Below are 40,968 nucleotides of genomic sequence, written 5' to 3'. Positions count from 1 at the left end.
CGCAGGTTTCCTGGGGTTTTGTGCAGTGGGCTTGAGGGTTGGAGAACGCAACGAACCCGGAAATCTCTCTCCAGAGCGCCCAAATTCTCCGAAGCTTGAGGGTAGGCCGATTTAACCCTCAAGGTTCAAGTGGCTGAAAATAAAGATTTTTATTTGGGCTATGCTTGAGGCTTTTCGGCATCGCCAGCGCCCTCCAAAAGAATCCGGGAGTGCAACTCCCGACATCGGCTCGCACCCTCGTCATTCACCTCCCCCTCCCGCCGAGCTCTCCAACAGTGCCCCCGGGCCCAAAGCACCGATATCAGGCCCGCACGAATCGCCTTGGAGTTCCGCGCCCGCCGAATCGTGCGGCAGGGGTCGAACATCTTTCCCAGGAAGTCGTAGGCCAGCGCATAGCCCTCAAGATCGAGACAACTACAACCATCCACGAGCCCGAAAGGCCGCGAGATCAATACCCGGCGGCGCATACCAACCGCCCGCCCCATATCGGGCGCCGAGTTGCAAAGCCACGTCCTTATTCCCGAACGGAATCCGTAACGGCGTGGTCTGCTCACCGAGGCTCCCGCTTTGTCTGGCCTTGGCAGACTTGTTGCTGACGATTTTCTCAGCCTCCTGGCCCGCCTGTTCAGATCGGGCTTTTCTTTTGCGTGCCGGTGGCGTGGCCGGCCCGATAGAAGCTGGCATCCGACGCACGCCAACAATTTGACGAGACGGCGATGGCCTGGCGGCCGGGAGTGAAGCCTTCGCGTCGGCGGAGGCCTCGGATGGCGCCTTGCGCGATGCATGTTGGTCGAGAAAAGCCCGGCATACTGCGCCAGATTTGGTGTAGCCCCGCGGAGGCTTGAGCCCCTTCTGCCGCGCGAGGCTATCGACGAAACTTTTCATCGCTGGCGTCGGTGGTCGATCGGGCCCCTTGCCGACAACTGTGCTGCCAAACACTCTCGCATCAACTGCGCAGGCGCCCTCCTGCAAGCGGCCGATGATCCGGCTAGCTTGGGCGCAGACGGCATCTATTGCGCTGACCATGTCCTGCTGCCCCAAGAGCACATCATCCAGCAGCCTCTCCATCTGCGCGGTCACTCCAGGGTCGACCAACGCCGGATCGGCCCGTTCCAGCACCGCAAACAGGGCTAGGCCGCGGTCGGTGGGCACGATGTGCTTGCCATCTGACCGCAGAAAATCCTGTTGCTTGAGGCCCCGAATGACCTCGGCCCGCGTCGCCGGTGTGCCGATGCCCTTCGCCTCCTTCAATCGTTCCCGCAACACATCGTCTGCCACGAAACGCCAGGCGTTCTGCATGGCATCGACCAAGGTCCCTTCATTGTATCGGGGCGGTGGCCGGGTCTCCTTACCCTCAATCTGCGCGTCATAAAGTCGGGCGGTTTCGCCGTGCCTCAGAACAGGCAGCATCTGCGCATCCTCCCCCTTTTCGTCAGCAGGTTGCCATTCAGGGAAAGCCGCTCTCCAGCCCAGTTCGATCGGTTGCCGGCCGGTGGCGCGAAACTCACTGCCGCGGACATCCATCGTCACGGTCGTTTGCCGGTAGCGAAAATCCGCCATCATGGCCGCCAAGTAGGAGCGGGCGATGATGTCGAATAGCCGCCGTTCATCGATCGAAAGCCGAGGCCAAACCTCGCGAAGTGTCTCCACCCTGTTCACGTTTGGAATAACGGCGTGGTGGCTCGCTCCCGCCAATCCTTTGTCATGGAAGTTGCCGCTGGCACCTGTCCGGATCACGGGCGGCTGTGGAACCGGAATGGCGGCGAAGGCTCGCCCAACCTGCAATCCGGCAATGATACGAGGGACATCGCCGAGCAGGTTTTCCGGCAGGTAGCGGGTCTCCGCCCGCGGGTAGGTAATGATCTTCTTGCCCGCGCCGTCGTAGAGTTCCTGGGCCACCTCCAGCGTGCGGGTGGCCGACCAGCCAAAGCGCGAGCCGCACAGCTTTTGCAGCGAAGGCAGGTCGTGCAAGCGCGGAGGTCCCTGGCGCTTATCTTCGACCCTGACCGCAAGTGGCGCCTCTAAACCCTCGGCCACCGCGGCGATCGCTTCTGCTTCCGTCCGTTTAAGAATTCGCTCCTTTGGTGCATGGCGCAGGCGGAGTTGTCCCGCCGCCACCTCGGCAGTCGCCACGACCTCGAAGTACGTCTGGGGCACGAAGTCGAGGATCTCCAGTTCCCGCTTGCAGACGATGGCCATGGTGGGAGTTTTCACCCGCCCCACGCCGATAACAGTTCGGGCGCCACCACCCAACGTGACGGTCGCAGTGCGGGTGAGCGATAGATTGTAGATCTGGTCAGCCTGCCGTCGCGCGACAGCGGACGCATAGAGCCGAGCAAAGTCGCCATTCGGCTGGGCCCTGGCGAAGGCATCCCGAATGGTCTGCGGGTCCTGCGCCGTGAAGATCACTCGCATCACTGTGCCACGATAGTTGTAGTGCTCCAGGATCTCCTGGCCGATCAACTGGCCTTCCCGGTCGCAATCCGTGGCCAGCCAGACGCGACGGGCTTTCTTCAGCGCCATATGGATCGCCTGGAGCTTGCTCGCCTTGTTTCCGCCGGCTGCTGGCTTGGTGCCGTAGAGACCGTCTGGCCGCAGGAGAACCGGGCTCCACCGCTTCCAGTCGGCCACGACCTCCCCAGGCTCCAGCAGATCAAACAAATGACCCTCAGCTGGAAGGATCGCGCCATAGCGCGCACCAACGGCCATGCGGATGTCTTTCGCCTGGCTCGTCTTCTCGGTGATGACGATCTGATCGGTCATGCTCACGAGAACGTTCTTTATATGTTCTCTATGCCGCCGACCAGATGCCAAATCGAGGCGACGGCGCTAACCGGCGGGGGCGGCAAATGCGCTCGCGAATGATCGAGTGTGACCCGGCATTGTGGTTGGCAGCAAACCAGCCTTTCCTCCCGCATCGCCAGGGCCTATCAGCGGGATGGCGGTGCGGCCCAGGCGCTCGCTCGAAATTCCGCAGCCTGGAGCGCGTCCCTCCCTCTCGTCTCACAGTGAGTTCTACAAGCATGAGCTTGGATCATCCGCCGCACGCGATGGCGCCGAATGCTGCCGACACGCAGGCAGGCGACACTGTCATCTGGTCGCACGCAGCATTCTGCAGCGTCGCGTTGCCGGTGCGAGCTTCACGCGGAGCTTGGCAGCGCGAGACTGGACCTGCTTCCGTTCGCATTGAGCCTGGCTCGATCGACGATATGGTTCCCAGTGGACGCATCCTTCGCCTGAGCATGATCCATATCTGCGACGCTGCCTTCCGTGCCAATAGCCAGGTCGTCGAGCTCGGCAAGGATCGAGCGTTGCTGGCTGCCACTCTGGGCATTGATCCGAAAACACGCGATCTGACCGATCAGTGGCAGCGTCTCCAGGCGGCACGACTCATATGGTCGGGAGATGGCACCGGGGAAATCAGCGTTTTCGACGCGCGGAGCCGACGTCGTCCCGGTGACCTTGGATGGCGATCGGGTGTCCGGTTAAGCGCCAAGTTCCTATCCAGTCTGGTCGACCACGCCGTCGCATTGGATCGACGCGTCGTGCGCAAACTGTCGGCCACACCAGCTGCGCTGGATGCTTATGGTTGGATCACCATGTCGCTCTGCCGCACAGCAGTTGGCCAGATCGTGACCATGCCATGGGACGACTTGCTGAGACGATTCGGCACGGCATCGCAGGATATCGCCGAGTTCAGATCCAGCTTCGAGGCTGTCCTGCGCCTCGTCTTCGAGGCGGAAAGCTCGATCGATCTGGCAGTCAGTGATGATGGAGTTAGCGTTCGTCGCGCGGAACCTGTGCAGAATAGCATCGCTGCCAAAGGCACCATGCCGATGGAGCCAGATCACCATCTCAGCAATGCCGATGGCATGGCCCAGTGTGAGCGGCAGCCGGTTCTACCAACCGTAACATCCGTTGCCGCGGTCGCTCCGCCGGCTGCGCAAGATCCGGCCCCCGTGCCTTCGGAGCGCTCACCCCCGGAAAGGCAACCAGTCGCCACCTCCGCCGCAGTCGATCGGATTACCCAGGACAGCGTCAGCTTGCCCAGACACCTGACCGGCCTGGCGCAGGTGATTTGGCTGCGGCGTGGACACGGCGAAGAGAACATATTGGTGGGGGTCACGCCCGGCCCGCGTTTCGAAGCCGAGAGGCTGACAGTGCTGGCAGTGGAGCCGATGGTCTTGCAAGTGAGCGGCGGATTGCACGAAAGGGACTTCGAGCACGTTGCGCCATGGGTGATGACCAACCGCGATGTCATCGACGACTTCTGGGAGGGCCTGATAACCTCTATGGCGGAGTTGACCCGCCGCGTGCGCAAGGCACCGGCCCAAGGCTGGCGTTAAGCGAGACGGATGCAAGGCCGAACTGCCTCTCCCACTCCAGCGGAAACGGCCCCATCAGCGCCGGCAGCGTCACACCTTCAGGCTGCCGTCCGTCCAGCATCGCCTCGACAATGGCCGGCGCCAGCAGCGTCAGCTGCAGCAGGCTGCCCAGATACCCCCACTCGATCCGCTGCGCCGGGAGCCGTTCGGCAGGCCCCCGCTTCCTGAACACCTTACGACGAGCACGACGCCTCAGCGCTAGGTGTTTACGGCATGTGAAGCCGGTCAGGTTGCTGAACTGTCCTGATGGGACGAAGCTTGGAATTATTGCCCCATCCGCCGGAGAAAACGAAACCATGCGCCCCAACCGCCTGCGCCAGAAGCTGAACGCCGGGGAACCGACGATCGGCACGCATATCCTGTCCAGCTGGCCCACGCTCGTGGAACTGATTGGCGACGCCGAGAACTACGACTACGTCGAGTTTACTGCGGAGTACGCGCCCTTCACCATGCACGACCTCGACAATCTCGGCCGTGCGTTCGAGCTGAAGAACCTCGGCGGCATGATCAAGGTCGAGCAGAAGCAGTACACGCACCAAGCGATGCGAGCGATCGGGTCGGGGTTCCAGAGCGTGCTCTTCGCCGATATCCGGACGGTGGCGGATGCCGAGGCCTGCGTTGCCGCAGTGCGCGCCGAGACGCCAGGCAGCGGCGGCCGGCTCGGCGTCGGCATGCGGCGCGATGTCGGCACGGTGCTGGAGGGCGGCTCGCCGGCCTATGTCGATGCTCTAAACGAGGTGGTGATCGCCATCATGGTCGAGAAGCGAGAATGCGTGCAGGACCTGGAGGCGATCCTGTCGGTTCCTGGCATCGACATGGTGCAGTTCGGGTCCTCCGACTACTCGATGAGCCTCGGGCTTACCGGGCAGCGGTCGCACCCTGATGTGGTTAAGGCGGAGCGCTGGACGATCGAGACGGCACTGCGGATGGGCAAGCATCCGCGTGTGGAACTGGCAGATATTTCGGGCGCGGCGCCGTATCTGGAGATGGGGGTGAAACACTTCTGCATCGGCTGGGACGTGCGGATCCTATACGACTGGTGGCGCACCAACGGCGCGGGCATCCGGGGGATGCTGACGGGCGAGGCGACGACGGCGACTACGCCCGCGCCGCAGCCGGGTAAGGCCGGAACGTACTGAAGGGCCGGCCGGAGCGGTCGGGACCATCAGCGCATCAAGGGGTAGGCGACATGACCGGCAACGGACTGCACGGGCTGGAACTGCGCTCGCGCATCAGCGGGGACGGCCTGCTGGAGCTCTCTTTGCAGGAGGCGGCAGTGTCCGAACCGGCCGCCGACGAGATCGTCGTGCGGGTCGAGGCGACGCCGATCAATCCCTCGGACATCGGCGTCCTGCTCGGCCCGGCCGCGCTCGATACGGCCGAGTTCGCTGGAACGGCAGCACGGCCCGTGGTGCGCGCGCAGGTGCCGGCGACGGCGCTGACGGCCATCGCCGCCCGGCTCGATGCTTCGCTACCCGTGGGCAATGAAGGCGCAGGCACCGTGGTGCGCGCCGGTGCCGAGGCCGCGCATCTGCTCGGGCAACAAGTCGCGGTGTTCGGCGGGGCGATGTGGGCGCAGTACCGCCGCGCCAGGGCGGCGGAGTGCTTGGTTCTGCCCGCGGGGACGATGCCGCGCGACGGCGCCTCCTGGTTCGTCAATCCCATGACCGCGCTGGGCTTCGTGGAGACCATGCGCCAGGAGGGTCACACTGCCCTCGTACACACCGCCGCGGCCTCCAACCTCGGCCAGATGTTGAACCGCATCTGCGTGGCGGACGGCATCGGCCTCGTGAACATCGTGCGCAGCCCACAGCAGGCGGCGCTGCTGCGCGGCCATGGCGCCAGCCATGTCGTCGACAGCAGCACCGCGGACTTCACCGCAGCGCTGACCGCGGCACTGGCGGAGACCGGTGCCACCCTGGGCTTCGACGCCGTGGGCGGCGGACCGCTGGCCGGGCAGATCCTCGCTGCGATGGAGGCGGCAGCAAGGCAGGCCGCCAGCGGCTACAACCACTACGGCTCGGGCCGGCACAAGCAGGTCTACCTATACGGCCAGCTGGACACCGGGCCCACCACCTTCGAGCGCGCACCGATCGGCTTTGCCTGGGGGCTGGGCGGCTGGTTGCTCATGCCCGCGCTGAAGAAGCTGGGTGCAGCAACGGAGACGCGGCTGCGCGCCCGCGTGGCCGCCGAACTGAAGACTACATTTGCCAGCCACTACACCGCTGAAATCTCCCTGGCCGAGGCGCTGAGGCCGGAGATCATTCGGGCCTATTGTCGTCGAGCAACGGGGGAGAAGTTCCTGATCCTGCCGCAGCAGGGGTCGGGCTGAAGCTCGAACCATCAATTCTCGGTCGCTGGCATCTGCTTCACCCCGCTACCTCGGTCTACCAGTGCGATGCTGACCACCGGGGTGCCGGCATTGTGGGATCGCAAGCGCCTCGCGCTGCACCGCCCATTCCGGCGAAAACGGCTCCAACAGCGCCGGCAGCATCACACCCTCAGGCTGCCGCCTGTCCAGCACCGCCTCCACGATGTCTGGCGCCAGGAGGGTTAGGCGGAGCAAGCTGCCCAGATAACCTCTCTCGATCCTCCCGGCAGCCGCCATCTCCGTGATCGAGGCATAGCGCCCCTCGTCCAGCATCCGCTGATATCGGAATTCCCTGGCCAAAGCCTTCGCGCCGGTTGGCGTGAGAAGCAGCCCGCTGCCCTGATGGAGGACGACAAGCCAGTCCAGGAGATGAGCGATGCCGAGTTGGAGGAGGTCATCAGGACAGCCCGCAGGAGCAGTGCCCTGCCCACCTCCCACACCGTGATCGAGCGCCGGATCGTGGATCCCAAGAACCCGGAGCGTCCCGTCATCGATGGCGACGCCAGCGAAGCCGACTGATGCCTACAACAGCGGGAGAAGCGCATCTGTTCAACACCGACCAACGACCGTTGCTCGGTGGTGAACAGGGGGCTCAGCCCTGGACGGAATGCACCGGTTCAGGGGCAGATGGCGACCAGCGCGAGAGCGCTGCCGCTCCAGCCGGGGTCAGCCGGTAAACACCGCGGCGTTCTCGTTCGAACCAGCCATAGACATTGCGCAGCAAGATATCCGCCGCCTTGAGCCGGCGCCCTAACCGAATGGCCAAGCACTCCCGGCTGACTTCATCCACCACGTTAAGCATCCGGAACTTGCGACCGTCCCGGGTGCGAACCTCCACGAAGTCGTAAGCCCACACGTGGTTGGCCCGCTCCGGCCGCAGCCGGAGGCACGACCCGTCACTGAGCCAGAGCCGGCCCCGCTTGGGCTGCCGCGCCGGCACCCTCAGCCCCTCACGGCGCCAGATCCGCTCAACGCGATTGTGATTGCAAGACCAGCTCCCGGCCCTGAGCAAGGCCGTGACCCGGCGGTAGCCGTAGCGCCCATACCGCCGGGCCAAGTCGATGATGTTTTCCGTCAGCGCCGCTTCGTCATCGGCCGGTGTGCACGGGCGGCGCTGCACCGAGCGATGCTGGCCCAGCACCTTGCAGGCCAACCGCTGCGAGACGCCCAGCTTGCCCGTCACGTGCTCGACGCAGCCCCGACGACGGGCGGCGCTTACCAGTTTCCCGACGCGGCTTCCTTGAGCACCAACTTTTCCAGCGTAAGATCCGCCACGGCTCTGTGCAGCCTGCCGTTCTCCTGCTCCAGCAGCTTCAGGCGCTTCACCTGATCCAGCTTCAGACCGCCATACTCTGCCCGCCAGCGGTAGTAGCTCTGCTCGGTCACGCCGATCGTGCGTAACGCCTCAGCAGCAGTCTTGCCCTGCGCCAGTAGCACCTCCACCTGGCGCAACTTGGCCACGATCTCCTCCGGCTTGTGATGTTTCCTCGCCATCCCAACACCCTCCACCGTTGTACCGGGTTCACTTTACCGGCGGACCGCTTCTAGGGGGTCAGGTCAATCGTTATATTCCGAGCCCGCGCCGGTCATCCACCGCAAGATCACCCCACCATGCTGAAACCGCCGCTGACGCTGATCACCTGCCCGGTGATCCAGGAGGCGCCTGGTGAGGCCAGATGCACCAAGGTCGGCGCCACATGCTCATGCAGGCCGAGGCGTCGCAGCGGATAGGCGCGGGTCAGCTGTCGGGGTTCTCGTCCAGCCCGGCCTTGTCGGAATGCTGCGGCTCGATCAGTCCGAGGCTAACCGCATTGGCTGTGGTCCAGGACCGCCCCATCTCGCGCGCCAGCGACTTCATCAGCGCGATGGTGCCACCCCCCGCCGCAGCGACGATGGAGAGCCCGCTCTCGCCCACGCGTGAGGAATCCCCCACCAGGCTAATGATGTGGCCATTCTTCCGCGCCTCGATGAAGGGCGCGGCGGCGTGGCACCAATGCAGCAAGCCGTAGAGGCCGGCGTTGATCTCGATGGCGGCGGGCGCACCGCCGTCGCCATCAGCTGCTTCATCACGAAGGTGGAGATCGGCCGACCCACGCCGCGATAGGGCCTGGTCGGCGCCTTGGAGGTCGCGACCGCGCGGACATGGCCGCGATAGGTCACCAGCGGCCTGCCAATGCTGGGGCTGACGGTACGGTTGCTGGATCCGGCCACGGGCGAGGATGCCGCTCCGGGCGCCGAGGGCGAACTCATCGTGCGCGGCCCCAATGTCACACAGGGCTACCACAATAAGCAGGAAGAGACGGCGCACGCGCTCCGGCGCGGCTGGTATCACACCGGCGATCTGACCCGCGCGGATGCAGACGGGCTTCTGCCCATCACCCGCCGGCTGCAGGAACTACCGCCGCGCTGAGGCGCCCTCAATCCTCGAAGAAGGGTGTTTCCTCCACGGCTTCGCCCTGCAGCCGAATGTCGAAGCGGAACACCCGCACCCCCGCCTCCATGCCCTCCGGCACCGCGACCAGCTTGTCGCGATGCGCCCCCGGGACCAGGGTGAGGAGCGGATCGGCCGCGTTCTCCGCCGGGAAATCCGGGAAGAAGACGATGGTCTGCGCCCGGCGCATCAGTCCGGCCCCCATCACGCTGAGGTTGATGTGCGGCGCGCGCCGCCCGCCCCTTTCGGCATAGCCGCCGGGCAGGATGGTGCGGAATTCGTAGCTGCCCTCGGCATCGGTCCAGGCGCGGCCCCAACCCAGGAAATCCGGATCCGCCAGATGCCGCTCGGGGTCGAGCGGGTGGTTGAAGCGGCCCGCCGCATCCGCCTGCCAAGCCTCCAGGATCTGGTTCAGGCAGGGCACCGCCTCGGCCCGCAGCACGCGGCCGCGCAGCAGGATCGCCTCGCCGCGCGATGTCGGTTCGGCCTCCTGCGCAACGCGCGTCAGGTCATTATCGCCGGCTTGGAAGAAGGTGCGCGGGAAGAACGGGCCGATCGTGTGCTGCGATGTCGGCGGGAGCAGGGAGTTGGACATGGGGCGGCACTCCTCAGGGCGTCATCGGCGTGGCGTGGCGGCCGCGCAGCACGATGTCATGCGTGAAGCCGAGCCACTCATCGCCCACCTCGGCCGGCGGCAGGTCGCGCGCGATCAGACGCTGCCGCGCCGCGCGGTCGGGGATGGAGTTCAGGATGCGGTCCAGCGCGTTCAGCGGATCGCCCTCGAAATACATCTGCGTGACGAGGCGCGAGAGCGAGGAGGGCCCGATCACCGAGAAATGCAGATGCGGCGGCCGCCACCAGGTCTCCTTCACCGGCACGGGATAGGCGCCAGGCTTGATGGTCATGAAGGCGTAGCGCCCCTCCTCATCCGTCTGGATGCGCCCATTGCCGACGAAGTTGGGGTCGAGCGGCGCGGCACGCTGGTCGATCGGGTGGAAATAGCGGCCCGAGGCATTGGCCTGCCACAGCTCGACTATGGCGCCGCGCACGGGCCGCCCCTCCTCATCCAGGATGCGGCCCGCGATGTGCATGAGCTGGCCGATGGCGAACTTGCCGGGCGAGAGTTCCACGAGATTGGAATCGCCGCAGGGCAGCTTGCGCTGGAGCTCCACGGGGCCTGTCGCCTCTGTGCGCGTGGCGGGGCGACGGATCGCCGGTTGGGAGGGCGTGAAGGTCCAGGTGTTGGGATAGCCCGCGATGGGTACCGCGGGCTCGATGCCCTGGGGCCAGGGTGCGAAGCTGTCCGGAACGTCGCTGGCCGTCATGGTGTCCTGCCCTTCCTCTGTGTTCTTGCGGTTAAATTGCGGCATCACTCGTCCGGGTTGAAGCCGGAAGCGGCGACGATGGGGGCCCATTGGTCGCGCTCGCGCAGCATGCGGCTTCGGAAGGCGGAGGGTTCCATGAGGAGCGGCGCCATTTCCAGCCGGGCGAGGCTCTCGCGGATCGAGGCGCTCTCCATCGCGGCGGCGATGCCCGCGTGCAGCGATGCCACCACCGGCTCCGGCGCGCGGGCGGGGAGCAGGGCGCCATACCATTCCTCATAGGTCAGGCCGCCGAGGCCAGCCTCGGCGAAGGTGGTGACATCCGGCAGCCGCTCCAGCCGCGTCGGCGCGGTGACGGCGAGGAGGCGCAGATCCCCGCTGCGGTGGAAGGCCGTCAACTCGCCGATCGGCAGCAGCACCGCCTGGATGGAACCCGAGAGCAGCCCCTGGATCGCGGGCGCCGAGCCGCGGAAGGGCACATGCGTCATGCTGATGCCAGCGAGCCGCGCCAGCTGCGTGCCGATGAAATGCGGCATGGAGCCGGGCACCGGGCTCGCCCAATCCACCGCGTCGCGCGTCTTCGCCCAGGTGATGAACTCCTGGGGCGTGCGGGCCGGGTGGCGGGCGCTGACGGCGAAGGCGAAGGGAAAGATGCAGACCGGCGAGACCGGTGTGAAATCCGCCGCCACATCGTAGCGCAGCGTGCGCGTGTAGAGATGCGGATAGATCGTCAGCATGCTGGCCGGCGTCACCGCGAAGGCGCTGCCATCGGCGGGGGCGGCCTTCAACGCCTCCAGCGCCAGGCGTCCGCCCGCACCCGCGCGGTTATCCACGACGAGCGGGCGACCGAGCGAGGCCCGCAGTTGCTCGACATAGAGGCGCGTGATGATGTCGGCCGTGCCGCCGGGCGGAAAGCCGACATAGGCGCGGCCAGCCTGGACTGTCTGCGCCAAGGCGGGGGCGGCGAGGCACAGGCCCGGCACGGAGGCCAGCAGGGTGCGGCGCGAATGCTGCGGACGGATCATGGACGGGGCTCCCTCGAAGGCCTGTGGCAGGGTTGCTGCCTTGTTGCCGGGATACTCGCCTCGCCCCGCTGTAAATGTCAATGATATGGTTTATTGGATGAAGAGCCGGCCTGACCGGCAGGAGGAGACGGCATGACCCATCCATCCCCTGGACCACGCACCGCGCTGCTGCACCTGCCGCATGGCCCGCTCGAGGTCGGCGTGATGGGCGAGGGCCATCCCCTGCTCCTCATTCCATCGCTCGGCCGCGGGCAGGAGGATTTCGACGGCATCGCCCCGGGTCTCGTCGCGGCAGGGCTGCGGCTGATCCGGCCGGAGCCGCGCGGCGTCGGCCGCTCGGCTCCGCTCGTGCCGGGCGCCACGCTGCATGACATGGCCGCCGATGTCGCGGCCGTGCTGGAATGGAGCGGCGCGGGACCCGCGCTGGTGGCCGGGCATGCGGCCGGCAATTGGGTGGCGCGCGTTCTGGCGCATGACCGCGCAGAGCTGGTGCGCGGCCTCGCCCTCCTTGCCGCCGTCACGAGCGCCGAGATCGATCCCGCCATCAGCCATGCCATCTCCTCCAGCTTCGACATGTCGCTGAGCGATGCGGAGCGGCTCGGCCATCTCCAGCGTGCCTATTTCGCGCCCGGCCATGATGCGAGCGTGTGGCTGGCGGGCTGGCATCCCGCCGTCTCGCGGGCGCAGCGCGCGGCACGGGCCGCCACGCAGGATCGCGCCTGGCTACGCGCGGCCGAGGAGCACCCGCTGCTCTACCTGGCCGCCGGCGAGGATGCGATCGCGCCCCCGCCCTCCGAGGCGGAATTGCAGGCGAGCCTCGGCCCACTCGCGCGCCGCGCGGTCATCGAGCGCGCAGGGCATGCGCTGTTGCCGGAACAGCCGGCGGCGGTAGTGGCAGCGCTGGTGGGTTTCGCGCGGGAGCTTTGGCCCCAGGCCTGATCAGGCGCTCCAGGCCGCCATGGTGGCTCGCGCGCATTCATGCATGACGGTCAGCGCCCGCTGCGTCGCGTCACTGCCGATGACGAAGGGGTTGGGCGCGCCCGGCTGCATCCGTGCGAGCTTCTCCACCGCCTCGTCATAGAGGTTGTGGTTGGAGAGGAAGACCTCGACATTCTGCCGCGCCGCGATCTCCCGCGCGCGGGCGGTGGCGTCGATGTAGCCTTGCAGGCGCGGGATGCGGTCCGCGCGGCGGCCGAAATTGAAGGCCGTGCCACCCCAGAGCATGGCACGATGCGTCCGCCCACCCTGGCGCACGTCAAACAGCAGCGTGATGGTCCCCATGGTGTGCCCTGGCGTGATCAGCACATCGAGATTGGTGTCCCCAAGCCGGATGACATCGCCATCCTGCACCGAGACATCCCGCCGTGGCGGCCGGCCCCAATCGGCGCGGTCGAATTCGAGGCCGGTCTCCATCATCGTCCAGTCCAGCGCACTGCACACGACGCGGCAGCCGGAGCGGCGGATGATGTGCCCCGCGCCGCCATAATGGTCGCCATGGCCATGGCTGATGACAAGCGTGCGGATGCGCGCGGGATCGAGGCCCAGCTGGCGCATGCCCGCCTCGGTGATGCGTTCGGCATCGGCGTCATTGTCCATGGCGTCCACCAGGATGATGCCCTCCGAGGTGGTGATGGCCCAGGCGCTGACCCAGCGGCTGCCGAGGAATTGGAGATTGTCGAAAGCCGGGCCGGGCGGCGGGGCGGGCAGCGCCATGAGCTGGTCGGGCGTCATCGCGACCCGGCCGGGCGTGGGGGAGGCGACCTCGCCCAGCACGAGATAGGCGCGCAGATCATCGCCCGCCGCCGCCCGCGCCGCGGCCAGATGCTGCTGCACGGCGGGGTTCTGCGCGGCTGCCGGGCTGGGCGGCAGGGCGAGGGCCAGGCAGCAGGCGCAGCCCAGGCCCAGAAGGCCACGGCGGCCGGGAGTGACGGCCTCGGCGCGCAGTGCGGGTCGGGGAGAAGGGGTCAGGAAACGCATGCGGGACACTCCTGGGTCGGGCTGGCCCAGAATGCCCCGACGCACCGCTAAAAGTCAAAGATATGGTTTATAGGGCGAATTCAGCGCAGCTTGATGTCGATCCGCACCACATCGCCGCGATAGATGCCGTCCGCCACCAGGATCAGCACGCCGTTCTGGTCCATCGCCGCGCGCCGCACGAGCGCGACCGGCGCGTTGAGCGGCAATTGCAGCGCCGTCGCCGTCTCGACATCCGCAGTGCCGATGGTCAGCGTCTGCCAGGCCTCGGTGATCTGCACGCCGGGGATGCCGGAAGCGAGCTTGAGCGCCGTCTTGCCGCGCAGATCGGCCGCAGTGACCTTGGCGCGCAGGCGCTGGTCGAGGAAGACCTCGGTCACCAGGAAGGGCTGGCCATCCCGCCAATGCCGGCGGCGAATATGCGCGTAGCGCGGCGCCTTCACCCCCATCTCGGAAGGCGGCGCCGGGATCTCCAGCACGCCGCGCGTCTCGCCCAGCACCTCGATCTCGGCGCCGTCGCGCGCGCGGAGAAGGCCGGTCCAGTCTGTCTCCACCTCGCACCAGATGCGGTTCTCGGTGGGCGGTTGGCGCACGAAGGTGCCCTTGGCGCGGAAGCGCTCGATCAGCCCTTCCGCTTCCAGCTGTCCCAGCGCTTGGCGGATGGTGGCGCGCGCCACGCCGCATTCCGCCGCCAGGTCATCCACAGTGGGAATCTGCGCGCCGGTTTTCCAGACGCCCTGCTCGATCCGGCGGCGGAAAAGCGTGGCGAGTTGGATGTAGCGCGAGACGGCGCTGCGGTTGAGATCAATCGCGGAAGCGGCGGGGCGGGCGGCCAGGGACATGCGCCCCTGGTTACCCGGCCCGGGCGGCGGCGTCCAGGAATTCGCGGCCTTCGCGGAAGGCCTCGATATCCGCCAGCATGCGCGCGATCAGTGCGGCCCGCGTCTCGCGCGTCAGCGACGCGCTGTGCGGCGCCAGCACGACATTGCCGAGCGCCAGGAAGCGCGGATCGAGCGCCGGCTCGCGCGCGAAGACGTCGAGGCCCGCACCCGCGACGCCGCCCGATTCCAGCGCCGCGATCAGCGCCTCCTCATCCACCAGCGCACCGCGCGCGATGTTCACCAGCACGCCCTCCGGTCCCAGCGCGCGCAGTACCGCCGCATCCACCATGCGATCGGATTCGGGTGTCGCGGCGAGCGCCAGGATCAACACACCGGCGCGCTCGGCCAGCGCCAGCAGCGAGGGCAGGCGCGGCCAGGGCAGCTCCGGCTTCTCGCGCGGCCCGGTCCAGACGACCGCCATGCCGAGCCCCGCGCAACGCCGCGCGATGGCCTGCCCGATGCGCCCCATGCCGACGATGCCCACCGTCTTGCGATGCAGGCTCAGGCCGAGCCGCATGCGCTCGGGCCCCCAGCGCCCGGCGCGCACGAAGCGATCCGCCTCCGCCACCAGCCGCGCCGCGCCATACATCAGGCCGATCGCGGCATCGGCCACATCCTCGGTCATCACATCGGGCGTATAGGCGACGGCGACACCGCGGCGTGCGGCGGCCGCGAGGTCAATCCGCTCCAGCCCCGTGCCCTGGCTGGAGAGCAGCTTGAGGTCCGGCAGCCGCGCCAGCGCCGCATCCGTCGCACCCTGTATCGCGGTGGTGACGGCGATGCGGAAGCCGGGGCGCGAAGCGAGCGCCGGATCGTCCGGCACCAGCTCGTAGCGCGCCTCCAGGGCGGCGCGCAGATCGGCGGGGATGGGGCAGAGCAGCAGCAGCGCCTCGCGCATTTACTTGCCCTTGAAGACGGGCTTGCGCTTCTCAGCGAAGGCGCGCCAGGCCTCCTGCGTGTCCTCGGTGCGGGAGAGGGCGGCGGTCTGCGACTGTTCGAAGACATAGCCCTCGTGCAGCGGCATGTACTCCGTCACCTGGAAGCTGCGCTTGGCCGCCTGCACGGCGAGCGGCACCTTGCCCGCGATCTCGGCGCCGATCTTCTGCGCTTCCGCCAGCAGCGCCTCGCGCGGGAGGCAGGCGGAGGCGACGTTCATGCGTAGCAGATCGGGGCCCTGCATACGGCGCGCGGTGTAGATCATCAGCCGCGCATCGGATTCCCCGAAATGCCGGCGGACATGCTTCACGCCGCCAGCGAGGCCCACATCCACCTCCGTCATGGAGAGATAGGCGTCCTCGGCCACCAGGATGATATCGGCACAGAGGGCGAGGACGGCCCCTGCCCCGATGGCCGGCCCGTTCACCGCCCCGATGACGGGCTTGCCGCAGCCCATCACGCAGTCGAAGGAGGCGCGCGTGACGCGGTTGTGGCGGGGATAGGCGCCATGCACGCCCGCGATGTTCGGGCGCTCCTTCAGATCGGCGCCCGCGCTGAAGGCCTTGCCCGCGCCGGTCAGGATCACGGCGCGCACATCGTCGCGGTCATGCAGCGCGTCGAAGACCGCGATGAGCTCCTCCTTCATCGCGCGGTTGATGGCATTGACCGGCGCGCGGTCCAGCGTGACGGTCGCGACGAAGTCGGCGACCTCCAGCTTCAATGTTTCAAAACTCTCGCTCATTCGATCCGGATCCCCGCGGCTTCGATCACCTGTTTCCAGCGTGCGCTCTCGCGCGCGATGGTCATGGCCAGTTCCTCCGGCGTGGAGGGCGTGGCTTCCTCGCCCAGCGCTTCCATGCGCGCCCGATAGGCGGGCTCGCTCAGGATGCCGACAATGGCCTGGTTGAGGCGCAGCACAATCTCGGGCGGCGTGCCGCCGGTGGCTGCGATGTAGTTGAAGGGCGCGGCGTCGAAGCCGGGCAGCGTCTCGGCCAGGGCAGGCCATTCCGGCACCAGGGGCGAGCGCTCGGGCGTGGTCACGCCCAGCGCGCGCAGATGGCCGGTGCGAACGGGTGGCAGCAGGATGGAGAGCGTGTCGAGCGCCATGCTGACCGTGCCCGCCACGAGGTCCGTCACCGCCGGGCCGGTGCCGCGATAGGGCACATGGGTGATGTCGATGCCGGCCATGAATTTCAGCATCTCGCCCGCCAGATGCGAGGAGGAGCCGACGCCAGAGGAGGCGAAGCTCAGCTGGCCCGGCCGCGCCCGTGCTAGCGCGATCAGCCCCGCCACGTCGCTGACGCCAAGCGAAGGATGCACCGCCAGCAAGTTCGGCGCGCGCTTGTAGCCGGAGACGGGCGCGAAATCCCGCACCGGGTCATAGGGCAGGCTGCGCATGAGATGTGGATTGATGATCTGCGGCCCCGGCGTGCCGTAAAGCAGCGTGTGCCCATCCGGCGCCGCGCGCGCGACCAGCTGCGCGCCCAGCGTGGCGCCGCCGCCCGGGCGGTTCTCCACCACCACGGGCTGGCCCAGCACCGCCGAGAGCGGCGCGGCCAGTTGGCGCGCGGAGGCATCGGCCGACCCGCCGGCGGCGAAGGGGCAGATCAGCCGGATTGGCCGGCTCGGGAAGCCCTGGGCCAAAGCGGGTGCTGGCAGCGCAGCCATGCCGGCGAGGAGGGAGCGGCGAGGCAACGTCATGCGGGTCAATCCAGCCGGGCGCCGGTGGCGCGCACCACCTCGCCCCAGGCACTATAGGTCTGGCGGATGAAGGCCGCGAAGGCCTCGGGCGAATCACCGACGATGCGGCCGCCCTGCTCGGTCAGCACACGGCGGGCCTCGCCCTCCTCGGTCGCGGCGCGGATGGCGGCATTGAGGATCATGATGCGCTCGGCCGGAATGCCGGCGGGGCCGAGCACGCCATACCAGGTCTCGCTCACTAGGCCGGGCACGCCGGCCTCGATCGCGGTCGGCACATCTGGCAGCACGGCGATGCGCTGCTCGGCTGTGACCGCAAGCGCCGGCAGCGCGCCAGCCCGCACCTGGGAGATCAGTGCGGGCACGTCGGCCAGCAGGATCTGGATGCGGCCGGCGAACAGGTCGGTCACCGCCGGGGCGGCGCCGGGATAGGGGATGTGCGTGATGTCGATGCCGGTGCGCAGCTTCAGCAATTCGCCCGCCATGTGCAGCGAGGAGCCGATGCCTGCGGAGCCGAAGGCAAGCTGGCCGGGCCGCGCGCGGGCCATCGCCACCAGTTCCGAGAGCGACCGGATGCCAAGCCCGGGTGCGACGGAGACGATCTGCGGCACGCCCAGCACCTGCCCCACGGGCGCGAGATCGCGCAGCGGGTCATAGGGCATGTTGGCGCGCAGATGCGGCAGGATGACGATGGCGCCGCTGCTCGCCATCACCAGCGTATGCCCATCCGGCCGCGCCTTGGCCGCCGCATCCACACCGATGACGCCGCCCGCGCCCGCGCGCGATTCCACCACCACCGGCCGCCCCAGCCGCTCGCTCATCACGCGGGCGACGACGCGGGCGATGATGTCCGCCGGCCCGCCGGCGGCGAAGGGCACGATCATGCGGATCGGCTGGTCCGGGAAGCTTTGTGCCTGCGCGCCGCCGGCCAGGGCGGGCAACATCAGCGTGGCCCTGCGTGTGATCATCCGGCGTCCTCCCTGTTCCTATGCCGCGTCGAAACCGAAGAGCGCCGCCGGGTTCTCCACCAGGATCCGCCGCGCCAGCGCGTCGTCGCCGAGCCAGCCGAGAAACTGGTCCAGCATGGCGCCCGCGTCGGGCGCCGGCTCCATGCGCACATAGGGCCAGTCTGATCCCCAGATCACGCGGTCCGGATTGGCGGCCACCAGGCGCTCCTGCAGCGGACGCAGCCGGGCCGGATCGCCACCCGGTACGCGGCACAGCGTCGCCTTCACCCAGACGCGTCCCTCGCGCAGATGGCCGAGCACCGGGTCGAAGGCGGGATCCTCCACGCCTTGCGGCATGGCGAGGTGATCGAGCACGAGGGGCAGGCCGAGCGGTGCGAGACGCGGCAGAAGCACCGCGCATTGCGCGGCGCTGGCCCAGAGATGCGCATGCCAACCCAACGCCCGCAGCCGCGGCGCTAGCGCCACCAGCGAATCCGTCCCGATGCTGCCGGGATAGCGGCCGCCGCCGCCCGGGGCCTGCATCTCGGTGAAGCGCAGCGCGCGCACCCCGGCCCCATGCCAGGCCTGCAGCGTCGCGTCGCTGATCGTCTCATCCGCGATCATCACGCCGCGCAACCGCCCGGCGCCACGCGTCAGCGCATCCAGCATGCAGGACGCATCGCGCCCATAGGGAGCCGGTTGCACCAGCACGGCACGCGCGATGCCAAGCCGCGCGCGCACCGCGGCATGCACCTCGAGCGAGGCCTCGGGCAGCGCATAGGGCGAAGGGCCCGCCGCGAATTCCGGCCCGCCGAAGATGTGGGTGTGCGTGTCGCAGGCGCCCGCCGGCACCGCATGGCGCGGCGCCGAGACGGCGGGTGCGGGCACTCGCTCCGTCACGGAGGGGACTCCGCCGCCGGCAATTCGAAGAGGCCGGTGGCGGGCGGAGTGAGCGGTTCCGTCTCGCCCTCGGGCAGCGGGATGCCATGCGCGTTCAGCGTCATCGAGACCATGGTGTAGTAGCCGATGAGCGCCGTCAGCTCGACTACGCCCTTTACGCCGAAGGCCTCGCGCACGGCGGCATAGGCGGCATCCGGCACGCGGCCCTCCTGCTGCAAGGCGCGCGTGAAGGCGTAGATCATCGCCTCCTGCGCGTCCGTGAAGACCGGCGGCGTGCCGTCGCGAATGGCGTCGAGGATGGCGGGCGCGATGCCCGCCTCGGCGGCGCTGCGGGCATGTACCCACCATTCCACCTGGCTGCTCCAGCGCCGTCCGGTGACGCAGATCGCGAGCTCCGAAAGCCGCTTGGGCAGCGAGGTGCCGAAGCGCAGCGCCTCGCCCATCGCCGACCAGCGGCCGGCGAGTTCGGCATTGTGGATGGCGGCGCGCAGCGGGCCGATCACGGTGCCGCGGGGGCCCGCGACCACACGGTCCCAGACCGCGCGCTGCGCCTCATCCAGCTCCTCGCGGCCGGGCAGGGGAATGCGGGGGGCCATCAGATCACGCCCTTCGCGGCCAGCGCCGCACGTTGTCCGTCGTCCAGGCCGAGTTCGGCGAGGAGTTCCGCCGTGTGCTGGCCGAGGGTGGGCGGCGCGCGGTCGAAGACGAGCGGCGCGTCCCGCATGCGGATCGGGCTGACCACCTGCGGCACGGTGCCGGCCAGCGGATGCGGCAGATGCCGCAGCATCTCGCGATGGACGATCTGCGGGTCGGCGAAGACATCGGGCACGGTGTTGATCGGCCCGCAGGGCACGCCGGCGGGGTCGAGCAGGGCACCGAGCTCCGCGCGGGTGAAGTCGCGGAATCGTTCGGCGATCAGGGGCGTCAGCTCGGCCTCGTTGCGCACGCGGTCGGCATTGCGGATGAAGCGCGGGTCGCTCGCCCACTCCGCGCGGCCGATCGCCTCGCAGAGCTTCACGAATTGCCCGTCATTGCCGACCGCGAGCACGACATGCCCATCGGCGCAGGGGAACACATCCTGCGGCTGGATGTTCGGATGCCGGTTGCCCGCGCGATGCGGAACCTTCGCGCCCACCAGCCAGTTCATCGCCTGGTTGCTGAGGAAGGCCGCCTGCACGTCGAGCATCGCAAGATCAATGCTCTCGCCCTCGCCGTTCCGCTCGCGCTTCGCGACGGCGGCGAGGATGGCGATGGCGGCATACATGCCCGTCATCAGGTCCACGATGGGCACGCCCACCTTCTGCGGCGCGCCGTCCCGCTCGCCGGTCAGGCTCATCAGCCCGCCCATGGCCTGGATCATGAAGTCATAGGCGGCCTGGTCGGCGCGCGGGCCATCCTGGCCGAAGCCGGTGACGGAGCAGCAGATGAGGCTCGGCTTCAGCGCACGCAGGCTGGCGGAATCGAGGCCGTATTTCGCCAGCGCGCCCGCCTTGAAATTCTCCACAACCACGTCGCAGCGGAGTGCCAGGTCGCGCACCAGCGCCTGCCCCTCCGGCTTGGCGAGATCCACCGTGACCGAGCGCTTGCCGCGATTGACCGAGAGGAAATACCCGGCCTCGCGCGTCGGCGTGCCGTCTTCGGCCTTGAGGAAGGGCGGGCCCCAGCCGCGCGTGTCGTCGCCCACGCCGGGGCGCTCCACCTTGATCACGTCGGCGCCGAGATCGGCGAGGATCTGCGTGGCCCAGGGCGCCGCCATGATGCGGCTGAGATCGAGGATGCGCAGATGCGAGAGCGGCCCGGGCATGGGTTCAGGCATCCACGATGCCGGTGGCGCGCATCGAAGGTCGCTCGGCGAAGCGCGCCTGCCAGGCGGAGAGCGCCGGGCAGCGTTCGCGCCAGCCGAGATCGGGGAACCGGAAATCCATATAGGCGCCGGCGATGGCCGTCGTGATCTGCGCGAGGCCCACGGGGCTCGCCTCCAGCGCCGCCACCTCGGCTTCCAGCGCGGGCAGCAGCGCCTCGGTCTTCAGCGCGAAGGCGTCGAGCAGGGCGGGCAGGGGCTGCGCGCGGTCGCGCTCATTGCGCCAGAGGATCAGCATGTCGAGAAAGCCGTTCGCCAGCGCGTGGCGGCGCAATTCCGTGAAGCGCGCGGGGCCGGCGGCCGGGATCATGCGGCCACCGCCCGCCAGGCTGTCGAGGTATTCGATGATGACGAGGCTGTCGTAGAGGATCGTGCCATCGGCCAGCACCAGCGTCGGGATCTTGCCGAGCGGATTCTCGGGCAGCAGCTCGCGCGCGGGCTTCACCATGGCGACCACGGTGCGCACCGTCTCGATGCGGTCGGCCAGGCCCAGCTCATGCGCCGCGACCATGACCTTGCGCACGAAGGGCGAGCGCGGGGACCAATGCAGCTTCATCATTCCGGGTGCGGTCATCTGGACGCCTCGCCTTGTGCTTGGACTGAAAGGTCAGTTATATGGGTTATACGGATCGCGCGGCTTCGTCCAGCCTTCTTCGCGCGGGTTCCGATCCAGGGGAGCGGGTCCAGGATGCCGATCACCTATGAGGCCGTGAAGAGCCTCTCCGCCCAGCTCTACGACTGGTCGCTGCGCCGCGTGCCCGAGGACACCAAGCTCGGCCTGCGCCGCGCGCTGGAGGCCGAGACGCAGCACGGCGCGCAGCAGGTGCTGAAGATGATGCTCGGCAGCGCGCAGCGCGCCGAGACGGAGGAGCGCTTCATCTGCTCCGATGCCGGCGTCCCGGTCTATCACGTGACGCTCGGCACGGCGGCGCGGCTGGAGGGCGACATCAAGGCCGCCATCAGTGACGGCTTCGACGAGCTGGTGGCGACGATCAGGCCGCCCCTGCTGAAGCATGTGACCAACCCGCTGACCAATGAGCGCGGCCACAAGGGCAAGGATATGCCCCTCATCACCTGGGATGTGGCGGGCGGCGCCGATTGGGTGGAGATCCTCTGCCAGCCCAAGGCGCTGGGCTCGGGCCGCTGGGCCGCGCTCGAGACCTTCTCCTTCCCGAGCCTCGCGCAGATCGAGGAATACGTGATGAAGGTGGTGCTGCAGGCGGGCTCGCAGCATTGCCCGCCGGTGATCATCGGCGTCGGCATCGGCGGGTCCTTCGACGTGGCGGCGCGGATCGCGAGCAAGGCGACGATGCGCCCGATCGGCAGCATCAACCCCGAGCCGGTCCTGGAAGCGATGGAGGAACGCCTGCTGCGCGCGGTGAACGCGACCGGCTTCGGCCCCATGGGCACGGGCGGCGACACGACGGCGCTGGCGGTGCATGTGGATTACGCCTCGGGCCATGGCTACACGCCCGTCGCCGTCTGCTTCAACTGCTGGATCAACCGCCGCACCCGCGCGCGGCTGCACGCGGATGGCAGCGTGGAGCGCTTCGAATGAGTGCGCCCGGGACCGAGGGCCTGCGCCGCATCCGCATGCCGATGTCGCGCGAGGATGCGCGGAGCCTGCGCGCCGGCGACATGATCCTGCTGGATGGCGAGATCATCATCACGGCGGGCCTGCCCACCGTGCAGCGCCTCGTCGCCTGCGCCGAGGAAGCCCGCGATCCGCCCATTCCACTGCGGGGCGGTTCGCTCTTCCACCTCGGCTCCTACTCGCAGGATGGCGCGGAGGGCGGGCTCGAAATCCTCTACATGAACCCGACCACCAGCACGCGCTTCAACCCGCACATGCCGCGGCTGATCCGGCATTTCGGGCTGACGGCCGTGGGCGGCAAGGGCGGGCTGGATTCGGCCAGCGTGGCCGCCATGGCCGAGGTGGGCTGCGTCTATCTCTCCTTCCTCGGCGGCGGCGCGCCGCTGCATTCCTCCGCGATCACGGCGGTGCGCGAGGTCGCCTATCCCGACCTCGTCGCGCATTATCGCCTGGTGCGGCTGGCGGTGGAGGGGTTGGGGCCGGTGACCATCGGGATCGATGCGCATGGCAACAGCCTGTTCGACTCGCTGCAGGCGCAGGCAAAGGCGCGGATGGCGGGAATCCTGGAAGGGTTGGCAGCCAGCTGCGGCGCGGATTGATTTTCGAAAATATTGACGATTTCGATAATTGGCGCGAGGCTTCCCGGGCAAGAATGCTCCAGGGAGGGGAAGATGAAACGCCAGCACCAACAGGCCGCGCGCGCATGATCCAGGTCAAGCGCCTCCGGCACCTCGCCCTCACCGTGACTGACATGGAGCGGCAACTCGCCTATTATCGCGACGTGATCGGCCTCGCCGAGATCGGCCGGGAGGCGGGCCGCGCCTTCCTGGCGAGCGAGGCGGGCCAGCTTTCTATCGTGCTGGAGCAGGGTCAGGTGCCCGGCCTCGCCCGCCTCGGCTTCGATCTGCCGGCCGCGCCCGACATCGCCGCCGTCGAACGCGCGCTGATCAGCGCGGACCTGCCGGCAGAGCGCTGCTCGGATGTGGCGCCGGGCTGCCCTCTGGCCCTGCGCTCGCGCGATGCGGATGGCCGCGCGATCGAGCTGCATTTCGGCTTCCACGGCTATGAGAACCGCATGCCCCTGCCCGGCATCGCGCCGCTGAAGCTCGGCCATGTCGCCTGCTTCTCGCCCGATCCGGCGGCGACGGCGGATTTCTTCACCGGCCAGCTCGGTTTCCGCGTCTCGGATTGGATTGAGGACCGCTTCGTCTTCCTGCGCTGCAATCACGAGCACCACACCGTGAACTTCACCCGCGGCCCCGATGCGCGCATGCACCACATGGCCTTCGAACTGCGCGACGCCGGCCACATGCACCGCGCGGCCGATATCCTCGGCGGGCAGAAGGTGCCCATCCTCTGGGGCCCGGTGCGCCATGGCCCCGGCCACAATGTCGCGATGTATCACCGCGACCCCGAGGGCAACGCGATCGAGCTCTTCCACGGCCTCGACTGCATGACGGATGAGGCGCTGGGTTTCTGGGATCCGCGCCCCTGGCACCGCGACCGGCCGCAGCGCCCCAAGACCTGGGTCGGCCTGCCGCGCGATGTCTGGGGCCTGCCGCCCTCGCAGGCCTTCCTGGAGATGCACCGGCTGCAGCTCCCTGAGGAAAAGGGCTGAGATGGCGCCAGACGCCGCCGCCATCCTGGCGCTGGAGGATCAGCGCTTCCAGGCGATGATCACCCAGGACTTCACCACGCTGGATGCGCTGATCGCCGAGGATCTGCGCTTCGTGCATTCCAACGGCGTGGTGGAGGACAAGGCCGAGTTCCTGCGCAAGCTGCGCGCGGGCGAGCGGCGCTACCTGCGCTACGCCGCGCTTACGCGCGACGTGCGGCAGGAGGCCGGCTTCAGCTTCGTCTTCGGCGAGGCGGATGCCGAGATCGCACGCCCCGGCGGTGGCATCGCCACGCGGATGACCTATACCGCCATCTACCGCAACGCGCCGCGGCCCCTTCTCTTCGCCTGGCATTCGGTGAAATCGCCAACCCCTTGAGCCGGCGCGCGGACGGTTTCACTCTCGGCGCTTCCCAAGGAGACTCCGCCCGCATGTCCGCCACGGCAGCCTCAAAGCGCGCCGCCCCCGCCGCGGTCCTGATTAGCCAGACCGTCCTCAACCGGCTGCTCGCCGACATCCTGGATGGGCGCTATGCGCCGGGCGCCCGGCTGCGCTTCGCGGAATTGCAAGCGGCCTATGAGGTCGGCATCGGCACGCTGCGCGAGGCGCTGTCGCATCTCGCCTCGGTCGGCATGGTGGAGGTGGACGCCAATCGCGGCTATCGCGTCGCCCCGGTCTCCGAGGCGGATCTGCTGGATGTTTCCAGCCTTCTGATCGAGTTCGAGCAGCGCGCGATCCTCTCCTCCATTGAGAATGGCGACAAGGCCTGGGAGGAGGCGGTGGTGGTGACCTTCCATCGCCTCTCCGCCATCGAATCGCGCCCGCGCGCGGAACGTGCCGCGCGCTTTAAGGAATGGGTGGCGCTGCACCGGGATTTCCACCATGCGCTGGTCTCGGCCTGCGGCTCGCGTTGGCTGCTGCACATGCGCGGCCTGCTCTATGACCACATGGAGCGCTACCGCTTGCTCTCGCAGCGCCACCGCCCGCAGGGGCCGGGGCGGCTCGCGGAGCATGAGGCGATCAAGCAGGCGGCGCTCGCACGCCGCGGCCCGGAGGCGGCGGAACTGCTGCGGAAGCAGCTGCAATGGACGGTGGACAATGTGCGGCTCTACGCGCCGCAATTCATCCAGCCGCCCGAGACCTGAGCCGAAAATCGAATATCTTGAAAGTTTCGAAAATCGTAGCATGATGCCGTGACGCAAGGGAACGGCAGGACATGGACAGCGACATCACCTTCACCTCGGACGGGCTGACCCTCGCCGGCAACCTGCATGTGCCGGATGGCCGGGCCGGGGATCAGCGGCTCCCCGCTGTCATCGTCCTGCACGGCTTCATCGGCGCGAAGGACAATTCCTATTCCGAGGTGGTCAGCCGGCTCATGGAAAGCTGGGGCTATGTCGTGCTGCGCATCGATTTCCGCGGCTGCGGCAAGAGCGAGGGTACGCGCGGCTACGTGCTCTGCCATGACCAGGTGGCCGATACCCGCAACGCCATGACCTGGCTGGCCCAGCGCCCCGAGGTAGACCCCGCGCGCATCGCCGTGCTGGGCCATTCCTTCGGCGCCGCCATCGCGGCCTATACCGCCAGCACCGACACGCGCTTCGCGGCCGCCATTATCTCCTGCGGCTGGGGCCATGGCGAGCGCAAGTTCCGCGGCCAGCACCCGACGCCCGAGGCCTGGGAGAAGTTCACGGGCCTCCTCGCTGAAGGCCGCGCCCACAAGGCCCGCACCGGCGAGACGATGATGGTCAGCCGCTGGGATGTGGTGCCGATGGCCGAGCATCTCCGCAAGAACCTCTCCCACCTCGCGCAGACCGTGGTGGCGGCCGACACCGCGCAGAGCATGTTCGACTTCAAGGCCGAGGAGGTGATCCACCAGCTCGCCCCCCGCCCCGTGCTCTTCATGCATGGCGCGGACGACACTGTGACGCCGGTCGAGCAATCCATCCGCATGTGGGAGCTGGCGGGCCAGCCAAAGGACCTCGTGCTGATCACCGGCACCGACCATTTCCCGATCTTCGGCAAGGACAATCGCGGCCGCGACGTCCTGAAGGGCTGGATGGAGCGCTACTTCCCCGCCACGCCGGCATGAGTGCCCGCATCGAAGCCGGCGCGCTGCGCGATTTCGCCGCCGCCATCCTGCAGGCGGCCGGCACGGGCGAGGCCGATGCGCGCGCCTGGGCCGAGACGCTGGTCTGGGCCAATCTGCGCGGCGTGGACAGCCACGGGGTGCTGCGCATCCCGCGCTATCTGGAGCTCATCGGCACCGGCGCCATCAATCCGCGCCCGGCCATGGCGATGCGGATGCAGGCCGGCGCCATTGGTCTGCTCGACGCCGACCAGGCGCCAGGCCCCGTCGCCATGAACCGCGCGATGGACGAGGCCATCGCCATCGCGCGCCGGCTGCATCTGGGCTGGGTGGTCGCGCGGGACATCACCCATGCCGGCGCCGTCGGGCATTTCGCGCTGCGCGCCGCCGCGCAGGGAATGGCGGGGCTGGTGATGACCGCCTCCGGCCCGCTCATGGCCTGGCCGGGCAGCGCGGGGGCGGTGGTCTCCACCAACCCGCTCGCCATCGCGATCCCGTCCGGCACGCGCCCGCCCTTGCTGCTCGACATGTCCACGGCGGCTGTCGCACTCGGCAAGATCATTGCGGCGAAGGATGCCGGCACGCCCATCCCCGAGGGCTGGGGCGTGGATGCGGCGGGCCAGCCGACGCAGGACCCCGCTAAGGTCGCGACCCTGCTGCCCATGGCCGGGCCGAAGGGTGCGGGCCTCTCACTGATGATCGAGTGCCTGGCCAGCCTCGCCGCCGGCAATCCGCTGATCAGCCTGGCGCTGCGCGGCGAGGGCGCCAAGGAGGGGCCGCGCATGAACGGCCTTGCCATCGCGCTCGACATCGCAGCCTTCGGCGCGCCGGGCGCCTTCACCGCGGAGGTGGAGGCCCTGGCAGCGGCCGTCGCCGCCGTGCCGGCCAGCGGCGCCACGCCGGTCCTGCTGCCGGGGGATCGCGGCGGTGCGGTGATGGCGCGGCGCCTGCGCGAGGGTATCAGCCTGCCGGACGGGACCTGGAAACGCCTGGCGGCCTCGGCCGCCACGCTCGGCGTGCCGCTGCCGCCCGTCCTGGCCTAGCCAGCCTGGAGTTGCCGGCTGCCGATCAGCTCGCGCCAACGGGAGATCTCGCTGGCGACCAGGCTGCGCAGTTCCTCCGCAGTGCTGGTGCGGACGCGCCCGTCCACCAGCGCCGCGAGGCGGCTGCGATGTTCCGGCTGCTCGGCGAGGGTCAACACCGCCTGGTGCAGCCGCTGCTGCACGAGCTCGGACAGGTTGGCGGGGCCGGCAAGCCCCGCCCAGGTGGTCACCGCGTAGTTCGGCACCGTCTCCCCCGCCGAGGGCACATTGGGGAAGGCCGCGACGGGCTCGGGCGCCGTCACCGCCAGCGCGCGCAGCCGCCCGGACTGCAGCTGCGGCCCGGCCGTGACGGTGGTGATGATGGCGCAGGTGAGGTCGCCGCTCATCAGGCCGGTGATGGCGTCCGACTCGCCACGATAGGGGACATGGACCAGCTGCGCGCCCGACATCGCGCCCAGCAGCTCGCCCGCCAGATGATGCGTGGAGCCGACGCCGGCCGAGCCGAAGGTCAGCCCGCCGGGCCGGTTGGCCATCTGCAGCAGCGCACGGAGGTCTCGCGCCGGATGGTCTGCCCGGACGACGATGACGAAGCCGAATTCCACCACGCGGGAGATCCAGGTGAAGCCCTCCACCGGATCGAAGGTGAGATTGCGGCCAAAGGCGGCGGCGACCGCATGGCCGCCGGTGATGAGGCCAAGAGTGTAGCCATCCGGCACCGCACGGCTCAGCGCGGCGGAGGCCACCATGCCACCCGCGCCGGGGCGCGGCTCCACGATGATGGTCTGCCCCAGGATATTGCCCAACGAAACCGCCAGCACCCGCGCCAGCGCATCGGCCGAGCCGCCGGGGGCGAAGCCGTGCAGCAGGGTGATCGGGCGTTCGGGCCAGGCAGCGAGGGCGGGGCTTGCGGCCAGGACGCCCATCGCGCCCAGCAGCAGCCGGCGCGGCAGGCGCGTGTCGGCTTTGGTACCGCTTGTCATTGCTTGTGATCCTCCCTGACTGGGCACCGGGCCCGGCGCGTCGCAACCGCCCGGCCTCCGGTGGGTCAGCGACGCCCCGGCAAGCTCTCACAAAATTTTCGAAAATTCAACTCTCTTCGAATATTTGCGATGGATGACTCTCAGGCCAGGAGCAGCTCCTTCAGCCGGAACCGCATGATCTTCCCCGAGCCGGTGCGCGGGATCTCATCGGTGATCTGGACCAGATGGGGCACCTTGTAGGCGGACAGCGCCAACCGTAGGGCCGCGAGCAGGGCCTCCACGTCCACATCTTCGGCGTGCTTCTCGGCGACGAAGAGCACGGGCACCTCGCCCAGCTCCGCATGCGGCGCGGCCACGACGGCACAGTCGCGCACGCCCGGGAAGGCGGCGGCCACCTCCTCGATCTCGGCGGGCGCGATGTTCTGACCGCCCCGGATGATGAGTTCCTTCAGCCGGCCGGTGATGGTGAGAAAGCCATCCGCATCCGCGCGGGCGAGGTCGCCGGTGTGATACCAGCCGCGGCGCAGCGCCTGCGCCGTCTCAGCCGGCTTGTTGTGGTAGCCCAGCATGACGTTGGGGCCGCGGACGATCAGCTCACCCTCGGCGCCGGGCGCCGCATCCTCGCCGCTCACGGGGTCCAGCAGCCGCACCGTCAGGCCAGGCACCGGTAGCCCGCAGGAGCCGAGCGGACGCGCGCCCTCCATCCAGTTCATCGTGACCATGGTGCAGGTCTCGGTGATGCCATAGCCATCCAGCAACCGCGAGCCGAAGCGCTCCTCCCAGGCCCGGTTGAGCGTGCCCGGCATGATGGCGCCGGCCGAGACCGAGCGCGTCAGGCGTGGGGCGACCGGCGCCTCGCCCTCGGGGATGGTCTGCAGCAGGTAGTGGAACATGGTCGGCACGCCCGCGAAGAGCGTGGGCTGTTCCTCGGCCAGCAGGCGTCGTGCCTCGCCGGTCGAATAGCGCTCCATGATGCGCACCGAGCAGCCGGTGGCGATGGACGAGAGGAAGGCCAGGTTCAGCCCATAGGAGTGGAAGAGCGGCAGGGGCGAGAGGAATTCATCCTCCGCCGACAGGCCCAGGATGGGTGCCCAGCAGGCGGCCGTGACCCAGAGCATGCCGCGCAGCGTCAGGATCACGCCCTTGGCCCGGCCCGTGGTGCCAGAGGTGTAGATGATGAAGGCGGCTTCTTCGAGCAGCGGCGGGTCGGGCGGCGGCAGCGGCGGCGCCGCGGCGGTCATGGCCTCCAGCCCGGCAGGCCCGTCCTCGGCGATGATGAGGGTGGTGAGGGCTGGCAGGCCGGCGAGCACCTCCCTGACCTGCCCCGCGCGCTCGGCGCTGACGATGAGCGCACGGCAGCCGGCATCCTCCAGGCGATAGAGGATCTCGGGCAACGTCGCGTCATGGCTGATCGGCACGTTGATCGCGCCCGCGCGCAGGATGGCGCAGCCGGCCTCGATCCAGGCGACCGAGTTGGGCAGCAGCAGGGCGACCCGATCGCCCGGCGCAATTCCAGCCGCCGCGAGTTGGCCGGCGAGGTTGCCGCTGCGCGCTGCCAGCTCCGCCCAGGTCACGCCCCGCACGGAATCCCGGAAGGCCGGCTTCCCGCCCCGCGCGCCGGCGTGGCGGACGAGCAGCTCGGGCAGCGGGGCGATCAGATCCGTGCGGATCACCTCAGCCCCGCTGGACCAGCGGGCAGGCGCTTTGCGAGAGCGGGCGATAGGCCTCCTCGCCCGGGATGGTCGCGCGCAGCTTGTAGTAGTCCCAGGCGCGGCGCGATTCCTCGGGGCGCTTCACCTCGTAGACGTACATGTCGTGCACCATGCGGCCATCGATGCGGATGCGGCCATTGGTGGCGAAGAAGTCGTTGATCGGCGTGTCGCGCATCCTCGCCATGATCGCCGCCGTGTCGAGCGAGCCGACCGCGCGTACCGCGTTCAGGTAATGCATGGTCGAGGAGTAATCGCCCGCATCGCCCATATGCGGCATGCGGTTACGGATGGCGAAGAAGCGCTGCGCCCAGGCGCGCGTCGCATCATCCCGGTCCCAGTAGAAACCATTGGTCAGCACCATGCCCTGCGCGACCTGCAGGCCCAGTGCATGCACGTCGGGCAGCCAGGTGAGCAAGCCCACCACCGTCTGCCGGCGGCGCAGCCCGAATTCGTGCGCGGCCTTCACCGCATTGATGAAGACCGTGCCCGAGCCCGCGATGGCGACGACCTGCGCGCCCGAGCCCTGGGCCCGCAGCAGGAAGGAGGAGAGGTCCGCGCTCTCCACCGGATAGCGCACCGTACCGGCGACGCGTCCGCCCGCCGCGCGCACCACCTCGATCGTGTCGGATTCCAGCGCATGGCCGAAGGCGTAGTCGGCGGTCAGGAAGAACCAGCTGGTCTTGCCGTCGCGCAGCAGCGCATTCGCGGTCCCGCGCGCCAGCGCCACAGTGTCATAGGCATAGTGGATGCTGTTGGGCGTGCAGCCCTCATTGGTGATGCGCGATGAGCCCGAGCCGTTGACGATGGCGATCCGGTTGCGTTCGCGCGCGACACCCGCCACGGCCAGGGCCACGGCGGAATTGATCAGGTTGGCAATCAGATGCACGTCGTTGCGGTCATACCATTCGCGCGCGCGGGTGACGGCGACATCGGGTCGGTTCTGGTGATCGGCGACGACCACCTCGATGGGCAGCCCGAGCACCTGCCCGCCGAAATCCTGCACGGCCATGCGCACGGCGGTGACCGCACCCTCGCCCGACTGGTCGGAGAACTGGCCCGACATGTCGGTCAGCACACCGATGCGGATGGGGCCGGTCTGCGCCAGGGCGGGGCTGGCCAGAGTGGCGCCCAGCGCCGTCCCGAGGGCCGCCTGGTTGAAGCTTCTGCGTTGCATGGACTGATCTCCTCGATGTTTCGCAGGCTGCTCTTGATGGCGGCCCTGATGCGAAGGGAGACTTGCATAGCAAGACTGTCAGATCAACAACTCTCTGCGGGGCCTCAGAGCTGGTAGGCGGTGATGAACCGGACCCGCCGCGCCGGCACCTCCTCCCCGCAGGCCGAGCAGACCAGACGTGGCGTGAGCGTCCGCCCGGAGGGGTCGACGAAGCGCATGGTCGGCGTGCGGCCGGGGCGCAGCCAGCGGTCGGCCCAGGCTTTCATAAGGGCGAGCGGCGCGAAGAGGTCCCAGCCCGCCGGCGTCAGCCCATAGGCGGCGCCCCCGCCCGCGCGCTCCAGCAGGCCGGCGGCGACCAGGTTCTTCAGCCGGCCGGAGAGGATGTTGGTCGCGATGCCGAGGTTCTGATGGATCTCGTCGAAACGCGTGTTGCCGTGGAAGAATTCCCGCAGGATCAGGAAGGTCCAGCGGTCACCGATGATCGAGAGGGTCCTCTCCACCGAGCAGGGCCGGCGGCCAACGACCTGGCCGTCGCGCCAGGGGCGGCGCTGCCGGGCGGGCGCGGCGCTGGCCAGGCGCCAGTAGTCGGGCGCGATGGCGAAGCTGACGCGCCGCGCATCCACCGCCTCCCCGTTCTCGGCCCAGACCACGCGGGGCGAGAACCAGGAGCGGCAATCAAGGTGGAACAAGGCCAGAGGCGGCCGCCCTGGCTGCAGCCAACGGTCGCCGAAGCCCAGCAGCGAGAGGAAGACGGGGTAGAGGTCCATTCCCCGCTCGGTCAGGAAATAGCCCTTCCAGCGCCGCGCCTCGCCCAGTTCTCGGAGTTCGAAGATTCCGGCCTCGACCAGCTTGTCGAGGGTCCCGGTCAGCGTGGCGCGCGGAATCGCGAGGCGCTCATGGAAATCATTGAACCGGCGGGCGGAGAAGAAGGCCTCGCGCGCCACCAGGAAGGTCCAGGTGTCGCCGAGGATGCCGATGGTGTCGGCCATGGCGCAGTCCCGCTCATGGCCGCGCGGGATGATCCGATCGGCGCGAAGCGCATCCTCGGCCAGGCTGTCGGGCATGATCTCGCTCACATTCTCTCCCTTGCCATGCCTCTTGCATCCTACCCCGTCGCCATGGTCTTGTCTTGCAAGTCTAGTTACGCAAGTTGGGAGGCGCAGGGTGGCAAGACAATCACGTGCCGGCGGGGAAGCAACGCCGTGAGCGCCCGTCCCGCGCCCGGCACCCGGGCCGATTACCGCCATCACATCGCCATCACCACCCGCTGGGCGGATAATGACGTCTATGGCCACATCAACAACGTCACCTACTATTCCTTTTTCCACACGGCGGTGAACACCTGGCTGATCGGGCGCGGCGTGCTGGACATCCAGGCCAGCCCGGTGATCGGCCTGGTGGTGGAGACCGGCTGCCGCTGCGCCCGGCCGCTGGCCTATCCCATGCCCATCACCGCCGGCATCCGGGTGGCGCGGCTCGGCACCTCTTCGGTGCGCTACGAGGTCGGCATCTTCGGTGGCGAGGCGGAGACCGCCGCGGCGGAAGGGCATTTCATCCATGTCTATGTCGCGCGTGAGGCCGGGCGCCCCGTGCCCCTGCCCGCCGCGCTGCGCGCGGCACTGGAGAGCATCCTCGTCCCCGGGGCGGATTGAGGCCGGATGAAGCCGCCCCCCTTCGACTATCGGCGCTGCGCGAGCCTGGAGGAGGCGCTCTCGCTGCTCGCCACCCATGGCACCGAGGCCAAGCTGCTGGCCGGCGGGCAAAGCCTGATGCCCATGCTGAATTTCCGCCTGCTGCGCCCCGCCATCCTGGTGGATATCGGCCGCATCGCGGCGCTGGATGGCATCACCGAGGATGCGCGGGGCCTGACCATCGGCGCGCTGGCGCGCCACCGCGTGCTGGAGACCGATGCGCGCATCGCCACCCATTTCCCGGTGCTGGCCGAGGCCATGGCGCATGTCGCGCATCTGGCCGTGCGCAACCGCGGCACCATCGGCGGCAGCCTCTCCCATGCCGATCCCGCCGCCGAATTGCCCATGATGGCGCTGCTGCTCGACGCCACGCTGCGCCTCACCCGCCAGGATGGCGCGCGAGAGATTCCCGCCGCGGATTTCTTCCTCGGCAGCCTCGCCACCGCGCTCGAACCGGAGGAGGTTCTGACCGCCATCCACCTGCCCTTCCTGCCGCCCGGCACGGGCTGGGGCTTTGCCGAGACGGCGCCGCGCGCGGGTGATTTCGCCACGGCCGCCGCCGCCTGCCTGCTGACCCGGCGGGGGGGCGTCATCACCATGGCGCGCATCGCACTGATGGGTGTGCATGAGACCGCGCTGCGCATCCCCGCGGCCGAGGCTGCGCTGCTCGGCCAGGGGCCCGGCGCCTTTGCCGAAGCCGCCCGCATCGCCCGCGACGCGGTGGAGCCCAACAGCGATCTGCGTGCCTCAGCCGATCTGCGGCGGCATCTGGTGGAGGTGCAGCTCGGCCGCGTACTGGCCGCCGCCTGGGAGAAGGCCGCATGATCGCGAAGCAACGCATCGCCCTCACCGTCAACGGGAGGCAGATCGAGGCGGAGGTCGAACCCCGGCTGCTACTCACGGATTTCCTGCGCGGCACGCTCGGCCTCACGGGCACGCATGTCGGCTGCGAACACGGTGTCTGCGGCGCCTGCACCATCCTGCTCGATGGCCGCAGCGCGCGCGCCTGCCTGATGCTCGCGGTGCAGGCCGATGGCAGCAGCCTGGAGACGGTGGAAAGCCTCGGCACGCCCGAGATGCTCTCCGACCTGCAGAAGGATTTCCGCGAGCATCACGCGCTGCAATGCGGCTTCTGCACGCCGGGCATGCTGATGACCGCGACCGATCTGTTGCGCACGCAGCCCCTGGCGAGCGACGAGGAGATCCGGGACGGCCTCTCGGGCAATCTCTGCCGCTGCACCGGCTATGAAAACATCGTGCGGGCGGTGCGCGCCGCCGCGGCCCGCCGTGGGGGGACCCCGTCATGAAGCTGCATCTGCTCTCCAGCGGCCGCATCAGGCTGCGCCGCGCCACCTACATCCCCGGCGCCCCGCGCGAGGAGGTGTTCGAGGCCCCCGTGCCCTGCTTCCTCATCCGCCACCCCCAGGGCGATGTGGTGGTCGACACCGGCTGCAATCCGGTCGCGGCGGCCGACCCCACCGGCACCTGGGGCGCGCTGGCCAAATCCATGCCGCCGCTGCACGGGCCGGAGGAACATGTCGGTGCGTCCCTCGCCGCATTGGCCGTGCGCGCGGAAGACGTGCCGATGGTGGTGATGACCCATCTCCATTTCGACCATGCCGGCGCGAATGCGCTGTTTCCCCGCGCCGAATTCATCGTCCAGGCCGCCGAACACGAGGCCGCGAGCGCTGAGGATGCCGAGGCCTGGGGCTATATCCGCCGCGAATGGGACATGGGCCGGCCAATGCGCCGCATCGCGGGCGAACTCGATCTCTTCGGCGATGGAAAGGTCCGCCTCATCCCCCTGCCCGGCCATACGCCGGGGCTGATGGGCGTGCTGCTCGACATGCCCGGCGACGGCCGCATCCTCATCGCCGGTGACGCCGTGCCGCTGCGCCAGGTGCTCGATGAGGATCTCATGCCGCGCAACATGCGCGACCAGGAAGCGGCGCGCGCCAGCTATTCCCGCGTGCGCGCCATCGAGACCGAGGGAGCGCTGGTTATCTGCGGCCATGACATGCCGCAGTGGCAATCGCTGCGGCCCACCTACGCATGAGCGAAGCCATCGCCCGGCCGAAGCATGTCGGCAGCCCGGTGCTGCGGGTGGAGGATCCGCGCCTGCTCGCCGGCCAGGGCAGCTATGTCGCGGATCTCTTCCCCGCCGATACCTGGCATATCGCCTTCCGGCGCAGCGAGCACGGCCATGCCCGCATCCTCGGCGTGGACAGCGCCGCCGCTGCCGCCCTTCCGGGGGTCATCGCCATCGTGACGGCGGCCCATCTGGAAGGGCTGGTGCGCCCGGTCCGCGCCACATCGCGCATGGCGCATTACCAGGCGACGGCGACCCTCCCGCTGGCCCAGGGCAAGGTGCGCTACGTCGGCGAACCCGTCGTCGCAGTATTGGCCGAGAGCCGCTACATCGCGGAGGACGCGGCCGAACTCGTCGAGATAGACTACGATCCGCTGCCCGAGATCGCCGACCCCGAGGCGGCGGCGCAACCCGATGCGCCCGTGCTCAATCCCGAGACCACCTCCAACATCCTGGTCGAACGCAGCTTCGGCCGGGGCGAGGCGGAGGCGGCGATGGCGGCGGCACCACACCGCGTGGGCGCGCGCTTCCGCTTCCACCGCAAGGCGCCGATCGCGATGGAACCCCGCGCCTGCCTCGCGACCATCGAGCGCGGCCGGGGCGCGCTGACGCTGCACAGTTCGACGCAGATCCCCGGCATCATCCGCGACGCCCTGGCCGATGCGCTCGACCTGCCGGGCCATGCGCTGCGCGTGGTCGCACCCGATGTCGGTGGCGGCTTCGGCGGCAAGGCCTCGCTCTATCCGGAGGAGCTGGTGGTGGCCGCCCTCGCCCGGCGGCATGGCCACGCCGTGGGCTGGGTGGCGGACCGAATGGAGGACATCCTTTCCACCAGCCATGGCTTCGACGAGATCGTGACGGCCGAGCTCGGCTTCGATGGCGAGGGGCGGCTGCTGGCCCTGACCGCCGAGATCCTGGGCGATGTGGGCGCCACCTCGATCTACCCCTGGACCGCCGCGCTGGAGCCGGTTCAGGTGGCGAGCTTCCTGCCCGGCCCCTACCGGCTCGCGGCTTATCGCGGGCATGTGCGGGCGGTGGCCACCAGCAAGGCGCCGACCGGGCCCTATCGCGGCGTGGGAAGGCCGATCTCCACCTTCGTGATGGAACGGCTGGTGGACATGGCGGCGCGGAAATTGGCGCTGGACCCCGTGGAGATGCGGGCGCGCAACCTCATCCAGGCGGAGGAATTTCCCTATCGCACCGGCTCAGGGATCATCTGGGACCGTTCGGGCTTCCAGGAATGCCTGGCCAGCGCCTGCGAAACCGTGGGCTATGCGGGACTCCGGCGGGAGCAGGCGGCGGCGCGGGCCGCGGGGCGCTGGGTGGGCATCGGCGTCGCCTCCTATGCGGAACTCACGGGCATCGGCTCGCGCATCTCCGCGGCCCCGGGCATGCCCATCAACACGGGCACAGAGACGGCGGAGATCAGCATCGATTCCACCGGCGCGGTGACGGCGAAATTCGGCGTCGCCTCGCATGGCCAAGGTCTGGAGACGACGCTGACGCAGATCGTCGCTGATGAGCTCGGCGCGCGCATTGCCGATATCCGCATCATCCAGGGCGACAGTGGCGCGGTGCCCCACGGCACCGGCACTTATGCCAGCCGCAGCGCGGTGCTGGCCGGCGGGGCCGCGACGCTCTCGGCCCGGGTGGTGCGGCGCAAGCTGATGATGGCGGCCGCCCATCTGCTCGAGGCGGCCGAGGCGGATATCGAGGTCGAGGAGGGGCGCGTGCGGGTCGCCGGCACAGATCGCGAGCTTTCCTTCCGCGAAGTCGCCCGCGCCGTCTATTCCGAGATGGGCCGCTTCCCGCGCGACACCATGCCGGATCTTTCGGCGCGCGAGACCTATGATCCCTATTTCGGCACCACCGCCGCCGCCACGCATATCGCGATGGTCGAGATCGATCCTGGCACCTTTGCCGTGCGGGTTCTGCGGCATGTCGTCGCGGAGGATTGCGGCCGGCTGATCAACCCCATGATCGTGGATGGGCAGGTGCATGGCGGCGTCGCGCAGGGCATCGGCGCGGCGCTGCTGGAGGAGCTGGTTTATGACGAGCGCGGCCAGATCGTGACGGCGAATCTGGTGGACTACCTGGTGCCGACCGCGGCCGAGATTCCGACCCTGGAGGTCGCGCATGTCGAATCCGAATTGCCCGCCACCATCGGCGGCTATCGCGGCATGGGCGAGGGCGGCACGATCGGCGCGCCCGCCGCCATCGCCAATGCCGTCAGCGACGCGCTGGCGCCGCTCGGCATCGAGATCAACACCTTGCCCGTGACGCCGGAGCGCATCTTCCGGCTGATCGAGCCCGCACGCGCACGCAGTTGAGGAGAACGCCCATGCAAGCACAGCTCACCGGCAAGGTTGCCGTCGTCACCGGCGGGGGGCGCGATGTCGGTCGCGCCATCTGCCTCGGACTTGCCGCCGAGGGCGCCGCCATAGCGGTGAATTACCGCCGCTCGGCCGCCGAGGCGGAGGCGGTGGTGCGCGAGATCACCGCCGCCGGCGGCCGCGCCATCGCCTATGGCGCCGACGTGACAGACTACGCCGCGGTGAAGGCGATGATGGCGCAGGTGGCGGCCGATCTCGGCGGCATCGACATCCTCGTGAACAATGCCGGCCTCGCCCTGCGCAAGCGCTTCGTCGAGACCGGGCCGGAGGATTGGCATTCGCAGATCAATGCCTGCCTCTACGGTTCGCTGCATTGCTGCCACGCCGCCGCCCCCTTCATCGAGGCGCGGAAGAATGGCCGCATCATCAGCCTGGTCGGCGATTCTTCGCGCGTGGGTGAGAGCGGCCTGTCCATCGTAGCGGCGGCGCGCGGCGGCACGATCGCGCTGATGAAGTCGCTGGCGCGGGAGATGGGACGCTCCTGGACCACTGCCAATGTGGTCAGCCTCGGCCTGATCGAGACGCAGCATTCCGACAAGGCTTGGCTGGACGAGAACCGTGACAAGCTGACCCGCGCCTATCCGCTGCGGCGGCTCGGCCTGCCCGAGGATGTGGCACCAACCGTGGTGCATCTGGCATCGCCCGGTGGATCCTGGATCACCGGGCAGGTGATCAGCGTAAGCGGCGGTTTCAGCATGGTGGGATGATAGCGTGGGCACGTCAGTCTGCGCCGCTGCTGCATCCCAATTTCTGCGAGGTCTACCGGGCGCGAGTGGCGCGTCTGCAGGAGGGGCTTGACGCTGAGGTGGATCGAGAAGCTCGCGAGGTGGCGCGCGCCTTGATCGCGCGCGTTGAAGTCCATCCGCAGTTGGTCCGTGGCCTGGTCGAGGCGATCACGCTGGTGCCGGAGGAAGGTGATCTTCGGATTGAAGTCCGCGGTGCTTTGGGTGCGATCCTGGCCTTGGCCGACGGTGCTCCGCGACTGTGGGGACGACCCGTAGAATCGCCAAACCCGTCAACCTTCTGGGTTGACGGGTTTTTCTGGGATGCGGGGACAGGATTTGAACCTGTGACCTTCAGGTTATGAGCCTGACGAGCTACCGGGCTGCTCCACCCCGCGTGACGGTGGTATAAAAAAAGGTTTTCGGTTGGGTGGCCTGGCGCTGACCGACTCTCCCGCCGCTTGAGCGGCAGTACCATGGGCGCTGGAGTGTTTCACGGCCGAGTTCGGGATGGGATCGGGTGTTTCAACTCCGCGATAGGCACCAGGCCACCGAACCGAAAACCTGTTCGTGTGGTGATGGGGATTGGTTGGAATGGGATGAGTGTGTGAAGTGGGGTTTGGTGCTGCGTGCGGTGTTCGGACGTGGTCCGAACCGCATTGGGGAGTAGTGAGCCTATCGGGCTATTAGGATCGCTTAGCTGCACGCATTACTGCGCTTCCACAGGCGACCTATCAACGTGATGGTCTATCACGGCCCTCGGGGAGACCTGGTTTTGAGGTGGGTTTCCCGCTTAGATGCTTTCAGCGGTTATCCCGTCCACACTTAGCTACCCAGCTGTGCCACTGGCGTGACAACTGGTGCACCAGAGGTATGTCCATCCCGGTCCTCTCGTACTAGGGACAGATCCTCTCAAGTCTCCAACACCCACAGCAGATAGGGACCGAACTGTCTCACGACGTTCTAAACCCAGCTCACGTACCGCTTTAATCGGCGAACAGCCGAACCCTTGGGACCTGCTCCAGCCCCGGGATGCGATGAGCCGACATCGAGGTGCCAAACCTCCCCGTCGATGTGGACTCTTGGGGGAGATCAGCCTGTTATCCCTAGAGTACCTTTTATCCGTTGAGCGATGGCCCGTCCACGAGGGACCACCGGATCACTAAGGCCGACTTTCGTCTCTGTTCGCGCTGTCACGCTCACAGTCAGGCGGGCTTATGCCTTTGCACTCAACAGCCGATGTCCGACCGGCTTGAGCCCACCATCGCGCGCCTCCGTTACAATTTGGGAGGCGACCGCCCCAGTCAAACTGCCCACCACGCAGGGTCCCGGCCCGGGATAACCAGGCTCGGTTAGACGCCAAAAAGGCACAGGGTGGTATTTCAAGGTTGGCTCCACACAAGCTAGCGCCCATGCTTCAAAGCCTCCCACCTATCCTACACAGTCCCTTCCTGGCGCCACTGCGAAGTTGCAGTAAAGGTTCATAGGGTCTTTCCGTCTAACTGCGGGTACCCCGCATCTTCACGGGGAATTCAATTTCGCTGAGCCCATGCCGGAGACAGTGGGGAGGTCGTTACGCCATTCGTGCAGGTCGGAACTTACCCGACAAGGAATTTCGCTACCTTAGGACCGTTATAGTTACGGCCGCCGTTTACCGGGGCTTCAATTCGATGCTTGCACATCTCCTTTTAACCTTCCGGCACCGGGCAGGCGTCAGACCCTATACGTCATCTCTCGATTTCGCAGAGCCCTGTGTTTTTACTAAACAGTCGCCACCCCCTGCTTTGTGCCACCCACACCTGCTTGCGCAAGCATGGGTCTCGCTTATCCCGAAGTTACGCGAGCAATTTGCCTAGTTCCTTCGACATGGTTCTCTCAAGCGCCTTGGTATACTCTACCAGTCCACCTGTGTCGGTTTCGGGTACGGTTCAATGTCAGAGCTATTTCCCGGACCCATCCAACCACCACCCCAATCCAATAAGGGATAATGGAACTTCAGGGCCGTCACTTCTGACGAGCTCAGGAATATTCACCTGATTCCCATCGGCTACGGCTGTCGCCCTCGCCTTAGGGGCCGGCTCACCCTGCGCGGATTAGCCTTGCGCAGGAACCCTTGGACTTACGGCGAGAGGGTTTCTCACCCTCTTTGTCGCTACTCATGTCCGCATTCGCACTTCCCATACCTCCAGCACACCTCGCGATGCACCTTCACAGGCCTAGGGAACGCTCCGCTACCACGCACCTTACGGTGCATCCACAGCTTCGGCAGATGGCTTGAGCCCCGTTACATTTTCGCCGCAAGACAGCTATTAGACCAGTGAGCTATTACGCTTTCTTTAAAGGATGGCTGCTTCTAAGCCAACCTCCTGGTTGTTTTGGCCGTCTCACATGCTTTCCCACTTAGCCATCATTTGGGGGCCTTAGCTGGTGGTCTGGGCTGTTTCCCTCTCGACTATGGACCTTAGCACCCACAGTCTGTCTGCCAGGTAGCACTCACCGGCATTCGGAGTTCGGTAGGGTTTGGTAGGGCTTTGGGCCCCCCTAGCCCTTCCGGTGCTCTACCTCCGGTGGTGTTCGCCTGACGATCTACCTCAATAGATTTCGCGGAGAACCAGCTATTTCCGAGTTTGATTGGCCTTTCACCCCTAGCCACAGCTCATCCCCGACTTTTTCAACAGGCGTGGGTTCGGCCCTCCAGTGGGTGTTACCCCACCTTCAGCCTGGCCATGGCTAGATCACTCGGTTTCGGGTCTCATGCCGGCAACTAAACGCCCTATTCAAACTCGCTTTCGCTTCGCCTACACCTAACGGCTTAAGCTTGCTGCCAACACGAACTCGCGGACCCATTATACAAAAGGTACGCCGTCACACCTCAAGGGTGCTCCGACTGCTTGTAAGCGTCCGGTTTCAGGTCTCTTTCACTCCCCTCGTCGGGGTGCTTTTCACCTTTCCCTCACGGTACTTGTGCACTATCGGTCGCCAAGGAGTATTTAGGCTTAGAGGGTGGTCCCCCTACGTTCAGACAGGGTTTCACGTGCCCCGCCCTACTCAAGGACCCCTAACCACATCACGCCTACGGGACTATCACCCACTATGGTCAGCCTTTCCAGACTGCTCGGCTTATTGGTCAAGGG

At 68.0% G+C, this 40,968-nt stretch carries 40 protein-coding genes, 1 tRNA gene, 2 rRNA genes and 1 pseudogene (1 of these 44 running past the window's edge); 19 read left to right on the top strand and 25 right to left on the bottom strand.

What is annotated here, in order from left to right:
• Positions 1-414: 414 nt before the first annotated feature.
• On the bottom strand, positions 415-2,763 hold the full coding sequence (locus tag ACQ860_RS23485; RefSeq protein ID WP_431305712.1) for a type IA DNA topoisomerase: 2,349 nt from the start codon (positions 2,761-2,763) through the stop codon (positions 415-417).
• Positions 2,764-3,023: 260 nt separating this feature from the next.
• Between ACQ860_RS23485 and ACQ860_RS23480 the strand changes: the two genes are divergently transcribed.
• The 4 genes from ACQ860_RS23480 to ACQ860_RS23465 all read left to right on the top strand — a co-directional run bounded on the left by ACQ860_RS23480 (position 3,024) and on the right by ACQ860_RS23465 (position 7,275).
• Entirely contained in the window at positions 3,024-4,346 is a 1,323-nt protein-coding gene (locus ACQ860_RS23480) for a replication protein RepA (RefSeq protein ID WP_431305711.1), read from the top strand.
• A gap of 335 nt (positions 4,347-4,681) precedes the next feature.
• A complete protein-coding gene (locus tag ACQ860_RS23475; protein WP_431305710.1) occupies positions 4,682-5,524 on the top strand; it encodes an HpcH/HpaI aldolase family protein in 843 nt (280 codons plus the stop codon).
• 50 nt (positions 5,525-5,574) lie between these two features.
• On the top strand, positions 5,575-6,717 hold the full coding sequence (locus tag ACQ860_RS23470) for a hypothetical protein (protein WP_431305709.1): 1,143 nt from the start codon (positions 5,575-5,577) through the stop codon (positions 6,715-6,717).
• A gap of 381 nt (positions 6,718-7,098) precedes the next feature.
• Positions 7,099-7,275, top strand: a complete 177-nt coding sequence (locus ACQ860_RS23465) for a hypothetical protein (RefSeq protein ID WP_431305708.1) — start codon at positions 7,099-7,101, stop codon at positions 7,273-7,275.
• Between the two features lie 73 nt (positions 7,276-7,348).
• On the opposite strand, the gene ACQ860_RS23460 is transcribed toward ACQ860_RS23465, so the two are convergent.
• The 4 genes and pseudogenes from ACQ860_RS23460 to ACQ860_RS23445 all read right to left on the bottom strand — a co-directional run bounded on the left by ACQ860_RS23460 (position 7,349) and on the right by ACQ860_RS23445 (position 8,758).
• A complete protein-coding gene (locus tag ACQ860_RS23460) occupies positions 7,349-7,480 on the bottom strand; it encodes a DUF2161 family putative PD-(D/E)XK-type phosphodiesterase (protein ID WP_431305810.1) in 132 nt (43 codons plus the stop codon).
• Positions 7,478-8,250, bottom strand: a pseudogene (locus tag ACQ860_RS23455) (IS3 family transposase); the annotation flags it as partial. The pseudogene ACQ860_RS23455 and the gene ACQ860_RS23460, both read right to left, overlap by 3 nt.
• 107 nt (positions 8,251-8,357) lie before the next feature.
• Entirely contained in the window at positions 8,358-8,453 is a 96-nt protein-coding gene (locus ACQ860_RS23450; protein WP_431305707.1) for a hypothetical protein, read from the bottom strand.
• A gap of 41 nt (positions 8,454-8,494) precedes the next feature.
• Entirely contained in the window at positions 8,495-8,758 is a 264-nt protein-coding gene (locus ACQ860_RS23445; protein ID WP_431305706.1) for an SDR family oxidoreductase, read from the bottom strand.
• A 165-nt stretch (positions 8,759-8,923) separates the two neighbouring features.
• On the opposite strand from ACQ860_RS23445, the gene ACQ860_RS23440 reads away from it, so the two are divergent.
• Positions 8,924-9,166: an AMP-binding protein gene (locus ACQ860_RS23440; protein WP_431305809.1), complete on the top strand. Its 243-nt coding sequence runs from the start codon at positions 8,924-8,926 to the stop codon at positions 9,164-9,166.
• 7 nt (positions 9,167-9,173) lie between these two features.
• On the opposite strand, the gene pcaG is transcribed toward ACQ860_RS23440, so the two are convergent.
• From pcaG to ACQ860_RS23425, 3 genes are read right to left on the bottom strand one after another with little or no spacing between them, the layout of a single operon-like run.
• Entirely contained in the window at positions 9,174-9,782 is a 609-nt protein-coding gene (pcaG, locus tag ACQ860_RS23435; RefSeq protein ID WP_431305705.1) for a protocatechuate 3,4-dioxygenase subunit alpha, read from the bottom strand.
• 13 nt (positions 9,783-9,795) lie between these two features.
• Complete coding sequence (locus ACQ860_RS23430; RefSeq protein WP_431305704.1) at positions 9,796-10,512, bottom strand: protocatechuate 3,4-dioxygenase subunit beta; 717 nt, start codon at positions 10,510-10,512, stop codon at positions 9,796-9,798.
• Between the two features lie 44 nt (positions 10,513-10,556).
• Positions 10,557-11,534, bottom strand: coding sequence for a Bug family tripartite tricarboxylate transporter substrate binding protein (locus tag ACQ860_RS23425; RefSeq protein WP_431305703.1), 978 nt, complete (start codon positions 11,532-11,534; stop codon positions 10,557-10,559).
• Positions 11,535-11,666: 132 nt separating this feature from the next.
• Between ACQ860_RS23425 and ACQ860_RS23420 the strand changes: the two genes are divergently transcribed.
• Positions 11,667-12,473: an alpha/beta fold hydrolase gene (locus tag ACQ860_RS23420; RefSeq protein ID WP_431305702.1), complete on the top strand. Its 807-nt coding sequence runs from the start codon at positions 11,667-11,669 to the stop codon at positions 12,471-12,473.
• Here the strand turns inward: ACQ860_RS23420 and ACQ860_RS23415 are convergent, their stop codons facing one another.
• The 10 genes from ACQ860_RS23415 to ACQ860_RS23370 form a co-directional block, all read right to left on the bottom strand.
• Positions 12,474-13,511, bottom strand: coding sequence for an MBL fold metallo-hydrolase (locus ACQ860_RS23415; protein WP_431305701.1), 1,038 nt, complete (start codon positions 13,509-13,511; stop codon positions 12,474-12,476).
• Between the two features lie 80 nt (positions 13,512-13,591).
• Positions 13,592-14,350, bottom strand: a complete 759-nt coding sequence (locus tag ACQ860_RS23410; protein ID WP_431305700.1) for a GntR family transcriptional regulator — start codon at positions 14,348-14,350, stop codon at positions 13,592-13,594.
• 10 nt (positions 14,351-14,360) lie between these two features.
• On the bottom strand, positions 14,361-15,287 hold the full coding sequence (locus tag ACQ860_RS23405; protein WP_431305699.1) for an NAD(P)-dependent oxidoreductase: 927 nt from the start codon (positions 15,285-15,287) through the stop codon (positions 14,361-14,363).
• On the bottom strand, positions 15,288-16,067 hold the full coding sequence (locus ACQ860_RS23400; RefSeq protein ID WP_431305698.1) for an enoyl-CoA hydratase/isomerase family protein: 780 nt from the start codon (positions 16,065-16,067) through the stop codon (positions 15,288-15,290). It lies immediately after the preceding gene.
• On the bottom strand, positions 16,064-17,026 hold the full coding sequence (locus ACQ860_RS23395; RefSeq protein WP_431305697.1) for a Bug family tripartite tricarboxylate transporter substrate binding protein: 963 nt from the start codon (positions 17,024-17,026) through the stop codon (positions 16,064-16,066). Before ACQ860_RS23395 ends, ACQ860_RS23400 begins: the two co-directional genes overlap by 4 nt.
• A gap of 5 nt (positions 17,027-17,031) precedes the next feature.
• Positions 17,032-17,991 carry a Bug family tripartite tricarboxylate transporter substrate binding protein gene (locus tag ACQ860_RS23390; RefSeq protein ID WP_431305696.1) on the bottom strand — a complete coding sequence of 320 codons (960 nt, stop codon included), beginning with the start codon at positions 17,989-17,991 and terminating at the stop codon, positions 17,032-17,034.
• Between the two features lie 18 nt (positions 17,992-18,009).
• A complete protein-coding gene (locus ACQ860_RS23385; RefSeq protein ID WP_431305695.1) occupies positions 18,010-18,870 on the bottom strand; it encodes an amidohydrolase family protein in 861 nt (286 codons plus the stop codon).
• Positions 18,867-19,466 (bottom strand): carboxymuconolactone decarboxylase family protein, encoded by a 600-nt coding sequence (locus ACQ860_RS23380; RefSeq protein WP_431305694.1) that lies wholly within the window; start codon positions 19,464-19,466, stop codon positions 18,867-18,869. Before ACQ860_RS23380 ends, ACQ860_RS23385 begins: the two co-directional genes overlap by 4 nt.
• Positions 19,466-20,674, bottom strand: a complete 1,209-nt coding sequence (locus ACQ860_RS23375; RefSeq protein ID WP_431305693.1) for a CaiB/BaiF CoA transferase family protein — start codon at positions 20,672-20,674, stop codon at positions 19,466-19,468. Before ACQ860_RS23375 ends, ACQ860_RS23380 begins: the two co-directional genes overlap by 1 nt.
• Before the next feature lie 4 nt (positions 20,675-20,678).
• A complete protein-coding gene (locus ACQ860_RS23370) occupies positions 20,679-21,305 on the bottom strand; it encodes a glutathione S-transferase family protein (RefSeq protein ID WP_431305692.1) in 627 nt (208 codons plus the stop codon).
• A gap of 114 nt (positions 21,306-21,419) precedes the next feature.
• Here ACQ860_RS23370 and ACQ860_RS23365 point away from each other — a divergent pair, with 114 nt between their 5' ends.
• From ACQ860_RS23365 to ACQ860_RS23335, 7 genes are all read left to right on the top strand, one after another.
• Complete coding sequence (locus tag ACQ860_RS23365; protein ID WP_431305691.1) at positions 21,420-22,289, top strand: fumarate hydratase; 870 nt, start codon at positions 21,420-21,422, stop codon at positions 22,287-22,289.
• Positions 22,286-22,924, top strand: coding sequence for a fumarate hydratase C-terminal domain-containing protein (locus ACQ860_RS23360; protein ID WP_431305690.1), 639 nt, complete (start codon positions 22,286-22,288; stop codon positions 22,922-22,924). The genes ACQ860_RS23365 and ACQ860_RS23360 overlap by 4 nt, the downstream gene beginning before the upstream one ends.
• Positions 22,925-23,028: 104 nt before the next feature.
• A complete protein-coding gene (locus ACQ860_RS23355) occupies positions 23,029-23,943 on the top strand; it encodes a VOC family protein (RefSeq protein ID WP_431305689.1) in 915 nt (304 codons plus the stop codon).
• 1 nt (position 23,944) lies between these two features.
• Positions 23,945-24,319 (top strand): nuclear transport factor 2 family protein, encoded by a 375-nt coding sequence (locus tag ACQ860_RS23350; RefSeq protein WP_431305688.1) that lies wholly within the window; start codon positions 23,945-23,947, stop codon positions 24,317-24,319.
• Positions 24,320-24,372: 53 nt separating this feature from the next.
• On the top strand, positions 24,373-25,086 hold the full coding sequence (locus ACQ860_RS23345; RefSeq protein WP_431305687.1) for a GntR family transcriptional regulator: 714 nt from the start codon (positions 24,373-24,375) through the stop codon (positions 25,084-25,086).
• A 71-nt stretch (positions 25,087-25,157) separates the two neighbouring features.
• Positions 25,158-26,033 (top strand): alpha/beta hydrolase, encoded by an 876-nt coding sequence (locus ACQ860_RS23340; protein WP_431305686.1) that lies wholly within the window; start codon positions 25,158-25,160, stop codon positions 26,031-26,033.
• Positions 26,030-27,073 carry an Ldh family oxidoreductase gene (locus ACQ860_RS23335; protein WP_431305685.1) on the top strand — a complete coding sequence of 348 codons (1,044 nt, stop codon included), beginning with the start codon at positions 26,030-26,032 and terminating at the stop codon, positions 27,071-27,073. The genes ACQ860_RS23340 and ACQ860_RS23335 overlap by 4 nt, the downstream gene beginning before the upstream one ends.
• On the opposite strand, the gene ACQ860_RS23330 is transcribed toward ACQ860_RS23335, so the two are convergent.
• From ACQ860_RS23330 to ACQ860_RS23315, 4 genes are all read right to left on the bottom strand, one after another.
• Positions 27,070-28,053 (bottom strand): Bug family tripartite tricarboxylate transporter substrate binding protein, encoded by a 984-nt coding sequence (locus tag ACQ860_RS23330; protein WP_431305684.1) that lies wholly within the window; start codon positions 28,051-28,053, stop codon positions 27,070-27,072. The genes ACQ860_RS23335 and ACQ860_RS23330 overlap by 4 nt on opposite strands.
• A gap of 140 nt (positions 28,054-28,193) precedes the next feature.
• On the bottom strand, positions 28,194-29,726 hold the full coding sequence (locus ACQ860_RS23325) for a class I adenylate-forming enzyme family protein (RefSeq protein ID WP_431305683.1): 1,533 nt from the start codon (positions 29,724-29,726) through the stop codon (positions 28,194-28,196).
• A gap of 1 nt (position 29,727) precedes the next feature.
• Positions 29,728-30,939, bottom strand: a complete 1,212-nt coding sequence (locus tag ACQ860_RS23320) for an ABC transporter substrate-binding protein (RefSeq protein ID WP_431305682.1) — start codon at positions 30,937-30,939, stop codon at positions 29,728-29,730.
• 104 nt (positions 30,940-31,043) lie between these two features.
• Positions 31,044-32,015 carry a winged helix-turn-helix transcriptional regulator gene (locus tag ACQ860_RS23315; protein ID WP_431305681.1) on the bottom strand — a complete coding sequence of 324 codons (972 nt, stop codon included), beginning with the start codon at positions 32,013-32,015 and terminating at the stop codon, positions 31,044-31,046.
• Positions 32,016-32,141: 126 nt separating this feature from the next.
• Here ACQ860_RS23315 and ACQ860_RS23310 point away from each other — a divergent pair, with 126 nt between their 5' ends.
• Genes ACQ860_RS23310 through ACQ860_RS23285 form a run of 6 tightly spaced genes read left to right on the top strand, consistent with a single transcriptional unit; the run spans position 32,142 to position 37,819 of the window.
• The gene (locus ACQ860_RS23310; protein WP_431305680.1) at positions 32,142-32,591 is read left to right on the top strand and encodes an acyl-CoA thioesterase; all 450 of its coding nucleotides are present in this window, start codon (positions 32,142-32,144) and stop codon (positions 32,589-32,591) included.
• A 6-nt stretch (positions 32,592-32,597) separates the two neighbouring features.
• On the top strand, positions 32,598-33,455 hold the full coding sequence (locus tag ACQ860_RS23305; RefSeq protein ID WP_431305679.1) for an FAD binding domain-containing protein: 858 nt from the start codon (positions 32,598-32,600) through the stop codon (positions 33,453-33,455).
• On the top strand, positions 33,452-33,937 hold the full coding sequence (locus ACQ860_RS23300; RefSeq protein WP_431305678.1) for a (2Fe-2S)-binding protein: 486 nt from the start codon (positions 33,452-33,454) through the stop codon (positions 33,935-33,937). The genes ACQ860_RS23305 and ACQ860_RS23300 overlap by 4 nt, the downstream gene beginning before the upstream one ends.
• Positions 33,934-34,686, top strand: a complete 753-nt coding sequence (locus ACQ860_RS23295; RefSeq protein WP_431305677.1) for an N-acyl homoserine lactonase family protein — start codon at positions 33,934-33,936, stop codon at positions 34,684-34,686. The genes ACQ860_RS23300 and ACQ860_RS23295 overlap by 4 nt, the downstream gene beginning before the upstream one ends.
• Entirely contained in the window at positions 34,683-37,049 is a 2,367-nt protein-coding gene (locus ACQ860_RS23290) for a xanthine dehydrogenase family protein molybdopterin-binding subunit (RefSeq protein WP_431305676.1), read from the top strand. Before ACQ860_RS23295 ends, ACQ860_RS23290 begins: the two co-directional genes overlap by 4 nt.
• An 11-nt stretch (positions 37,050-37,060) precedes the next feature.
• Positions 37,061-37,819, top strand: coding sequence for an SDR family NAD(P)-dependent oxidoreductase (locus tag ACQ860_RS23285; protein WP_431305675.1), 759 nt, complete (start codon positions 37,061-37,063; stop codon positions 37,817-37,819).
• Positions 37,820-38,158: 339 nt separating this feature from the next.
• On the opposite strand, the gene ACQ860_RS23280 is transcribed toward ACQ860_RS23285, so the two are convergent.
• From ACQ860_RS23280 to ACQ860_RS23270, 3 genes are all read right to left on the bottom strand, one after another.
• Positions 38,159-38,232: transfer RNA gene (locus tag ACQ860_RS23280), tRNA-Met, on the bottom strand.
• 35 nt (positions 38,233-38,267) lie between these two features.
• Positions 38,268-38,382 (bottom strand): 5S ribosomal RNA (rrf, locus tag ACQ860_RS23275).
• Between the two features lie 117 nt (positions 38,383-38,499).
• Positions 38,500-40,968: ribosomal RNA gene (locus ACQ860_RS23270) — 23S ribosomal RNA — on the bottom strand (it continues 268 nt past the right edge of the window).

The organism is Sediminicoccus sp. BL-A-41-H5, assembly GCF_050632405.1.
Taxonomy (GTDB): Bacteria; Pseudomonadota; Alphaproteobacteria; order Acetobacterales; family Acetobacteraceae; genus Roseococcus.
The sequence above is the reverse complement of the archived record's forward strand: the minus strand, read 5'-3'. Positions and strand labels throughout refer to the sequence as shown.

Bases quoted from the DNA above. Each gene is read 5' to 3' on its own strand.
- ACQ860_RS23345 (WP_431305687.1), top strand. From the start codon at position 24,373: ATGTCCGCCACGGCAGCCTCAAAGCGCGCCGCCCCCGCCGCGGTCCTG.
- ACQ860_RS23415 (WP_431305701.1), bottom strand. From the start codon at position 13,511: ATGCGTTTCCTGACCCCTTCTCCCCGACCCGCACTGCGCGCCGAGGCC.
- ACQ860_RS23430 (WP_431305704.1), bottom strand. From the start codon at position 10,512: ATGACGGCCAGCGACGTTCCGGACAGCTTCGCACCCTGGCCCCAGGGC.
- ACQ860_RS23375 (WP_431305693.1), bottom strand. From the start codon at position 20,674: ATGCCCGGGCCGCTCTCGCATCTGCGCATCCTCGATCTCAGCCGCATC.
- ACQ860_RS23400 (WP_431305698.1), bottom strand. From the start codon at position 16,067: ATGAGCGAGAGTTTTGAAACATTGAAGCTGGAGGTCGCCGACTTCGTC.
- ACQ860_RS23410 (WP_431305700.1), bottom strand. From the start codon at position 14,350: ATGTCCCTGGCCGCCCGCCCCGCCGCTTCCGCGATTGATCTCAACCGC.
- ACQ860_RS23480 (WP_431305711.1), top strand. From the start codon at position 3,024: ATGAGCTTGGATCATCCGCCGCACGCGATGGCGCCGAATGCTGCCGAC.
- ACQ860_RS23350 (WP_431305688.1), top strand. From the start codon at position 23,945: ATGGCGCCAGACGCCGCCGCCATCCTGGCGCTGGAGGATCAGCGCTTC.
- ACQ860_RS23380 (WP_431305694.1), bottom strand. From the start codon at position 19,466: ATGGCCCCCCGCATTCCCCTGCCCGGCCGCGAGGAGCTGGATGAGGCG.
- ACQ860_RS23390 (WP_431305696.1), bottom strand. From the start codon at position 17,991: ATGATCACACGCAGGGCCACGCTGATGTTGCCCGCCCTGGCCGGCGGC.
- ACQ860_RS23295 (WP_431305677.1), top strand. From the start codon at position 33,934: ATGAAGCTGCATCTGCTCTCCAGCGGCCGCATCAGGCTGCGCCGCGCC.
- ACQ860_RS23365 (WP_431305691.1), top strand. From the start codon at position 21,420: ATGCCGATCACCTATGAGGCCGTGAAGAGCCTCTCCGCCCAGCTCTAC.
- ACQ860_RS23475 (WP_431305710.1), top strand. From the start codon at position 4,682: ATGCGCCCCAACCGCCTGCGCCAGAAGCTGAACGCCGGGGAACCGACG.
- ACQ860_RS23290 (WP_431305676.1), top strand. From the start codon at position 34,683: ATGAGCGAAGCCATCGCCCGGCCGAAGCATGTCGGCAGCCCGGTGCTG.
- ACQ860_RS23370 (WP_431305692.1), bottom strand. From the start codon at position 21,305: ATGACCGCACCCGGAATGATGAAGCTGCATTGGTCCCCGCGCTCGCCC.
- ACQ860_RS23335 (WP_431305685.1), top strand. From the start codon at position 26,030: ATGAGTGCCCGCATCGAAGCCGGCGCGCTGCGCGATTTCGCCGCCGCC.
- ACQ860_RS23470 (WP_431305709.1), top strand. From the start codon at position 5,575: ATGACCGGCAACGGACTGCACGGGCTGGAACTGCGCTCGCGCATCAGC.
- ACQ860_RS23485 (WP_431305712.1), bottom strand. From the start codon at position 2,763: ATGACCGATCAGATCGTCATCACCGAGAAGACGAGCCAGGCGAAAGAC.
- ACQ860_RS23300 (WP_431305678.1), top strand. From the start codon at position 33,452: ATGATCGCGAAGCAACGCATCGCCCTCACCGTCAACGGGAGGCAGATC.
- ACQ860_RS23425 (WP_431305703.1), bottom strand. From the start codon at position 11,534: ATGATCCGTCCGCAGCATTCGCGCCGCACCCTGCTGGCCTCCGTGCCG.
- pcaG (WP_431305705.1), bottom strand. From the start codon at position 9,782: ATGTCCAACTCCCTGCTCCCGCCGACATCGCAGCACACGATCGGCCCG.
- ACQ860_RS23355 (WP_431305689.1), top strand. From the start codon at position 23,029: ATGATCCAGGTCAAGCGCCTCCGGCACCTCGCCCTCACCGTGACTGAC.
- ACQ860_RS23340 (WP_431305686.1), top strand. From the start codon at position 25,158: ATGGACAGCGACATCACCTTCACCTCGGACGGGCTGACCCTCGCCGGC.
- ACQ860_RS23330 (WP_431305684.1), bottom strand. From the start codon at position 28,053: ATGACAAGCGGTACCAAAGCCGACACGCGCCTGCCGCGCCGGCTGCTG.
- ACQ860_RS23395 (WP_431305697.1), bottom strand. From the start codon at position 17,026: ATGACGTTGCCTCGCCGCTCCCTCCTCGCCGGCATGGCTGCGCTGCCA.
- ACQ860_RS23285 (WP_431305675.1), top strand. From the start codon at position 37,061: ATGCAAGCACAGCTCACCGGCAAGGTTGCCGTCGTCACCGGCGGGGGG.
- ACQ860_RS23420 (WP_431305702.1), top strand. From the start codon at position 11,667: ATGACCCATCCATCCCCTGGACCACGCACCGCGCTGCTGCACCTGCCG.
- ACQ860_RS23405 (WP_431305699.1), bottom strand. From the start codon at position 15,287: ATGCGCGAGGCGCTGCTGCTGCTCTGCCCCATCCCCGCCGATCTGCGC.
- ACQ860_RS23320 (WP_431305682.1), bottom strand. From the start codon at position 30,939: ATGCAACGCAGAAGCTTCAACCAGGCGGCCCTCGGGACGGCGCTGGGC.
- ACQ860_RS23360 (WP_431305690.1), top strand. From the start codon at position 22,286: ATGAGTGCGCCCGGGACCGAGGGCCTGCGCCGCATCCGCATGCCGATG.
- ACQ860_RS23465 (WP_431305708.1), top strand. From the start codon at position 7,099: ATGGAGGACGACAAGCCAGTCCAGGAGATGAGCGATGCCGAGTTGGAG.
- ACQ860_RS23305 (WP_431305679.1), top strand. From the start codon at position 32,598: ATGAAGCCGCCCCCCTTCGACTATCGGCGCTGCGCGAGCCTGGAGGAG.